This is a genomic window from Salibacterium halotolerans, assembly GCF_900115625.1.
GTDB classification, from domain to species: Bacteria; Bacillota; Bacilli; order Bacillales; family Marinococcaceae; genus Salibacterium; species Salibacterium halotolerans.
The window spans coordinates 112733-163002 of record NZ_FOXD01000006.1 but is presented as its reverse complement, the minus strand read 5'-3'; the positions used below and the strand labels follow the sequence as shown (position 1 = coordinate 163002).

At 49.7% G+C, this 50270-nt stretch carries 52 protein-coding genes, 1 pseudogene and 1 riboswitch; of the genes and pseudogenes, 16 read left to right on the top strand and 37 right to left on the bottom strand.

What is annotated here, in order from left to right:
• From BM124_RS19170 to BM124_RS07270, 3 genes and pseudogenes are all read right to left on the bottom strand, one after another.
• Window positions 1–268, bottom strand: a pseudogene (locus BM124_RS19170) (TatD family hydrolase); the annotation flags it as partial.
• A 46-nt stretch (window positions 269–314) separates the two neighbouring features.
• Window positions 315–851 carry a DUF84 family protein gene (locus BM124_RS07275; RefSeq protein ID WP_342028606.1) on the bottom strand — a complete coding sequence of 179 codons (537 nt, stop codon included), beginning with the start codon at window positions 849–851 and terminating at the stop codon, window positions 315–317.
• Window positions 852–858: 7 nt separating this feature from the next.
• The gene (locus tag BM124_RS07270) at window positions 859–1932 is read right to left on the bottom strand and encodes a M42 family metallopeptidase (RefSeq protein ID WP_093336409.1); all 1074 of its coding nucleotides are present in this window, start codon (window positions 1930–1932) and stop codon (window positions 859–861) included.
• Between the two features lie 144 nt (window positions 1933–2076).
• On the opposite strand from BM124_RS07270, the gene BM124_RS07265 reads away from it, so the two are divergent.
• Window positions 2077–2382, top strand: a complete 306-nt coding sequence (locus BM124_RS07265) for a PepSY domain-containing protein (RefSeq protein WP_093336408.1) — start codon at window positions 2077–2079, stop codon at window positions 2380–2382.
• 35 nt (window positions 2383–2417) lie between these two features.
• On the opposite strand, the gene BM124_RS07260 is transcribed toward BM124_RS07265, so the two are convergent.
• The 6 genes from BM124_RS07260 to BM124_RS07235 form a co-directional block, all read right to left on the bottom strand.
• Window positions 2418–4313, bottom strand: coding sequence for a PTS fructose transporter subunit IIABC (locus BM124_RS07260; RefSeq protein ID WP_093336406.1), 1896 nt, complete (start codon window positions 4311–4313; stop codon window positions 2418–2420).
• 14 nt (window positions 4314–4327) lie between these two features.
• Entirely contained in the window at window positions 4328–5251 is a 924-nt protein-coding gene (pfkB, locus tag BM124_RS07255) for a 1-phosphofructokinase (RefSeq protein WP_093336405.1), read from the bottom strand.
• Window positions 5248–6003, bottom strand: a complete 756-nt coding sequence (locus BM124_RS07250; protein ID WP_093336403.1) for a DeoR/GlpR family DNA-binding transcription regulator — start codon at window positions 6001–6003, stop codon at window positions 5248–5250. The genes pfkB and BM124_RS07250 overlap by 4 nt, the downstream gene beginning before the upstream one ends.
• Before the next feature lie 327 nt (window positions 6004–6330).
• Complete coding sequence (locus BM124_RS07245; RefSeq protein ID WP_093336401.1) at window positions 6331–7179, bottom strand: MBL fold metallo-hydrolase; 849 nt, start codon at window positions 7177–7179, stop codon at window positions 6331–6333.
• A gap of 10 nt (window positions 7180–7189) precedes the next feature.
• Window positions 7190–7897 (bottom strand): tRNA (guanosine(46)-N7)-methyltransferase TrmB, encoded by a 708-nt coding sequence (gene trmB, locus BM124_RS07240; protein WP_342028605.1) that lies wholly within the window; start codon window positions 7895–7897, stop codon window positions 7190–7192.
• A 96-nt stretch (window positions 7898–7993) separates the two neighbouring features.
• Window positions 7994–8779, bottom strand: coding sequence for a phosphotransferase family protein (locus BM124_RS07235; protein ID WP_093336398.1), 786 nt, complete (start codon window positions 8777–8779; stop codon window positions 7994–7996).
• Between the two features lie 344 nt (window positions 8780–9123).
• Between BM124_RS07235 and purU the strand changes: the two genes are divergently transcribed.
• Window positions 9124–9996: a formyltetrahydrofolate deformylase gene (purU, locus tag BM124_RS07230; protein ID WP_093336396.1), complete on the top strand. Its 873-nt coding sequence runs from the start codon at window positions 9124–9126 to the stop codon at window positions 9994–9996.
• Here the strand turns inward: purU and BM124_RS07225 are convergent, their stop codons facing one another.
• Genes BM124_RS07225 through thpR form a run of 4 tightly spaced genes read right to left on the bottom strand, consistent with a single transcriptional unit; the run spans window position 9997 to window position 12615 of the window.
• Window positions 9997–10950: a nuclease-related domain-containing protein gene (locus BM124_RS07225; RefSeq protein ID WP_093336394.1), complete on the bottom strand. Its 954-nt coding sequence runs from the start codon at window positions 10948–10950 to the stop codon at window positions 9997–9999.
• A gap of 12 nt (window positions 10951–10962) precedes the next feature.
• Window positions 10963–11655 (bottom strand): LrgB family protein, encoded by a 693-nt coding sequence (locus BM124_RS07220; protein WP_093336393.1) that lies wholly within the window; start codon window positions 11653–11655, stop codon window positions 10963–10965.
• Window positions 11648–12013 (bottom strand): CidA/LrgA family protein, encoded by a 366-nt coding sequence (locus BM124_RS07215; protein WP_093336391.1) that lies wholly within the window; start codon window positions 12011–12013, stop codon window positions 11648–11650. Before BM124_RS07215 ends, BM124_RS07220 begins: the two co-directional genes overlap by 8 nt.
• Before the next feature lie 38 nt (window positions 12014–12051).
• Window positions 12052–12615, bottom strand: coding sequence for an RNA 2',3'-cyclic phosphodiesterase (gene thpR / locus BM124_RS07210; RefSeq protein ID WP_093336389.1), 564 nt, complete (start codon window positions 12613–12615; stop codon window positions 12052–12054).
• Between the two features lie 167 nt (window positions 12616–12782).
• Between thpR and cysK the strand changes: the two genes are divergently transcribed.
• Both cysK and BM124_RS07200 read left to right on the top strand, forming a co-directional pair.
• Window positions 12783–13721 carry a cysteine synthase A gene (gene cysK, locus BM124_RS07205; RefSeq protein WP_093336388.1) on the top strand — a complete coding sequence of 313 codons (939 nt, stop codon included), beginning with the start codon at window positions 12783–12785 and terminating at the stop codon, window positions 13719–13721.
• A gap of 338 nt (window positions 13722–14059) precedes the next feature.
• On the top strand, window positions 14060–14278 hold the full coding sequence (locus BM124_RS07200; protein ID WP_093336386.1) for a DeoR family transcriptional regulator: 219 nt from the start codon (window positions 14060–14062) through the stop codon (window positions 14276–14278).
• 49 nt (window positions 14279–14327) lie between these two features.
• Here the strand turns inward: BM124_RS07200 and BM124_RS07195 are convergent, their stop codons facing one another.
• The 4 genes from BM124_RS07195 to BM124_RS07180 all read right to left on the bottom strand — a co-directional run bounded on the left by BM124_RS07195 (window position 14328) and on the right by BM124_RS07180 (window position 18470).
• The gene (locus tag BM124_RS07195; protein WP_093336384.1) at window positions 14328–15068 is read right to left on the bottom strand and encodes a pseudouridine synthase; all 741 of its coding nucleotides are present in this window, start codon (window positions 15066–15068) and stop codon (window positions 14328–14330) included.
• Window positions 15065–16219: a putative lipid II flippase FtsW gene (gene ftsW / locus BM124_RS07190; protein ID WP_093336382.1), complete on the bottom strand. Its 1155-nt coding sequence runs from the start codon at window positions 16217–16219 to the stop codon at window positions 15065–15067. The genes BM124_RS07195 and ftsW overlap by 4 nt, the downstream gene beginning before the upstream one ends.
• 130 nt (window positions 16220–16349) lie before the next feature.
• Window positions 16350–17990, bottom strand: a complete 1641-nt coding sequence (locus tag BM124_RS07185; RefSeq protein WP_093336380.1) for a putative polysaccharide biosynthesis protein — start codon at window positions 17988–17990, stop codon at window positions 16350–16352.
• 66 nt (window positions 17991–18056) lie between these two features.
• Complete coding sequence (locus BM124_RS07180) at window positions 18057–18470, bottom strand: secondary thiamine-phosphate synthase enzyme YjbQ (RefSeq protein WP_093336378.1); 414 nt, start codon at window positions 18468–18470, stop codon at window positions 18057–18059.
• Window positions 18471–18566: 96 nt separating this feature from the next.
• Between BM124_RS07180 and BM124_RS07175 the strand changes: the two genes are divergently transcribed.
• Window positions 18567–19844, top strand: a complete 1278-nt coding sequence (locus tag BM124_RS07175; RefSeq protein ID WP_093336376.1) for a BaiN/RdsA family NAD(P)/FAD-dependent oxidoreductase — start codon at window positions 18567–18569, stop codon at window positions 19842–19844.
• A gap of 42 nt (window positions 19845–19886) precedes the next feature.
• Here the strand turns inward: BM124_RS07175 and leuS are convergent, their stop codons facing one another.
• Window positions 19887–22310, bottom strand: a complete 2424-nt coding sequence (gene leuS / locus BM124_RS07170) for a leucine--tRNA ligase (protein WP_093336375.1) — start codon at window positions 22308–22310, stop codon at window positions 19887–19889.
• 385 nt (window positions 22311–22695) lie between these two features.
• Here leuS and mnmL point away from each other — a divergent pair, with 385 nt between their 5' ends.
• From mnmL to BM124_RS07155, 3 genes are read left to right on the top strand one after another with little or no spacing between them, the layout of a single operon-like run.
• On the top strand, window positions 22696–23667 hold the full coding sequence (gene mnmL / locus BM124_RS07165; RefSeq protein ID WP_093336372.1) for a tRNA modification radical SAM protein MnmL/YtqA: 972 nt from the start codon (window positions 22696–22698) through the stop codon (window positions 23665–23667).
• A complete protein-coding gene (gene mnmM / locus BM124_RS07160; protein WP_093336370.1) occupies window positions 23664–24236 on the top strand; it encodes a tRNA 5-(aminomethyl)-2-thiouridylate-methyltransferase MnmM in 573 nt (190 codons plus the stop codon). Before mnmL ends, mnmM begins: the two co-directional genes overlap by 4 nt.
• Window positions 24237–24249: 13 nt before the next feature.
• Complete coding sequence (locus tag BM124_RS07155; RefSeq protein WP_093336368.1) at window positions 24250–24816, top strand: beta-class carbonic anhydrase; 567 nt, start codon at window positions 24250–24252, stop codon at window positions 24814–24816.
• A 16-nt stretch (window positions 24817–24832) separates the two neighbouring features.
• Here BM124_RS07155 and BM124_RS07150 read toward each other — a convergent pair whose 3' ends face one another.
• Together BM124_RS07150 and BM124_RS07145 are read right to left on the bottom strand one after the other, a co-directional pair.
• On the bottom strand, window positions 24833–25906 hold the full coding sequence (locus tag BM124_RS07150; protein WP_244504267.1) for a tetraprenyl-beta-curcumene synthase family protein: 1074 nt from the start codon (window positions 25904–25906) through the stop codon (window positions 24833–24835).
• Window positions 25907–25908: 2 nt separating this feature from the next.
• Window positions 25909–26745 carry an alpha/beta hydrolase gene (locus tag BM124_RS07145; RefSeq protein WP_244504266.1) on the bottom strand — a complete coding sequence of 279 codons (837 nt, stop codon included), beginning with the start codon at window positions 26743–26745 and terminating at the stop codon, window positions 25909–25911.
• A gap of 97 nt (window positions 26746–26842) precedes the next feature.
• On the opposite strand from BM124_RS07145, the gene BM124_RS07140 reads away from it, so the two are divergent.
• On the top strand, window positions 26843–27367 hold the full coding sequence (locus BM124_RS07140; RefSeq protein WP_093336365.1) for a gamma carbonic anhydrase: 525 nt from the start codon (window positions 26843–26845) through the stop codon (window positions 27365–27367).
• A 146-nt stretch (window positions 27368–27513) separates the two neighbouring features.
• Here BM124_RS07140 and metK read toward each other — a convergent pair whose 3' ends face one another.
• On the bottom strand, window positions 27514–28722 hold the full coding sequence (gene metK / locus BM124_RS07135) for a methionine adenosyltransferase (RefSeq protein WP_139217078.1): 1209 nt from the start codon (window positions 28720–28722) through the stop codon (window positions 27514–27516).
• A gap of 162 nt (window positions 28723–28884) precedes the next feature.
• A riboswitch (SAM riboswitch) is annotated at window positions 28885–29000 on the bottom strand.
• 50 nt (window positions 29001–29050) lie between these two features.
• On the bottom strand, window positions 29051–29443 hold the full coding sequence (locus BM124_RS07130) for a thiol-disulfide oxidoreductase DCC family protein (RefSeq protein WP_093336363.1): 393 nt from the start codon (window positions 29441–29443) through the stop codon (window positions 29051–29053).
• A gap of 176 nt (window positions 29444–29619) precedes the next feature.
• Between BM124_RS07130 and pckA the strand changes: the two genes are divergently transcribed.
• The 5 genes from pckA (at window position 29620) to BM124_RS07100 (ending at window position 34928) form a co-directional block, all read left to right on the top strand.
• Entirely contained in the window at window positions 29620–31227 is a 1608-nt protein-coding gene (pckA, locus tag BM124_RS07125; RefSeq protein ID WP_093336360.1) for a phosphoenolpyruvate carboxykinase (ATP), read from the top strand.
• Window positions 31228–31459: 232 nt separating this feature from the next.
• On the top strand, window positions 31460–31732 hold the full coding sequence (locus BM124_RS07115; RefSeq protein ID WP_093336356.1) for a TatD family hydrolase: 273 nt from the start codon (window positions 31460–31462) through the stop codon (window positions 31730–31732).
• Between the two features lie 628 nt (window positions 31733–32360).
• The gene (locus BM124_RS07110) at window positions 32361–33356 is read left to right on the top strand and encodes an ABC transporter substrate-binding protein (RefSeq protein ID WP_093336354.1); all 996 of its coding nucleotides are present in this window, start codon (window positions 32361–32363) and stop codon (window positions 33354–33356) included.
• A 14-nt stretch (window positions 33357–33370) separates the two neighbouring features.
• Window positions 33371–34150: an ABC transporter ATP-binding protein gene (locus BM124_RS07105; RefSeq protein WP_093336352.1), complete on the top strand. Its 780-nt coding sequence runs from the start codon at window positions 33371–33373 to the stop codon at window positions 34148–34150.
• Entirely contained in the window at window positions 34119–34928 is an 810-nt protein-coding gene (locus BM124_RS07100) for an ABC transporter permease (RefSeq protein WP_093336350.1), read from the top strand. The genes BM124_RS07105 and BM124_RS07100 overlap by 32 nt, the downstream gene beginning before the upstream one ends.
• On the opposite strand, the gene ytkD is transcribed toward BM124_RS07100, so the two are convergent.
• The 5 genes from ytkD to BM124_RS07080 all read right to left on the bottom strand — a co-directional run bounded on the left by ytkD (window position 34909) and on the right by BM124_RS07080 (window position 39391).
• Window positions 34909–35394, bottom strand: a complete 486-nt coding sequence (gene ytkD / locus BM124_RS07095) for an RNA deprotection pyrophosphohydrolase (protein ID WP_093336349.1) — start codon at window positions 35392–35394, stop codon at window positions 34909–34911. The genes BM124_RS07100 and ytkD overlap by 20 nt on opposite strands.
• 56 nt (window positions 35395–35450) lie before the next feature.
• Window positions 35451–35930, bottom strand: a complete 480-nt coding sequence (locus BM124_RS07090; protein WP_093336347.1) for a YwpF family protein — start codon at window positions 35928–35930, stop codon at window positions 35451–35453.
• A 94-nt stretch (window positions 35931–36024) separates the two neighbouring features.
• Complete coding sequence (locus BM124_RS18845) at window positions 36025–36189, bottom strand: hypothetical protein (RefSeq protein ID WP_170841020.1); 165 nt, start codon at window positions 36187–36189, stop codon at window positions 36025–36027.
• A gap of 174 nt (window positions 36190–36363) precedes the next feature.
• The gene (locus BM124_RS07085; RefSeq protein ID WP_244504265.1) at window positions 36364–37530 is read right to left on the bottom strand and encodes a MalY/PatB family protein; all 1167 of its coding nucleotides are present in this window, start codon (window positions 37528–37530) and stop codon (window positions 36364–36366) included.
• A 208-nt stretch (window positions 37531–37738) separates the two neighbouring features.
• A complete protein-coding gene (locus BM124_RS07080; RefSeq protein ID WP_093336344.1) occupies window positions 37739–39391 on the bottom strand; it encodes a BCCT family transporter in 1653 nt (550 codons plus the stop codon).
• Between the two features lie 308 nt (window positions 39392–39699).
• On the opposite strand from BM124_RS07080, the gene BM124_RS07075 reads away from it, so the two are divergent.
• Window positions 39700–40203 carry a CotY/CotZ family spore coat protein gene (locus BM124_RS07075; RefSeq protein ID WP_093336342.1) on the top strand — a complete coding sequence of 168 codons (504 nt, stop codon included), beginning with the start codon at window positions 39700–39702 and terminating at the stop codon, window positions 40201–40203.
• Between the two features lie 56 nt (window positions 40204–40259).
• On the opposite strand, the gene BM124_RS07070 is transcribed toward BM124_RS07075, so the two are convergent.
• Together BM124_RS07070 and BM124_RS07065 are read right to left on the bottom strand one after the other, a co-directional pair.
• Window positions 40260–40826, bottom strand: a complete 567-nt coding sequence (locus BM124_RS07070) for an NADPH-dependent FMN reductase (RefSeq protein ID WP_093336340.1) — start codon at window positions 40824–40826, stop codon at window positions 40260–40262.
• Window positions 40827–40841: 15 nt separating this feature from the next.
• Entirely contained in the window at window positions 40842–41897 is a 1056-nt protein-coding gene (locus BM124_RS07065) for an LLM class flavin-dependent oxidoreductase (RefSeq protein ID WP_093336339.1), read from the bottom strand.
• A 112-nt stretch (window positions 41898–42009) separates the two neighbouring features.
• Between BM124_RS07065 and BM124_RS07060 the strand changes: the two genes are divergently transcribed.
• Window positions 42010–42357, top strand: a complete 348-nt coding sequence (locus BM124_RS07060) for a winged helix-turn-helix transcriptional regulator (protein WP_093336337.1) — start codon at window positions 42010–42012, stop codon at window positions 42355–42357.
• Between the two features lie 44 nt (window positions 42358–42401).
• Here BM124_RS07060 and BM124_RS07055 read toward each other — a convergent pair whose 3' ends face one another.
• The 8 genes from BM124_RS07055 to BM124_RS07020 all read right to left on the bottom strand — a co-directional run bounded on the left by BM124_RS07055 (window position 42402) and on the right by BM124_RS07020 (window position 49900).
• Window positions 42402–43403 (bottom strand): LLM class flavin-dependent oxidoreductase, encoded by a 1002-nt coding sequence (locus BM124_RS07055; RefSeq protein WP_093336336.1) that lies wholly within the window; start codon window positions 43401–43403, stop codon window positions 42402–42404.
• 159 nt (window positions 43404–43562) lie between these two features.
• The gene (gene deoC / locus BM124_RS07050; RefSeq protein WP_093336334.1) at window positions 43563–44213 is read right to left on the bottom strand and encodes a deoxyribose-phosphate aldolase; all 651 of its coding nucleotides are present in this window, start codon (window positions 44211–44213) and stop codon (window positions 43563–43565) included.
• A 23-nt stretch (window positions 44214–44236) separates the two neighbouring features.
• Window positions 44237–45058, bottom strand: coding sequence for a purine-nucleoside phosphorylase (locus BM124_RS07045; RefSeq protein WP_093336333.1), 822 nt, complete (start codon window positions 45056–45058; stop codon window positions 44237–44239).
• A 6-nt stretch (window positions 45059–45064) separates the two neighbouring features.
• On the bottom strand, window positions 45065–45892 hold the full coding sequence (locus tag BM124_RS07040) for a purine-nucleoside phosphorylase (protein WP_093336332.1): 828 nt from the start codon (window positions 45890–45892) through the stop codon (window positions 45065–45067).
• Between the two features lie 2 nt (window positions 45893–45894).
• Window positions 45895–47091 carry a phosphopentomutase gene (deoB, locus tag BM124_RS07035; RefSeq protein ID WP_093336330.1) on the bottom strand — a complete coding sequence of 399 codons (1197 nt, stop codon included), beginning with the start codon at window positions 47089–47091 and terminating at the stop codon, window positions 45895–45897.
• A 17-nt stretch (window positions 47092–47108) separates the two neighbouring features.
• Window positions 47109–47276: a XapX domain-containing protein gene (locus BM124_RS07030; protein ID WP_090927205.1), complete on the bottom strand. Its 168-nt coding sequence runs from the start codon at window positions 47274–47276 to the stop codon at window positions 47109–47111.
• Between the two features lie 78 nt (window positions 47277–47354).
• Window positions 47355–48656 (bottom strand): pyrimidine-nucleoside phosphorylase, encoded by a 1302-nt coding sequence (locus BM124_RS07025; protein ID WP_093336328.1) that lies wholly within the window; start codon window positions 48654–48656, stop codon window positions 47355–47357.
• A gap of 23 nt (window positions 48657–48679) precedes the next feature.
• Window positions 48680–49900, bottom strand: coding sequence for a NupC/NupG family nucleoside CNT transporter (locus BM124_RS07020; protein ID WP_093336327.1), 1221 nt, complete (start codon window positions 49898–49900; stop codon window positions 48680–48682).
• Between the last annotated feature and the right edge of the window lie 370 nt (window positions 49901–50270).

Genomic DNA, 50270 nt, shown 5'->3' with positions numbered 1-50270 from the left:
ACGGCCCCTGGAACGGCCGGGGTCCGTCGGTTTCGACAAGCAGCTGATCCGGAGGAACTGCGGACGCGAGCCGTGCCCGGGGCAAAGAAGACACGATGAGTCCCAGCGAATCGATGTCGCCCTTGTACTCCGGAGTGCAAAGAAGACACGGTGAGCCCCAGCGAACCGATGCCGCCCTTGTACTCCGGAGTAAAAGCAAAGCATTTTGGCGCAGCGGTGTATCTAAGAAACGAAGAATGCCGAACGATTTTTTTAAATCGTTCGGCATTCTTTTATCTTATAAAGGGTTTGTCCCAGTCTCTTTGTATAGAATCCTATTTATCCTGTGACAGCTGCTGGATGCGCCGGTTGAAACACCATTGTCCGTAAAGAAGACGGACGGTGTGTTCGAACATTTCGGCTCTGGATATCATGCCGCCGGTAAAGATACCGACGGCGCCTTCCTGCTGACTGACATTATGACGGTTGGTGTAGTCGTTCATGACGGTTTTTAACTCTCTGCCTGCGTGCAGTCCGGCGGCAATGCCTGAGGGCAGTTTTATTTTTGCTCCGGCCGCTGTAATCACGCGCCGGCTGCTGTCGGTCAGAGCTCCCCAGTTACAAAGGTACAGTCCATCGGCCATTTCCATCACGCCGCCCTCCAGACCTATACCCGCGTCAGCTCCTTCCGCCAGAACAGCGGCGGCGCGGTGCTCAGCGCCTGCTTTCGTTTCTTCATCCGAAAAAGGCTGCAAGGACACTCCGCTGCCTGTCTCAAACCCTTGAATGTCATAATCTTCATTTCCGAAAACAGCGGACACTGCTTTCAGCTTTGCTTCATTGGTGGAACCAACACCAAGAATCATAGTCATCAGAGCGTCAGACTCCTTTGCGGATGGCATCAAGGGCACTGTTATCTGTCATCTGCACGAGCTTCACAAGCAGTTCTTTCGCTGCGGCATAATCATCCACATGCAGAATCGAGCCCGATGTATGAATATACCTTGAGCATACTCCGACGACGGCGGATGGCACGCCTTCGTTCGATGTATGTACCCGTCCGGCGTCTGTGCCTCCCTGGGATACGAAATACTGATACGGAATGTCGTTGGATTCCGCTGTATCCAGGACAAAATCACGCATACCGCGGTGGGTGATCATCGTCTGATCAAAAATCCGGAGCAGTGCTCCTTTTCCAAGATGGCCAAATGCATCATTTCCACCGGCGGCATCGTTGGCAGGGCTTGCATCCATCGCGTAAAACACGTCCGGCTGAATCATCCTGGAAGCTGTCGCCGCGCCGCGGAGCCCAACTTCCTCCTGCACCGTCGCACCGGAGTACACAATATTGGGATGATCGGTGTGCTGCAGTTCTTTCATCAGTTCAATGGACAAGCCGGCACCGTACCGGTTATCCCATGCTTTCGCCAGAATTTTCTTTTTGTTCGCCATCGGCGTAAATGCACCCGCGGGCAGAATCGGCTGTCCCGGTTTCACTCCGATGTTCTCGGCGTCTTCTTTGTCATCGGCTCCGATGTCGATATACATTTTTTTCATCGGCATCGGTTTCTGACGCTGGGATTCTTCCAAAAGATGCGGCGGTATCGATCCGACCACGCCGGGAACGGCTCCTTTATCGGTCATGACTTCCACTCTCTGTGCCAGCAGCACCTGGCTCCACCAGCCGCCGAGCGGTTCAAACTGAATCATGCCTTTTTTGTCGATGTTGGTGACCATGAAGCCGACCTCATCCATGTGTCCGGCGGCCATCACTTTCGGGCCGCCTGCATCTCCGGTTTTTTTCCCGAAAATACTGCCCAGTTTATCCTGCACCACCTCGTCACTTAAAGGCTGCAGTTCTTTTTTCATGTAATCTCTAACCGGCTTTTCAAAACCGGGGGCTCCCGGCAGTTCGGTTAACGTCTGGAACATCTGTTTCGTTTCTTCGTTCATAGTCGGCTCCTTTCCGCTCCTGTTTTCCCTTTTTATTCTATCGGAAGCGTCCTTCATTTTCTACCGATATACATCTTAACGTTTGGAATGAGATGAATTTTAAGCTATACTTGAGGGAAATGAGATAGAAAAGGCAGGGATAACATGAAAGTAAGAGATATTCTCATTGGAGCAGGTGTTGGTCTCGCAGCCGGGTACGCATTGAAAGAGTACACCGGAAACAGCCACATCACTCCCGAAAAAGCACTGAAGACCGTTAAGGAAAACATTCAGGATCATATACCTGTCAATGGATCATGGATTCACATGACCGCCGAAGACTACATGAAAGACGATCTCGAATACAAAGTGTACCGCGGCGGTATTTCGAGTACCAAAGAAGGCGAAACAAAACAGATGGATTTCATCGTCGACGCTAAAACAGGCACCATCCTGGAACTTACATCATAATTAAAAACGGAGCCCTGCGCAGGCTCCGTTTTTGCTTATTTGACCGGTCTTTTCAGAAATCCTACTAAAAGCGTCGTTACGATTGTTCCAATCAGTACCGCGGCTATATAGAGAAGTGGATTGGTTCCCTGAATAGTCGGGACAACAAAGACACCGCCATGGGGAGCCGGTAGTCCGGCGCCGAACAGCATCGCAAAAGCTCCGGCAGTTGCAGCTCCTGCGACAGACGCCGGAATGATACGTCCGGGGTCCGCTGCGGCAAATGGAATCGCTCCTTCGGTAATGAAGAATGCTCCCATAAAGTAACTGGAAAGGCCGGCGTCTCTTTCTTCTTTCGTAAACTTATTTCGAAACAGGCTCGTTGCCAGGGCAATGCCGAGCGGCGGCACCATACCGCCTGCCATAATCGCTGCATGCGGAGCGAAGTTTCCGGCGTCGATCATGGCAATGCCGAAAGTGAAAGCCGCTTTGTTGACAGGACCCCCCATATCTATCGCCATCATACCACCGAGAATGAGTCCGAGAAGAACAATATTACCGGTTCCCATCCCATTCAGCACATCCTGCAGGGCGGTATTCAGCCAGCTGACCGGCGGATTAATGACAACTGCCATTAACAGCCCGACAATGAAAATATTCAGTACAGGGTAAAAGAGAATCGTCTTGATACCGTCAAACACTTTCGGCAGACCAGCCAGTGCCTTTTTCATCAGATTCGCTGTATAACCGGCCAGGAAGCCGGCGATCAAGCCGCCGAGAAAACCGGCGCCTCCGGTCGTTGCTATAAACCCTCCGATCATACCAGGCGCAAAACCGGGGCGGTCGGCAATACTCATCGCGATAAAGCCGGCAAGAACGGCAACCATCAGCTGAAAGGCATGATCGGCCCCAATAGAATTTAATGTAGCTGCAAAAGCATTATAATCTTGATGTCCCGGTTCGGCTGAATGAATACCGAAGAAGAAAGATACGGCCATAAGCACGCCGCCGCCGACAACAAATGGCAGCATGTTCGACACCCCGTTCATGAGGTGCTTGTAAAAACCGGTCCGCCCTTTGCTGTCGCTCGAACTGTCTTCCTCTGCCGATCCCTTCGCATGATAAACAGGTGCCTGACCGCTTGTGACCTCATCAATCAGCTCTTCGGGGCGCTTCATCCCGTCAGAAACCCCATTGATTGATACCGGTCGGCCGTCAAACCGCGTCATTTCCACTTTTGTGTCCGATGCGATTATGATACCGTCGGCGGCTGCGATTTCTTCCGGCGTTAAGGCGTTGCCGATACCATCGGAGCCATTGGTTTCCACTTTAATGGATAAACCTTTCTCTTTTGCCTTTTCTTTTAACGCATCTGCTGCCATGAAGGTGTGGGCAATACCTGTCGGACAGCCTGTAACAGCAAGAATCTCCGGTGTTGTGCGTTCCTTTTCGTTCGACTGCTGCACCTGCTGCTCTTCTTCATCGGCACCAAGCTTCTCTTCTTCTTTCTGATCAACGAGTGTCAGAACCTCATCTTCTGAAGAAGCCTGCAGCAGGTCCTGACGGAACGTTTCATCCATCAGCAGCGTCGACAGCCTCGACAGTGTCTGCAGGTGATCCTGATTGGCTCCCTCACTTGCCGCAATCATGAAAAACAAATGCGCCGGCTGACCGTCGAGCGATTCATAATCCGTTCCTTCCTGCGACCGTCCAAAAGCAATAGCCGGTGTCTTCACGGCCTGTGTCTTAGCGTGGGGGATCGCGATTCCTTCCCCGATGCCTGTTGAACTCTCTTTTTCCCTTCCATGGATTGCTTCTTTAAACGCCGATGGATCGGACAGATTCCCTGCTTTATCCAGCACGTGTACCAGTTCATCGATGACACCGTCTTTGGAATCAGCCCCAAGATCCAGAACCATCGTGTCTTTTTGAAGCAGTTCTGTAATTTTCATAGTATGTCACCCCTTTACGAATTCCCGAACGTCGTAATGTCTATTTCCCCTTGAAGCTTTTTCACTTCCTCTTCCGTGCAGAACGTTTCTGAAAACGCCGTGGCGCTCCCTGCGGCTGAAGCATAAGCGAGTATATCCTCCGGTTTCGGGTGGACCTTCAATGCTTTAATAAAACCAGCTGTGAGCGAGTCGCCCGCTCCCACAGAATTCACCGCTTTACGCCTGGGAGGCACAGCACGGCATGCTCCGCGCGGATGCAGGTAGACGGCCCCTTCACCGGCCATGGAAATAATAACGTGCTCGATCCCGTGTTCTTCCATCAATTTTCTGCCGTAATAGACTGCGTCTTCCGGCTTTTCAATAGTAACGTCATACAGTTCTCCAATCTCGTAATGATTTGGCTTAATAAAAAACGGCGCTGCCTGGACTGCTTTTTTCAACGGCTCTCCGCTCGTATCAAGATAAACTCTCACGTTTTGGTTTTTCAGGGTATTCATCAGCTCTTCGTAGCATCCCGCAGGAAGCGAAGCAGGCAGACTGCCGGCGATAACAACCTCATCCTCGGCGGTCAGTGGTTCCAGATTTTCTTCGAGCGCTTTCCTGTCGGATTGTCTCACTTCCGGCGAGACACCGTTTACTTCCGTTTCCCCGGCTCCTCTCAATTTGACATTAATGCGGGTATCTCCATCCACCGCTGTAAAATCAGTCGAGATGCCTTCCTGTTGAAGCATGTCTTTTATATAATCACCGGTAAAACCTCCGATGAAGCCGAGTGCGGTACTCGGCACGCCGAGACGTTTCAACACCCGGGAGACGTTGATTCCCTTCCCTCCCGGATATTTGATATCTCTTTCGGACCGGTTCACGGTTCCCTCCTGAAATCCGGGAACGTCCACAACATAATCCAGGGCGGGATTAAGCGTCACGGTATAAATCATAGTTTCACAACCTTTACTTCTGTTCGCTGCTGCAGCTGATCCAGATATTTTTCGTCCATACTGTCCGACGTCAGCACTGCTGCTTTCTCCAGTTGTGCGACGCTTGCAAACGAAGTCTCCCCCATTTTGGAAGGGTCGGCCAGCACCCACGATTTCGAGGACAACGACAGCGCTGTTTTTTTCACAAATGCCTCTTCGGGGTCCGGAGTGGTGTAACCGTGTACGGCGTCCACTCCATTCATCCCGAGAAAACACGTATCAAACCGGAATTCATGCATCGACATGACGGCTTTTTCCCCCGTCAGCGCCGATGTTCCCGGTTTGGCTTTTCCGCCGGTAACGTAAGTCTGAATGCCGCGTTCCAGCAGAAGCGGGACGTGGGGGATGCCGTTTGTTACGACGATGATTTCCTTCCCGGTGAGATGCGGAATCATTTCCACCGTCGTTGTACCGGCATCAAGAAATATACAATCCCGTTCTTTCACGACGGATGCCGCTTCTGCTGCAAGCGCCTTTTTATCTTTTTGATTGGTGCTTTGCTTTTCTGCAATCGAAGGCTCTTCCAGTTTTCGTTTTAAAAGAGAAGCTCCTCCGTGTAAGCGTTTTATATAATGTTCAGACTCAAGTTCGGTTAAGTCCCGCCTGATTGTCGACTCGGATGCACCAACAGTGGAAACCAGCTCCTGCACGGACACGGTTTCCCTGGACTGCAGGACGTTTAGTATCTGTTCTTTTCGTTCCACATGAAGCATGATACGACCTCCTCTCATGTTCAAAGGAAACGCTTACTATTATTATCTTTCTATATTATATAATCATTTTCGTTCAAAATCAATCATTATCAATCATATTTTTTATTAATTTGACTGAATTCAATCAATAACGGTCACATCGCGGCTGATTGAGAGGGATTGTGCACCTTAGATATGCTCTAACGGTTACTTTTTTCATTTTTTCGTAAAAAGTACCCTTCAGGCCGCATCTGACACCCACATTTTCTTCCAGTACCCTGAAAAGTGATGCTAAGCGTAATTACAAAAAAAGATGACTCCTGCTTCTCACAGAAATCATCTTTCCCGTTATTCCGCGTTATTCACGAGTACCTGCTGCCGGGTACCGCCCTCTTCATCAAACTGAACCGCCCGGTGCCTGTAGTCATGATAAAACGTGAACCAGGCACGGTTGTTGTATCCATAATCCATATACCGCTGTTTTACCGCTATAGAATCCATCGGGTAATCATCGTAGGCGGTGACCCATAGTACAGGCTGATGGGCAAGCGTCGGCATATTATCCGCCATATGGATAAGCGTCTCTTCCCCTTGCTCCATGGTAACAATACTCATGCCCCGGCTGTGGCCGCCGGTCTTCTGCATCGTTATCCCTGGCGCCGGGTTGTATGTGTCCTCGTACGTTTCCACGTGATTGCGCACCGGTTTCCAATTTTGTTCCCAGTACGTGTTGGCAGACCGGATATTTGGGTTGGTCGTCTCTTCCCACTCTTCAGCGGAAGTCCGGATGACCGCGTTCTCAAATACAGGAACATCCTCTCCGTGCTGATGCTTAACAAGCCCGGCCGCATGGTCATAATGCATGTGCGTCATGAGAACGTCATCAATGTCCGCCGTCGTTAACCCAAGCGCATGCAGATCCTCTGCAATCTGTGATTCCTGTGTGATGCCGAAGTTGCGCTTTTGCTTCTCCGTGAATCGGTCATTGCCAATGCCCGATTCTATCAGCATTGTTCTGCCGTTTCCCTGCACCAGAATCGGATCACAGCGCGTCTCGACCTGATTGTTTTCGTTTACCGGATACTTCCGGGACCACAGGGGCTTCGGTACAACCCCGAAGATGGCACCGCCGTCCGGATGCGTCACGCCGCCCCGCAGCCACGTCAGCGTATAATCCCCGATTGTCAGCTGCTCCATGAAAACCCTCCTATTCCTCTTTTTTATCGTTCGGAAAGAATGCTTCCAGTCTGTAAATCGGCTGCCCTTTCTGATAAAACTTCCGCTCGTATTCTGTCATAATATTATGTTCCATGCCGCTGTTATGAAGATCAAGGGAAATATTTTTCAGTATCATTCCGTATCGGGACATGCTTTCCAGACTGTATTCAAATAAGACTTGATTATCGGTTTTCATGTGGATATCCTGTTCGTTTTTCAGCACCTTCTCGTAAAGGGACAGGAATGTTTTATACGTCAGGCGCCTTTTTTCATGCCTGTTTTTCGGCCACGGATCCGTGAAATTAATAAACAGCCTGTCCACTTCCTTTTCACCAAAAAAATCAAAAAGGTTCAGGACGTCCCCGTGAATGAAACGGACATTTTCCCGCCTGTCATGTAGAATCCGCTGCAGTCCGGTGACGAGAACACTCTCATACTTTTCCATTCCTATGAAATTGATATCCGGATACGCGCGGCTCATTTCATCAATGAATTTTCCTTTACCGGTACCAAGTTCGACATGGACCGGGTTGTCGTTACCAAACAGTTCTCTCCAGCCTTGTGCCACCTGAGAGGCATCCGAAATCACCAGCTCCGGATGCTGCTGGATCCAGTCGTTCGCCCAAGGTTTACGGCGCAGTCTCATGTATGCTCCCTCCTGTTTCATCATTCCTGTCGTTTCTGTTGCTTTAAGCATCGAGCGCCGGATGTTAGAAAAGTCCGACCCACCGGGCCGGACTTTTCTATCGTATGAATACGTTTTGCCAAAACCTGTACAACCTGTGGAAGTTTTTTACACGGTGCCGTATACGAGCCGGCGGAGGTAATCCGTCCACGAGGCTGCTTTTTGATTAAATCCCCTGCTCCGGTGATACAGAGCCCGCTCCAGTGCATCTGCCGTCACATACCAGTGCATCCGCCTTTTCAGGTTATTTGTAAGAGCCAGTCCGTAATGGCGCAGCCACTGTTCCCACTCTGACACCGGTATATATTCATACAGGAGCAGCCCGAGGTCAAACGCGGGATCGGCGACCGTGGCACCGTCCCAATCAATGAGATACAATTCATTGCTGGAATTAATCATCCAGTTATTATGATTAATATCGCAGTGACAGACAACCATCGGGGAAGACACTACTTCCGAATAAGCAGCAAGCAGGTAATGAAGAGCCTCCTGAAATAACGGGGGAAACGTATCATCCAGCTGCATCTGTGATTTTAAGTTTTCAATGATGATCGATGGAGTCAGCGGCTCATTTCCGATCCGCTTGAACATATCAAGCAGTTCGCTGGATGCATGTATTTTGCTCAGGAGACCGGCAACATCCGCGCGGTTCATGTCGGAGGCACGCAGTTCCCGTCCGTGCACCCATCGCTGCGCTGTGATGACGTCACCATTTTCCAGGCGTTTGGTCCATAATAACTTTGGAACGATACCTTCGGCAGAAAGCACTGCTAAAAAAGGGGAGGAGTTGCGTTTTAGAAACAGCTTCTGCTCTCCGGCCCAGGCAATATAAGCTTCGCCGGTCGTTCCACCTGCGGGTTCAACGGTCCATTCATTTCCAAGTAGAAGTTCCAATACCTTCACCCTCGTTTTACAGTTTCCTCTTTACAGCCACTATGTCCAGCAGAAGTTCGTCTGTTTATCTAATATTGTTTATTTATTCCGGAATCCTGTATAAAAGCGCATGATATGAGGATTCTTTCGTTTTTCGCCTGTGTGGCAGGTCGTAAAAGAGCGAATCGTTTTTAATAGTATCAAAGTTTTTGTTTTATCGTCAACGACAACCTTTGTTCGCGCTTCTGCCGGAAAGAAGCCTCTCCCGGCGTTTTGGCGTACGTTCGATCTCCTTCTTTTTTTTAACCGGCAGGAGTGATATAGTTAAAAACGTATGAGAGATTTGTAATTGGAGGCTCATTGTCATGCACGAAACCCATCTTTCCAACCGGGCCCGGCTTTTAATATCCTGCCCCGACCAGCCCGGTATTGTAGCCGCTGTGTCGCAGTACCTGCAGGAGCAGCAGGCAAATATTGTACAATCCGACCAATACAGCACCGATCCGGAAGGCGGAACATTCTTCATGCGGATTGAATTTAACCTGCCATCCTTCGAGGAACGATTCGAGCGCGTTCTTCAGGATTTTGCTCCCATTGCCGATTCCTTTCAAATGAATTGGCGGATTGAGCAGGAGCGCAGACGCAAGAAAATGGCTGTCTTTGTATCCAAAGAAGACCATTGTCTACTGGAGCTCTTATGGCGCTGGCGCTCCGGTGAGCTGGAAGTGGACATCCCGGTCGTCATCAGCAACCATGACCAACTGCGTGATATTGTCGAAAGTTACGGCATTGCGTTCCGGCATATTCCGGTGACCAAAGAAACAAAACTTCAGGCGGAACAACAGCAAAAAGAAGTAATAGATGCGTATGATATTGATTTCATCGTACTGGCGCGCTATATGCAGATTCTTTCTCCTTCGTTTGTGGAGTCGTTTCAGCATAAGGTCATTAACATCCATCACTCTTTTCTGCCGGCGTTTATCGGCGCCAACCCTTATCAAAAAGCGTTTGACCGCGGCGTAAAGCTAATCGGTGCAACCGCGCACTATATAACGGACGATCTTGATGAAGGACCGATTATTGATCAGGAAGTTCTCCGTGTCAATCACCGTTATGCAGCGGAAGACCTCAAGATCGCCGGACGTAATGTGGAAAAAATCGCCCTTGCCCGTGCTGTGGACTGGCATATCCAGGACAAGATCCTCGTTTTCGAAAACAAAACAATTATTTTCAACTGATCACTCTTCCTCTTCGATATCTTCCAACAGCTCCCTCCGCCGAAAAGATGTCGTCAGCGTATGCTGCAGTAACGTTTCCGCCGCATACAGCTGATTTTTCTTGATCGGCGAAGGGGTTCTTTTTCTCTTTTCGAACCAGTCCTCGTGATTTCGCTTGTCCACCATTTCCACTTTCATACCGGGAGCACGGTGGTCAATGACAGCAGCCGGAGACCAAACGAGCCGGTGCAGCTCCATTTCCAGAGGGTGTTCGCTGAATACGGATTGAATCACCCGGCTCATCCGATTCAGGGAAATCACCGGATTCACGATGCGCTGCCTGCTTTTATGAACATATTCATTCCAGTAACGCCCCGATGACGTTTCAAACACACTGTTTTTATCCCCAGAAAGATAGGAAAGGCAGATAATTTCAGTCGGGCTGATAAGAATAATATCCATATCCAGCGGCGCACTGCCGACCGAGAACACCGGATAATATAAAACAAGGTAATTATCAGGCAGATAGCGGAGCAGAAATCTCAGGTTCTGGTCATATTTATAAACAGGGTTCATGCGCGATTCTTCCAGAATGGAGGCGCTTGCCCACCGCAGCTGAGCCATGAACAGCTCTTCAAAGAACATGTCCTTCAGCTCCTCGAGCGATTTTCCTTCATAAAAAAGGGAACGGTCATCAGTCTCGTACTCTGGTTCTTCTTTTTTTCCCCGGCGGTTCTGAAATTGTTTCAAACGGTTAACCGCTCCTTGAAAAAAGCCGTTTCCCGCCTCTTCCAGCCAGTCCTCCAAAGTTTCTTCCTGAATAGGTTCCGGCGCTCTTTCATTATTCACCCTTCTCCAGTCCCGTTTCATGCTCTCCCACCGCTCTTTTTTTAAGCGGGAAAAACGGCTCAGGTAGCGCTGCATATCGTTCATATACCTTGATGTATAATCTTCCAGTTTTATCAAATGAGCCATGATGACCCCTCCTTATGAAAAGAAAATCGCTGTCAGTAATGGGGTGATAAAGGAGAGAAAGAGAGCACTCAGTGTCATCGCCACCGACCCCGCCGTCCCTTCCAGTTCACTGTTTTCAAGCGCTTTTGCCGTCCCTATGGCATGGGAAGCTGCTCCAAAAGCAATCCCTTTAGCGAGAGACTGCGATATACCGGTCAAAGCAAACACGTAGGAGGCACTAACGACACCGCCTATGCCTGCAACCATGACAAAAACAGCCGCAACAGCCGGAATGCCTCCTGTCGTCTGTGCGATATCCATGGCAACCGGAGTAGTAACCGATTTGGGAAGAACGGTAGCAATTAATTCGTCATCCAGTCCCAGCCACCTTGCAGGAACGTATCCCGACAGCACTCCCGCCACCGCACCTGCCGTGACACCGGCAGTAAGCACAAACGCATATTTTTTCACCGTTTGGCGCTGTTTGTAGAGCGGCAGCGCCAGTGCGACGACAGCAGGACCAAGCAGCTTTTCAATCCACTGCCCTCCTGACATGTACGTCGAATAAGATATATCCATAGCGAGCAGAAATAGGACAATGGTAATCGTTCCGGTGACAATCGGCAGCGTCATCGGATAAGGAAAACGCCGGTAAAACCACCGGGTTCCCTGGTAGACCGCCACTGTTCCAGCCAAAGCCGCAAGTGCCGGAAGCCATTCATTCATCACGGGTCCCCCTTTTTAACAGCAGCTGTACTGTCCAGCCGGACGTAACAAGCACCAGTAGTGTGCTGATATACGCAATCACCACAAGCCATAACCCCTCGCCGGCGAATAAGGATGTATGGGCAATAATACCCGCCGTCACCGGCAGAAAAAGCAGCGGCATATGAGACAGGAGAAGGGAAGTACCCTGTTCAAGCCAAGCCGGTTTCACGATGTTCAGTGAGAAGCAGCCCAGCAGCAAAAGCATTCCGATAATGCTTCCGGGTATCATAAGCTGGAACGCTTCCTGAATCCACACTCCTGTATAATAAAAAAGAAATAATATCGCAATATGAAAGACAATTCGAATGGTCTGCATGTTTTATCCCCTACAATCCTGGTTCTCTGTCTTTTACTTTATCCCGGCCCCGGGGCAAGCGGAAAGGTTTCCACCCTCTCATATTTCGGCGTGCGGTGTGGATGCGTCCGGAAAAGGACAGCTTCTTTTACCGTCCATTCCATCGTTTCGAGCGCTGGCAGATAGTCGAAACGCTCGGAAAATGAAAAAGTTTCGGTCCACTTCCGGGCTAACGTAATGTGGGGGCGGTATTTTCGTTTCTCTTCCGTAAAGCCCGCCGAAACACAGCTTCCGGCGACACGCTGCTGGAGGTGCTGCAATTCTTCCGGACAGCTTGTATCCGCCCACAAAACCTTCGGCACCTTCCGGGGACCGAAATATCCTATTCCGCCTGCCTGCATCGTAAACACGGAAGATGCGGCACAGCTGTGGTGCAGTAATTCTATTGTCTGTTGAACAGTAGATGTATCAGCTGCACCAAGAAAAAACAGGGTAATATGGTAATCCTCAGGATGTACCCAGTTTTTAAATGAGAGGCTTGGCGCTGCTTCCCGGGTCCACGCAGCCATCTTTTCTTTTACCTCTGCGGGCAGGGCGAGTCCGGTAAAATAATGCGGTTCCATGATAATCCTCCTTCGGTGACGTTCCTTTCTTCTCCCTATTATATCGGATGATCTCCTGCTTGGCTAAACTCAGAAACAAACGGCCTCGTTTGTGCAAATAGAAGTAAAAACCGGGAATATGTTAAGATAAGTAGTGCATTCGATATGATCAAAAGGAAGTGTCCATTATGCAAGTTGTATCCAATATGTCAGATTTAGTTGGGAACACTCCCCTTGTTAAACTGAACCGGCTCCCCGCCGCCGACGGAGCCGATGTATATGTAAAACTCGAATTCCAGAATCCAAGCGGCAGCGTAAAAGACCGCGCTTCCAACAATATGATTGCGCAGGCGGAAAAAAAAGGTCTGCTGCGGCCGGATTCTGTTATCATTGAACCAACGTCGGGCAATACCGGTATCGGCCTTGCCATGAATGCGTCAGCGAAAGGGTACCGCTCTATTTTGGTTATGCCGGACACGATGTCCCGCGAACGTATTAATCTACTTAAAGCGTACGGAGCGGAAGTGGAACTCACACCGGGCAATAAAAAAATGCCCGGTGCGATTGAAAGAGCCCATGAACTGGTGGAAGAACTACCTGCAGGCTTTATGCCGATGCAGTTTGAAAATGAGGATAACCCCGATGCACACCGCGGAGGAACGGGAGAAGAAATTAAAGAAGCGATGGATGAACTCGGCAAAACGCTCGGAGCTTTTGTTGCCGCATCAGGTACGGGCGGAACCGTCACCGGAACCGGAGAAACGCTGAAGTCCTATTACCCGGAAGCAGCGATCCACGTCGTTGAGCCGAAAGGATCCCCCGTTTTATCGGGAGGAAGTCCGGGTCCGCATAAATTGGTTGGGACAAGCCCCGGATTTATACCACCGGTGTTAAACCAGGATATTTACGATTATATCTATAAAATCTCCGATGAAGATGCTTATGAAGCAGCGCGGGGACTTGCCCGGGACGAAGGGATTCTCGTCGGTCCTTCCACGGGGGCAGCCTGTTATGCCGGCATGGAGACAGCCCGTCGCATGAAGCCGAATGAAGTTGTCGTAGTTATCGCCTGCGACACAGGAGAACGCTACCTCTCCACCGACCTCTTTCAGTACAGCGGAAATTAAAAATAGGAAGCATCACGGGATGATACCGGATGCTTCCTTCTTTTTTGTAAACACTTAATAAAAAATATGACTTTTCTATATTTTTTATTAAGTGTTGCGAAAACCACTTTCATGTGCTTTGCGCATGCGCAGGAAATATTGTATAATGCAGTTACAACATAAGGGGCCATTGATAGGTTGGAAATACATTTGTACCATTTATGCTTTGGCTGATATCACACTATTTCGTCACACCATGACCGCTGCATCGTTTTCCTGTCAATGCAGATGAATAACAGCATGATACCAGTGCCCCGGGAGGCGACCTCCCCCATTCATTAAAGCTAAGGAGTGGTTTTTTGAGGCCATCAACCGACCGCATGATCACCCGGGTAAAATCGATTTATCTTTATATCAAAGAGAAAGGAACGGTGACAACGAGCGAACTGGTTGACGAATTCGGAATCACCCAGCGGACGATTCAGCGGGATCTGAATGTGCTGGAATACAATCGTTTAGTGCACAGCCCTTCCAGAGGGAAATGGACATTGACAAAGAAAAAAGTGAAAGTATCCTGATAGACTTATGACACAGGACGTATAAAGACGGAACCGCCGGGCTGTTTATTCAGCGCGGCGGTTCCTTTTTGTCACGATGATAGGCTTCGTCCAGCAGCTGCTGGACTTCTTCTTCTTCCATCTCACGGTACTCCCCGGCTTCCAACTCTTCATCAAGTTCCAGAGAACCGATCTGAATACGTTTTAAATAGAGAACCTTTTTTCCCACTGCTTCAACCATCCGTTTCACCTGATGATATTTACCTTCCCCTATCGTTATGCGGACCCGGTCCGGATCTTCCGGAAACCGCTGGAGGTCAGCCGGTTTGGTGCGATAACCATCATCAAGAGTTACACCACTGGAGAACACTTCGGCATCTTCTTTTGACGCCGGCTGATCCAGCAGTGCCTCATATATTTTCGGTACGCCTTTCTTCGGTGACGTCAGCGCATGGGAGAACTTCCCGTCATTCGTGAGCAGAAGCAGCCCCTCCGTATCCTTATCCAGCCGCCCAACCGGAAATGGGCTGCGGACGACATCTTCCCATTCCAGAATGTCCAGCACTGTTTCATGAAGCTCATCTTCGGTTGCGCAGATAACACCGGCCGGTTTATGCATCAACAGATAAATGTACTCACGGTAAACGAGCGGTTCCCCTTTCACTTCTATTTTCTGTGTGTCCGGATCCAGGTGGACCGCTCCGCTTTTCACTTTTTCTCCATCAGCCGTCACGGCTCCCTGCTTCAACAGTTTTTTGACATCTTTTCTTGTCCCAAATCCGGTATTTGCCAGTAACTTATCAGCTCTCACCCATACTCTCTCCCCTCTGCAGCCTGTTCTTCCCGGGCCTGTTTTACCCGTTTTCCTTCTCGTGAAATATTAGCCAGAATACCAATGCCTGCCATAGAGACCAGCATGGACGATCCACCGTAACTTAAAAACGGAAACGGAAGTCCTGTAATCGGCAGAAGTCCGGTTGCCGCGCCGGCGTTCACAATGGACTGGCTGACAATCTGAAAAACAATCCCGAAAGCCAGCAGCGTTCCAAATGTTTTGCGGCAGCGTATCCCCGCTTTTATCCCTCTCCAGGCAATCGTCAACAGGCAGATCAGAACAAAACCGATCCCGAAAATACCAAGCTCCTCTGCGACTATCGCCAGAATAAAGTCGGTATGAGGGTCAGGCAGATAGTGCATCTTCTGCACGCTCTGTCCAAGACCTGTACCGGTAAGTCCGCCATGTGCTATGGATATGTACGATTGGACAAGCTGATAGGCATTATCAGCGGCACGCTCCGCTGTTTCAAATGGATCACGAAAAGCTATCAGACGCTGCACACGGTAGGGTTCACTAAGCGCAAAGTACGTAATAACCCCGCCGGATAAAAGACCAAGAACTGTCAAATGCCTCATTTTTGCACCGGAGAGAAAAACAATGATCCCAGCTGTCATTAAAATGGCGGCCGCCGTACCAAGGTCCGGCTGAAGCATAATGAGTGAGAACACAACCACAACGAGCACAAGCGGAGGCAGCACACCACTGATAAACTTATTGATGTAAGCCTGTTTCTGGGAGTAAACCTGGGCCAGATAAATAATCACCGCCAGCTTCACGAATTCCGACGGCTGAATGGTTAGCGGACCGATGGAAATCCAGCTCGTTGCTCCGCGGATTGTCGTTCCGACGAGAAGCACGAGGATAAGAAGCAGTATCGTTCCGGCAATCAGAAATGGAGACAGCTTCTTCAGCCCCTCATAACGGAAGTGCATAAAAAAGAACAGCAGTACACTACCGAGAGCCAGCCAGATCAGCTGTCTTTTGAAAAAGTGTGCAGGATCATCATACATATCAATGGCAAGTGGAAAACTGGCACTGAAAATCATGATGACACCGAACATGGCCAGCAGCATAGCTGCAGATATTAACCACCAGTCATAGTCTTTGTAACGTCTCGTTTTCATAGTACCTCCAGGGTGATTGCACGTCCCTTCAGCATAATTGTATTCCATCCCGGCAGACGGGCGTTAGTATATTATACCACCGGGGTCCTCCGTGAAAAAGAGAACCCGGTCCCTGTTTTGAACCTTGTTTTTATTTCGGCAAGTCTTTCGTCCGTTTCAGAAAAGGGAAACGACCTCCCAGAATAACACCGGCCAGTCCGGTTTTCACACTTAGAACAAGGTACAGGCCGGCTCCGACCGCTACACTGAAACATTCGACGAAAAACGCATGATGCCAGGAGTCCAGCGGAAACATAGTCTTTGCCCCTTCTTTGACAATGACAACAGCGGCTGTCATCAACAGGGTGAGCGCGGTAATTAAAAGCAGGCGCTTCACCAATTTTCCGTAGTGAAACGACGTAAAACGGCCAATTCCCCATATGTTGATTCCAACAGCGGCAACGTAGCCGGCAAGTGTACTGAAACTGCCGCCGACAGGCCCCATATAATACAGGAACAGATAAGCGGTGGCAGCTTTTATGCAAAGTCCGATAAGAAGGGACGTCACAACAAAACGCTGCCGGTTAATTCCCTGCAGAACCGCTGCCGTCACCGAAAAAACGGAGAAAAACAAGGCCGCCGGAGCATAATATCTTAAGATGTGACCGCCAAGCTGCATATCATCCATGCCGAACAGAACGGCAAAGGTGGGGTAGGATAAAACCATCAGACCGGCTGATGCCGGCACGGCGAGAAATAGAATAATCTGGTACGTCTGCGTGATCTGACGCTGCAAAAGCTCCCTGCTGTCGTTTGTAAACGCACTGGTGATGGCGGGAATCAGCGTAACAGACATCGCTGTCGCCACAGCGACCGGAATGAGAATAAGTTTATGGGCCGAACCTGAAAAAGCCCCATATGCGGTTTCTGCTTCACTCTGTATGAAAGCATCCGACGCCGTCAATGCATTGTTGAACGTAAACAGATCGACCAACTGAAACAGCGGAATGGCAAGGCCCACAAAAGAAAGAGGCAGCGCATAGGCAAGCAGCTCTTTGTACATCGAGGGCAGCGAAATATTGTGATCCACCGTACTCTGCTCCACTTCCCGCTCCAGATGGCGGTGCCGCTTCTTCCAGTACATGATCAGGACGAGCAGCGAACCAAGGCCGCCCACAAACGCGCCGAATGTGGCAAAACCGACAGCAGTTCCCCTCTCTCCGCCGAATATATGGAGAACGGCGAATGCCATGGCCAGTATGAAGGTGATGCGCACCACCTGCTCCACCACCTGGGAGACCGCTGTCGGCCCCATCGACTGAAACCCCTGGAAATAACCGCGGATAATCGACATCACAGGTACTAAAAGAAGTGCCGTGCTGACCATTCGTATCGTGAAAACGACGGCCTCTATATCATTGCCGCCTGCAGCATCCGGACTCGGAATAATCCATCCTGCGACAACCGGCGCCATAAAAAACAAGCCGAGAAACGCCGCGAGCCCCGTCAGGCTCATAATAACAAGTCCGGATTGAAACAGGCGCCGGCCTGTCCGGTAGTCCCCGAGCGCATTATATTTGGAAACAAACTTGGACACCGCCATCGGTACACCAAGTGTGGCAAGGCTTAATAAAATCGTGTAAGGCTGGTAACCGTACTGATAAAGTGCCAGCCCCTGCTGCCCGACGAGAGCAGCAAACGGAAATACAAAAATCATTCCAAGAAACTTGGATGAAAACTGGGCCAGCGACAATATCATCGTGCCCCGTAAAAATTTATTAGAATCGGGCATGTTTTCCACTCCCATTGTCATGACTGAAAGTATACGTCCGTCGACATTTTACCACAATCTGCGCGTTTACACTTCCTTTGTATCGGGGATGGCCTTTACGTACATGGAACGTGTGCGCGGACCGTCAAATTCGCAGAAATAAACACCCTGCCATGTACCGAGCACAATCCGCCCCCGCTCCACGATCAATGTCTGCTGGGTACCGACCGTGGATGCTTTCAGATGGGAGGCCGAATTTCCTTCGCCGTGCCGGTATTTCGGATGATTCCACGGGTACACTTCATCGAGTTTCATGAGCATATCGTGTTTCACATCCGGATCTGCGTTTTCATTAACGGTGATGCCGGCGGTTGTGTGAGGGCAGTATACGACAAGGATAGCGCTCTGTATGTTTTGGTTGTGCACCCACTGCTGTATATCATTTGTTACATCCACCATGTCGTCATGCTGTTTTGTCCGGATGGTCATTTTTTCAAGCATTCCATATCCTCCTCCAGGCTTTGACAACCTCTTTCTTTCTGTATAACGTAAGCGTATCATTTATAGTGGAATTGATTAAATAAGGCGGGAATACACATGACTTATCACACTATCATTATCGGGGGCGGACCGGCTGGATTAATGGCAGCTGTAGCCGCTTCGCAGCAGGGCGCCCGCGTCCTCATCGTTGATAAAGGAAAAAAGCTGGGGCGTAAGCTTGCCATCTCCGGCGGCGGGCGCTGTAACGTAACAAACCGGATGGAGCAGAAAGAATTAATCGAACACATTCCGGGTAACGGACGGTTTATGCACAGCCCGTTTTCGATTTTTAATAACGAAAACATTATCTCCTTCTTCGAAGACCTCGGCATTGAACTGAAAGAAGAAGACATGGGCCGCATGTTTCCGGTTAATGACAAAGCTATGACCGTCGTGCAGACTCTGCTCCAGAAAATAAAAGAACTCGGAGTCGAGATACGGCTTCAGACGAAAGTAGAATCTCTCACCTTTGAAAACGGCCGCGTGACCGGCATGACACTTGATAACAAAGAAGTGCTCGAAGCCGCTTCCGTCATCGTTGCAACAGGCGGGAAGTCAGTGCCCAACACCGGCAGCACCGGGGATGGTTACCCTTGGGCACAAGCAGCGGGTCACACGATTACAGAACTGTACCCGACAGAAGTTCCCATCACATCAGCGGCTTCCTTTATCCAGGACAAAACGCTTCAGGGCCTGTCCCTGTCCAATGTCGCGCTTACCGTCTATACGCCAAAAGGAAAGAAAATAAAGACCCACCGCGGCGATATGATTTTCACGCATTTCGGCATCTCCGGCCCTATTGTGCTGCGATGCAGCCAGTACGTCGTGAAAGCACTGAAAAAAAATGAGACATCCACTATTCCGATGGGGCTCTCCCTCTTTCCGGACACCAATGCCGAAGCCATGTTTCAGAACCTTGCCGGCACCAAGAGAAAAGACGGCGCCAAAGCCGCCAAAAATGCTTTAAAACAGATGGCGCCGGAACGGCTTCTGGCTTTCTTTCTGGAGCGCTCCGGCATACCGGAGTCCAAACCTTTGCAGGACGTGCCCAATGACGCACTTCGCAGTCTTGCACAGGCTTTGACAGACTTCCGGTTTGATGTGAACGGCACCTTATCGATTGAAGATGCCTTTGTTACCGGAGGCGGTATTTCCATTAAAGAAATCCAGCCGAAGCGGATGGAATCCAAAATCACCGGCGGTCTCTTTTTCTGCGGCGAGATTCTTGATATTCACGCCTATACGGGCGGTTTTAACATTACATGCGCCTTTTCCACTGGCTATACCGCCGGCATGGCCGCAGCGGAATCTTCCATGTCACAGTCTCTTTCGTAGATAAAAGCAGCCGCTCCTATTGTAGAGGAACGGCTGCTTTTTTTATCCTGCGACGACAATATTAACGAGTCTGCCAGGGATGGCAATGACTTTGCGGATGGTCTTTCCGTCAATCTCTCCGCTGATCTTTTCATCGTTTCTCGCAAGCGTTTCAAGCTGCTCTTCATCGGCGTCTTTCGGTACAACCGCTTTAGCGCGTACTTTCCCGTTAATCTGAAGTACAATTTCCACTTCATCTTCCACGAGCATATTCTCATCATACGACGGCCAAGGCTCATAAGCAATGGTTTCCTCGTGTCCGAGAAGTTCCCATATTTCTTCAGCAATGTGCGGTGCTACCGGTGCAAGCAGCTTAACGAAGCCTTCCATTGACGGTCTTGGGAGTGTGTCCTGTTTATAGGCTTCATTCATGAACACCATCAATTGGCTGATCCCGGTGTTGAAGCGGAGGTGCGAAAATTCTTCCGTCACTTTGTACACTGTCTTGTGATACGTCCGTTCAAACTCTTCGTTACCGCCGGTTTCCGTAATGGCATCGGACAGCGTCTGTTTTTCATCCGTGAATATCCGCCATACGCGGTCGAGGAAACGACGGGCGCCGTCCAGGCCGTTTTCCGACCAGGCCACTGCCGCTTCAAGCGGTCCCATGAACATTTCATACAGACGGAGTGTGTCAGCACCATGTGTTCTGATAATATCATCCGGATTGACGACATTCCCTTTGGATTTACTCATTTTCTCGTTGTTCTCCCCAAGGATCATACCTTGGTTGTATAGTCGTTGAAACGGCTCTTTCGTCGGCACAACACCAATGTCATACAACACTTTATGCCAAAAGCGGGCATACAGAAGGTGCAGCACGGCATGCTCGGCGCCGCCGACATAAATATCAACGGGAAGCCATTGTTTCAGTTTTTCTTCATCCGCCAGTTTCTCATCGTTGTCCGGGTCGATAAAACGAAGGTAATACCAGCAGCTTCCCGCCCATTGAGGCATGGTGTTTGTTTCGCGCCGTCCCTTCATACCTGTGGCAGGATCCGTTACTTCCAGCCATTCTTCTGCGTTGGCAAGCGGTGATTCACCGTTGCCCGACGGCTTAAATTCTTCGAGTTCCGGAAGCTCCAGAGGAAGCTCATCTTCAGGTACCGGGGAAAGAGAACCATCTTCCCAGTAAATCATCGGGATCGGTTCCCCCCAGTAGCGCTGACGGCTGAACAGCCAGTCACGGAGACGGTACGTGACTTCTCTTTTTCCGCTGCCTTCCTGTTCGAGGCGTTCCGTCATCGCGGAGATGGCTTCTTCTGTATGAAGGCCGTTTAGAAACTGCGAATTAATATGCGGCCCGTCGCCTTCATACGCTTCTTGCTCCATATTTCCGCCTTCCACGACTTCTACAATGGGGAGATCAAACGCTGTAGCAAATTCATAGTCACGCTGGTCATGTCCCGGAACAGCCATGACTGCCCCGGTGCCGTAACTGACGAGAACGTAGTCCGCAATATAGATAGGAAGTTTTTCGCCGTTGACCGGATTAACAGCATAGGCACCAGTAAACACACCTGTTTTCTCTTTTTGCAGTTCGGTCCGCTCGAGGTCGCTTTTCGTCCCGATTTCCCGCTTATAGGTCTCTACCGCGTCCTTCTGCTCATCGGTCGTAATCACATCGATGAGCTCATGCTCCGGTGCCAGCACACAGTAAGTCGCACCGAATAATGTATCCGGCCGGGTTGTGAAAGCGGTGAACGTCTCATCATGACCGTCGATGTCAAAATAGACTTCCGCCCCTTCTGAACGGCCGATCCAGTTCCGCTGCATATCTTTTACGCTCTCCGGCCAGTCGAGGTCTTCCAGATCTTCAAGGAGACGGTCGGCATAATCGGTGATTTTCAGCATCCACTGTTTCATCGGCCTGCGTTCCACCGGATGATCCCCGCGCTCACTGCGTCCGTCAATCACTTCTTCATTGGCAAGTACCGTTCCAAGCGCCGGGCACCAGTTCACCGCCACTTCATCAACATAGGCCAGTCCTTTTTTATACAGCTGGATAAAAATCCACTGCGTCCATTTATAATAGGAGGGATCCGTTGTATTAATTTCACGGTCCCAGTCATAGGAAAACCCGAGTGCTTTAATCTGGCGTTTAAAGGTTTCAATGTTGGCCTGGGTGAAATCCCCGGGATTCTTTCCGGTATCAAGCGCAAACTGCTCCGCCGGAAGACCAAACGCGTCCCATCCCATCGGATGAAGCACCTGATATCCCTGCATCCGTTTCATGCGGGAAATGATGTCGGTTGCGGTATAACCTTCCGGGTGTCCGACATGAAGCCCCGCACCTGAAGGATACGGAAACATATCCAGCGCATAAAATTTACTACCTGAATCCGGAAGATCCGGTGTTTTGAAAATAGTATTGTTTTCCCAGTACTGCTGCCACTTCTTTTCAATATCCTGGTGGGGAAAAGCCATTGTATATGTACCTCCTTTGATTTGCTGACCGTCCAATCACTTGTTGTATGCATCCATTAAAAACCCCCCGCCCCCTACCTGCTTCCTATAGGGACGAGAGGTTGTTTTTTCTGCTGCTGTTCCCTGTCAACATTCTTCCTATATATATGAAGCGCTTTTGCGGGTTCCTTTTAATACTTGGTATTTTATGAACTTCCATGCCGTCTGTCAAGATTGGTCAAAACGAAGCGGCACAATCATGACATGAAACAGCATATTACCTATCTTACCATATTACACGCCTGTCTTGAAGAAGGCAAACAGGAGCGTATTCGTGTCTATTTGGATGTTTTGATGAATCATGCTAAAATACAGAAGTATAGCGTGTAGAAGGAGAGATTCAATCATGACGCTGAATGAACAGGAACAACTGCCGTTGATGTGGGGAGAAAAACGTTATCATACATGGAATTACCACCTGCGTGACCATTTCGGAGAAAAGATATTCAAAATCCCTCTCGACGGAGGTTTCACGTGCCCGAACCGGGACGGTCAGGCAGCATCGGGAGGCTGTACGTTCTGTTCCGCCCGCGGATCCGGCGATTTCGCAGGCGACCGCAAAGACAGCCTGGTCACACAGTTCCACGAAGTGAAAGACCGGATGCACCAAAAATGGAAAAACGGAAAGTACATCGGCTATTTTCAGGCATTCAGCAATACGTATGCACCGGTGGAGGAACTGCGCGAGATGTTTGAAGTCATTCTCGAACAGGACGGTGTTGTCGGACTCGCGATTGCGACCCGCCCAGACTGCCTTCCTGATGATGTTGTCGAATACTTGGCTGAACTGAACAAACGCACATATCTCTGGGTGGAGCTCGGCCTGCAGACCGTACATGAAAGCACAGCCGACCTTATTAACCGGGCGCACGATTTTGAATGCTACAAGGAAGGCGTGAATAAACTCCGCGCCCACGGTATCCGCGTCTGCTCCCACATCATCGATGGACTGCCGCAGGAATCGTATAATATGATGAAAGAAACCGCGGCTGAAGTGGCAAAGCTAGATGTGCAGGGAATTAAGATTCATCTGCTGCACCTCTTGAAACACACTCCGATGGTTCATCAATACGAACAGGGACTGCTTGAGTTCATGGACATGGAGGAATACGTCAGCCTTGTCGTCGACCAGATTGAACTGCTTCCGCCGGACATGGTCATTCATCGTTTAACCGGTGACGGACCCGCGGATCTTCTCATCGGCCCGATGTGGAGCCTGAACAAATGGGAAGTTCTGAATTCCATCGATGCTGAGATTGAACGCCGTAACAGCTGGCAGGGAAAATATTATCAGCCGGAGGCGGCCCTCTCGCGATGACGATGCCCGATGTGCTGACATTTGCGAAAGAATGGATGGAAAGAGTGCTCGAAAACGGGGACACCGCGGTCGACGCCACCGCGGGCACCGGCAGAGACACGCTTCATCTTGCCCGCTGCGTGGGAAACAGCGGCAGCGTCTTTAGTTTTGACATTCAGGCCGAAGCACTGGAACAGACAAAGCAGCGCCTCGAAAAACATCACCTGCAGGAACGCGTTTTCCTTCTGAACACAGGCCACGAGCACGCAGCCGGACAGCTTCCGGACGAGCACCGGAGGAATCTGAAGGCGGCTGTTTTTAACCTTGGTTACCTGCCCGGCGGTGACAAAACGGTTACAACCCGGACAGATACAACGATACAAGCTGTTTCACAGCTGCTCAACATCATAAAACCTGGAGGTCTTTTATTCGTTGTCGTCTACCCGGGACACAAGGAAGGCCGTGTGGAAAAAGACAGACTGGAAGACTACGCGGCCTCCCTGCCCCAAAAAGAAATACAGGTTCTGCGTTATGAATTTATGAATCAAGTGAATCATCCCCCATTTTTATTCATTTTTGAAAAAAGATAGGAAGTGAGTAACCATGACCGTACTGGATTCCATGCTTTCTTTTAATGAAAAATTTGTAGAAGGAAAAGAATACGAATCCTTGCAGACATCCAAGTTTCCGGATAAGAAAATCGTCATTCTGACGTGTATGGACACACGCTTGATTGAACTGCTTCCGCGGGCTTTGAACCTGAAAAACGGAGACGCAAAAATTGTTAAAAACGCAGGTGCCATCGTGACAGATCCCTACGACAGCATTATGCGCAGCATCATTGTCGCGCTTTATGCCCTTAAAGCCGATGAAGTCGCTGTCATCGGACATTACGGGTGCGGCATGACCGGCCTGACCTCCGATGATATTTTCAGCCAGGCCGAGTCCCGCGGCGCTGATACCGAGCGGCTGCAGGAAGCAGCCTACGCCGGCGTCGATCTGGACAAGTGGATGCGCGGATTCAACGATGTCGAAGAAAATGTGAAAAGCAGCGCACAAATAATACGAAATCATCCCCTTCTGCCGGAAGGAACACCCGTCCACGGACTCGCCATCTCCCCCGACACAGGCGAACTCACCGTCATCGAAAAAGCATCGGCTTCCCAGTGAAGCCGATGCTTTTTTGTTACCCGTATATCGATTTGGAACTCCGTCTGTAGACCCAGGTGTTAATGTAAAAGAACGCGGCCGGCAGTCCGCCGAAGCGGATGAATTGTTTCGCTGTTTTTTTCATCGACGGCTCTGTCTGCACCTTCTCATCTGCCAGATAAATCGCAAACAATCCTTTCACAATTAACGAATGAAACCGGGCATCCGGCAATTTCCGCACTTTCCGCTCCGCTTCTTTTTTAAAGTAGCGGACCCGTTCCACCATTTCCTGCTCATCATCATACTGCGCGCAGAAATTGAGTTCATCATCAGCGATGTCTTCCTGTTGATCAATAAAGTAATCCAGTAAAATATGAACCCCCTGCACGTACGGGAAGTAAGCCGATTTGATGGAGCGGGCCTGCACGTCTGCCAGGTGGGATCTGGCAGCATAAGCTCCAAGGGCAAAGATTCCGAGTGTAGAACCGGTGCAGGCATTGAATTCATACCAGCGGATATCAGGAAATTCCTCTTTTACTTCATCAAACCAGGCGGTTAATCTCGGGACCCGCTCTTCTTTTTTGACATGCTTATGAACCTGAAGCGTTCTGTAATGATGAGACAGTTCCTCCATGTATTTTTGGACGTTCCAAAAGCCGGGAAACGTCACCAGAAAAGACTGGCAGGTTTCCACCAAATCTTTCAGATAACCTGCGTCGTCCTGATCTTCACGGTAAAAATAGTAGTTCTCCACCTCATGTCCCGGTGCAAGTGCATGTTTTAATGCTTTGTGGAGCATATGAAAGTCATCGGGATTCTGGGATTCACTCCAGTCGCAGAGACCGTCCAGATAATCGCAGATCGTCTGATACGCAATAATGAACTGAAGGACGTTTTCCCGTCTGCTTTCGGGAGCGAACATAGCGTACACTCCGCCGCCTTCACAATGGAAAGCTTTATTTTCTATGCTTATCAAAGCCTGTCTCCGCAGCTCCGGATTCGGGATCTGCTCTGCTTTTTCCCGCCACTGTCCGAGCAGGCGGTGCACCTCGGGAATGATTTCCCGGTAGATGCTGTACATCATGGTCCAAGGCGTTGCTGGTACGTTCACAGTCATCCTCCTTCTTCCTCCATCGTATGTTCCAGACGCTGCCCCACAAAATGCATCATGAATCTGAACACGTCTTCGCGCTCCGGTTCATGAAGAAGCTCGTGATACAACCCTTTCCACTCGCGGTACGCGCAATCTGACAGTCGGAGCTGGCTGAACCAGCGCCGTACCGCAGAACCGTCCACAATATAGTCCTCTCCGGCCTGCATGACCAGGGTAGGAACGTCCGGATAATAATCCGGATAAAGATGAGCCTGTTTGACAGCTTTCGTCAGTTCCCTGTACCACCGCAGGGTTACTGTTGAAACGATAAGATCATCCTGCCTGAATGCCGCTCTTGTCTCTTCATCTCTGGTGAGTCGTTCTGCCGTAATTCCTGATTCGGCCCGGATAGAAGGAGCCATACGGTGCATCATTTTTGCGGTGAGTTCCTTCCCTCTGTTGGGAAAATCCGCCAGACCGAGACAGGGAGAGGACAAGACCACTCCCCGAACCGGCAGATGCTTTTCCATCAAGGTCCGAACCGCAATCAACCCTCCAAGGCTGTGTCCGAACAGGAATACTGGAGCATCGAGAGCGGCCGCCTCTTTGTACCAGCTGTACACGGCATCTATGTACTGGTCAAAACGATCAATGTGGCCTCTTTTTCCTCTCGTTTTCCCGTGACCCGGCAGATCACCGGCAACGACGTGAAAACCTAGGCTGTTCAGACGGTTTATCCATGCCTGGTATCGAACATGATGTTCACCGGCACCATGTATCAACACCATCGTGCCGCGTGGTTTTTTTGTTAACCAAGTCTTTATCATCTTGTTATCCCTGCCTTTTTGTCGCTGCATCGAAACGAACAATCCCCATACTATCCATTTTACTATGATTTTTGCTACACTTACATTAAAGTTGGAAAAATTCTATGAACGAGCAGGAGGTTTCGACATGCTCTATGATTACAAAGGAAAGTCTCCGGACATTGCAGATTCCGCCTATATAGCCGACTATGTGACCATCACAGGGGATGTAAAAATCGGAGAGGAATCAAGCGTTTGGTTTAACACCGTGATCCGTGGCGATGTCGCTCCGACCATTATCGGAAACGGTGTCAACATTCAGGATCAATCTGTTCTCCACCAAAGTCCGAAGAACCCTCTGATTCTTGAGGATGACGTCACCATCGGGCACATGGTTATCCTGCACAGCGCCATTATCCGTAAAAATGCACTGATTGGAATGGGCTCCAAAATACTGGACCGTGCCGAAATCGGGGAAGAGGCATTTATCGGTGCCGGTTCTCTTGTTCCACCCGGCAAAGTCATCCCCCCGCGCACCCTCGCACTCGGAAGTCCGGCAAGAGTAGTGCGGGACCTCACCGACGAAGATCTACGTGAGATGCACCGCGTGCAGCAGTCCTATGTAGAAAAAGGCAGACACTACAAAGAATGGACCAGCCGCGGTGGTGGTTGAGCTGTCTACGCCTTATTACACCCGCTGTTTCATCCAAAAACAGAGACAGAATGAAAAATCCGGACGATGCTGCATTCCAATGGAGAATGTTATCTACTCGTCCGGATTTTTATCTGGGTGCTGCGTTTTCATACGGGGCCGTTCGTTTACCTGTTTTGTGCGGCCTGCTCTTTCAGTGCTTCAGCCTTGTCCACGGCTTCCCAAGGCAGTTCTACGTCAGTCCTGCCAAAATGGCCGTATGCCGCGGTCTGCCGGTAAATCGGACGTCGCAGATCAAGCATCCTGATAATACCAGCCGGACGCAGGTCAAAGTTGTCCCGGACAAGTTCAGCCAGAACCTCCTCAGATACTTCCGCCGTGCCGAATGTTTCCACAGAAACGGATACGGGTCGGGCTACACCGATGGCATAGGCGAGCTGTACTTCACATTTTTCGGCAAGCCCCGCCGCAATAATATTTTTAGCAGCATAACGGGCGGCATATGATGCGGACCGGTCCACTTTCGTCGCGTCTTTCCCCGAAAATGCGCCGCCCCCGTGACGGGCATATCCACCATACGTATCTACGATGATCTTTCTTCCGGTCAATCCGGCGTCTCCCTGCGGGCCGCCGATAACGAAGCGTCCGGTCGGGTTAATAAAGTAATTCGTCTGTTCATCAAGAAGATGTTCCGGAACGACCGGTCTGATGACATGTTCTTTCAGATCTCTGTCTATCTCATCGAGGGATACATCAGCGTGGTGCTGCGTGGAAATAACAATCGTCTCCACCCGCAGTGGTTTTCCATCTTCACCGTATTCTACCGTCACCTGGGTTTTACCGTCCGGGCGGAGGTAAGGGATGGTTCCATCATTTCTTACTTCCGTCAAGCGGCGTGCCAGTTTGTGTGATAACGAAATCGGGAGCGGCATCAGTTCCGGTGTTTCATTGTCCGCATAACCGAACATCAATCCCTGGTCCCCGGCACCGATAGCCTCCAGCTCTCCTTCGGTCATCTGCCCTTCTCTGGCTTCGAGCGCCTGATCCACTCCCTGCGCAATATCGGCGGACTGTTCGTCAATCGATGTAAGGACAGAGCACGTTTCGTGGTCAAAGCCGTACTTAGCTCTTGTGTATCCTATTTTTTTGAGGGTATCCCGTACAATGCTTGGAATATCCACGTATGTTGAGGTTGTGATTTCGCCGGCTACCAGAACAAGCCCGGTATTCACAACCGTTTCGCAGGCCACCCTGGCATTAGGATCTTTCGATATAATTTCATCCAGTATAGCATCGGAGATCTGATCACAGATTTTGTCCGGATGCCCTTCTGTTACTGATTCTGATGTAAACAAACGTCTTCCATCCGTAGACACTTGTACTGCCTCCCCTTCACGTTAGATTGTTACGGCACTCATTCCCTATGTTCCAATTCTTAAAGACGAGCAGGCGTAAAATAGTGTTTCTATCCTATGAAAACATAGAGACCCCTTTTCCATGGCGAGGAAAAGGGGTCTCTATCCGTTCACCTTTTTCGCCTCTTATCTTCCAAGACGTTATTCCGTCTTTCCAGGTTAGCACCTTTGCCTCCTGCAAGAGGAGGATGGTTGCCGGGCTTCAAAGGGCCTGTCCCTCCACCAGCTCGGGATAAGAGTATCCGTTCAACAGTTATAGTACCGTACAACAATAGTTTCTGTCAAATGATCAGCGCTTGATGCCGCACGTTCCAGAATCACACTCTGCACCGGACAGCCGGTGGCGGTTACGGGCGACGAGGGCGTACAGTTTCTCACCTGCCAGGTCAGCTCCCGGCAGGTTTAAAAGCGGCGCTGCGATTCTGATTGCCGGGAGCAGCTGCACGATACGTTTCACTGCCGCAAACCCGGTATAGAGATACGTGTTATCTTCCAGAAGGTGCATCGCTTCCTGTACGTTGCTGCCTTCCAGAAAAGGATACATTTCCAGCGTTGAAGGGGCTTGGATATCAAACCATGTAATGATGCCGGTGCGGTCCCATTTTTCAATAAACCGTCTGGACTCCCGGCAGATGCCGCAGCTCTGATCATAAAAAACGATGATGGAGGACGGCTTCTTCATAATGGACCCTCCTGTTTTATTTCTTTTAGTATAACATATCTATTCCCTTTATTTTGTATGGTTGAAACAAAAATAAGTATAACATTTTTCTTTAAAAAGTATAGACTGTTTAGTAAAATATGTTATACTATTTTGTAACAAATACAATATTCTGATAAAAGAAAGGATTTTCCACCATGATGTCGTCCCGTTTCTCCAACCCTTTAACACGTTTGATGGAAGGCGAAAACGTGCATACTGATCTCTCTGTTCCGCGTCTTGTGGAAATTTCCCTTTCCCGGGGAGAAGGCGTCCTCACCGCAGACGGTGCCCTTTCTGTAGCAACTGGAAAATACACAGGCCGGTCTCCGAAAGATAAATTTATCGTCAATGACAGCACTTCTGCTCAAAAAGTGGATTGGGGGGAAGTAAACCGTCCGATCAGCCGGGACGTGTTCACATCGCTTTATGATCAGGTTCTCCAACATTTGGAGAGCAAAGAGGAATTGTATGTCACACATGGATCAGCCGGGGCGGATGACGTCTACCAGCTGCCGATCACCGTTATCAATGAATTCGCCTGGCACAATCTGTTTGCCCGTCAGCTGTTCCTGCGTTCCGCCGGTCCGGCTCATAATCAAGGACTTGAGCCTTTCACCATTATCAGTGCACCGCAGTTTAAGGCCGATCCTGAACGGGACGGCACCGATTCCGAGACATTTATCATCCTCTCCTTTGAAGAACGGGTTATTTTAATCGGCGGAACCGAATACGCCGGGGAAATGAAGAAATCGATATTCTCGGTCATGAATTACCTTCTTCCCACGCAGGATGTTCTGCCTATGCACTGCTCGGCCAACGTAGGAGAAGAGGGAGATACCACCCTCTTCTTCGGTTTGTCCGGAACAGGAAAAACAACACTGTCCGCCGATCCAAACCGTTACCTAATAGGAGATGATGAGCACGGATGGTCGGATAACGGCATCTTCAACATCGAAGGCGGCTGCTATGCCAAATGCGTCAACCTGTCACAGAAAAAAGAACCGCAGATCTGGAATGCGATCCGTTTCGGAGCGGTGCTCGAAAATGTCCACGTCGATCGGACCACTGGTGATCCGGACTACACACACACCGATTTAACGGAAAATACACGTGCAGCCTACCCAATCGACAATATACCAAATGCGCTGGAAAAGAGCACCTCCGGCCACCCATCGACGATCATTTTTCTTACGGCTGATGCGTTTGGTGTCCTGCCGCCGATCAGCAGGCTCACAAAAGAACAGGCGATGTACCACTTTCTGAGCGGGTACACAAGCAAACTCGCCGGCACAGAACGTGGGATCACAGAGCCGGAAGCGACCTTTTCCACCTGCTTCGGTTCACCATTTCTACCGCTTGACGCATCAGTTTATGCACAAATGCTCGGTGATAAAATGGAACAGCATGGTACGGAAGTCTTTCTTGTGAACACAGGCTGGTCCGGCGGGCCGTACGGCATAGGAGAACGGATTAACCTTTCCTACACGAGAGCCATGATCCAGGCCGCACTCGAAGGAGACCTGGGATCGTCCGAGATGGCAGTGGAACCGGCTTTCGGGCTCCACATTCCCCTGCAGTGCCCCGGTGTTCCGGATGAACTGCTGCAGCCGTCCTCGACATGGGAAGACAAACAGGCTTACAACGAAAAAGCCAAAGAACTCACCCGCCGATTCGAACAGAACTTCCAGAAGTTCACGGGGGTCTCCCAGGCTGTCAAAGAAGCGGGACCTCCCAGCCGCAGCGCCGAAACCGCAGGCCGTTAAAACAGATAACAGTATTGCCAGAAAGAGACTGGAACAAAACCTTTATAAGATAAAAGAATGCCGAACGATTTTTTTAAATCGTTCGGCATTCTTCGTTTCTTAGATACACCGCTGCGCCAAAATGCTTTGCTTTTACTCCAGAGCACAAGGGCGGCATCGGTTCGCTGGGGCTCCATTGTGTCTTCTTTGCACTCCGGAGTACAAGGGCGACATCGATTCGCCGGGGCTCATCGTGTCTTCTTTGCCCCGGGCACGGCTCGCGTCCGCAGTTCCTCCGGATCAGCTGCTTGTCGAAACCGACGGACCCCGGCCGTTCCAGGGCCCGTTTGCTGGGATAGAAGCCACACCTGAGCTGCTCCGCGATGTGATCACGACACCAACCGGTATAACGGGGGAAAAGGTAGCAGATCCGGCCGTACGGGTGTACGGAAGTTCGTTGGACTGGGTCATAAGGCACTTTAGAGTATCCGGTGCGCCCTTAAACGTCATCATGAATGATTCCTAAAGCACTTTAGAGGGTTTCGTTCCCCCATAAACGTCGTCATGAACGAATCCAGGTTCCGTTTAGCGGGAAAATGAACGGGCCGACGCAACAAAAAGCCCGCGTCGCTGCGTGAAAAGTAGGATGAATAGTTCTAAGACACTTTAGGGGGTTCTGCGACCCCTTAAACGTCGTTAAGCATGGCTCATGAGGCACTTTAGAATATCCGGTGCCCCTCCAAACGTCATCACGAATGATTCATAAAGCACTTTAGAGGGTTTCGTTCCCCCGTAAACGTCGTCATGAACGAATCCAGGTTGTGTTCAGCGGGAAAGGGAACGGGCCGTTCGCGTCGCTGCATGAAAGTCATAAGACACGTTAGAGTATCCGGTGCCGCCTTAAACGCCCTTATCCTGTGGAAGTACGTCACGGGTACCCTGCTTCCTGCGGGGTACCCGTGACTCGTGCTGTTCTGAGCAGGAGCCGGAGCATTTTGACTCCGCTGCTATGCGGCTCTTGAACAACGCCGCAAGACATTCGTGTTTTCCTCCGCCTATTTTACTTTTGTCCCAGACTCTTTCTTTGTGGCTCCGCACGCCGGGAGGGCTTCTGTCATAAGCTGTACTACAAGCAGATGGAGGAGGCCCAAAGAATGAAAAAAAGTATAAAAGGTCTGCTGTGCGCTATGCTGGCAGCCGGAAGTGTACTTGCCGGATGCTCGTCACAGCAGGAAAACACAACGGTGGAGCTTGCGGAAGTAACCCGGTCCATTTTCTACGCACCGTTATACGCAGCGATGGAAAAAGGTTTCTTTGAAGAAGAAAACATAAATATAGAACTCACAACAACCTGGGGCGGCGACAAAACGATGACAGCGCTCCTTTCCGATGGAGCCGATGCCGCCCTTGTCGGCGCGGAAACATCCATCTACGTCAACTCGCAGGATCCGGCAGAGCCGATCATTAATTTCGCGATGCTCACCCGGACCGACGGCACCTTTTTAATGGCGCGGGAAGAACCGGAAAACTTTCAGTGGGATGATCTAAAAGACTCTGTCTTTCTCGGACAACGCAAAGGCGGTATGCCGCAGATGACAGGAGAATATGTACTCAAGCAGCACAATATCGACCCCCATGAAGATCTGGAGCTAATCCAGAATGTGGATTTTGCCAACATCGCGAATTCTTTCGCCTCCGGCACCGGGGATTACGTTCAGCTGTTCGAACCACAGGCGACCAAATTTGAACAGGAAGGCATCGCTCATATCGCAGCTTCCTTTGGAAAAGAGTCCGGCCCCATTCCTTACACCGTATTTATGGCAAAGCAGAGTTTTTTTGAAAACGACAAGGACACGGCACTTCGTTTCACGCGTGCGCTGTACCGGGCACAGCAGTGGATTTATGACGCTTCACCGGAAGAAATAGGTACCGTGCTCGCTCCTTACTTTGATGACACGCCGACATCCACCATCGCCGATGCAGCCGTTCGATACCGCAGCCAGCGTTCCTATGCCGAAACACCGCTGCTCCCGGAAGAAGCGTGGAATAACCTGCAGAATATTATGGAGGAAGCCGGACAACTGCCGGAACGGTCTGATTACGATAAGTATGTGGACACAACCATCGCTGAAAAGGTGATGGAAGAGTAAAAGGAGGGTGTCAAATGCTTGCCCTGCAGGAAATTGAAAAAATATATTTTACAGATGAACACGCAGTGCGGGCGGTGACGGACATCTCCCTTACGGTGGAAGACGGGGAATTTGTTTCGTTTATTGGACCGAGCGGGTGCGGGAAAACGACGCTGCTGTCCATGATTGCGGGGCTGCTCGACCCCACATCCGGCACTATTTTCATGAATGACCGGAAACTGGAAGGTTATTCAAAAGAAACGGGATATATGCTGCAGCAGGATTATCTGTTTCCATGGCTGACCATCCGCCAGAATGTAGAACTTGGTCTAGTCATCACAGGAATGCTTACTTCAGAGACGTCATCCAAAACAATGGAACTTCTGCGGCAGCTTGGACTGGGAGATAAAGCAGATGCGTTCCCTTCCGAATTGTCCGGGGGAATGCGGCAGCGGGCAGCCCTCGTTCGTATGCTTGCCCCGGAACCTTCCCTGCTGCTTCTGGATGAACCATTTTCCGCTCTTGATTATCAGACGAAGCTGAGACTCGAAGATCTCGTTTCTATCACACTGAAACAGCAGCGTAAAACCGCGGTTCTTGTCACCCATGATTTAAGCGAAGCCATCGCTATGTCAGATCGCATCGTTTTATTCGAATCCAATCCCGGTACGATCCGGCATACATTTAACGTACCCGAAGAACTCAGAACCCGGTCCCCTTTTGAAACAAGAAACCACCCATCGTTTCACTCTTACTTCCAGAAAATATGGGAGGAGTTGGAGAATGTTGAAACACAGCATCAAGACTCAACATAGGCTGTATCTGCAGAAAAAAACAAAAGAAAAACGCCGTGTCCTGAGTGCCCAGCTGCTGCTCGCTGTCATGTTTTTTGTTTTATGGGAAACAGCTGCCCGGCTGGCATGGATTGACCCGCTTATTTTCAGTATGCCCAGTCAGGTCGGCCTTCTTTTTCTGGAAAAGGTGAGCGACGGCTCCCTGTTCGTTCACACTTCCATAACGCTTGCCGAAACGGCAGCCGGCTTTCTTCTTGGAAGTGCAGGCGGTGCACTGGCCGCTTTCCTGCTGTGGTGGTCTTTCTTTTTTTCCAAGGTGTTTGATCCCTATCTCGTGATTCTGAATGCCATGCCGAAAGTAGCGCTGGGTCCCATTATTATTGTCATGTTCGGACCGGGAATCCCATCGGTTATCGCGATGGCCACCCTGCTCTCGGTTGTTATAACAACGATTGTCGTATACCACGCCTTTTTGCAGGTGGATGACAATTACAAAAAGGTGCTTCTTACCTTTGGAGCGACAAAAAAACAGTTGTTTCAGTATGCTGTTCTGCCTGCATGCTATCCAACGATCATTTCCACGATGAAAGTAAACGTCGGGCTGGCGTGGGTCGGGGTAATTGTCGGGGAGTTTCTCGTTGCCAAACAGGGGCTTGGATACATGATTATATACGGTTTTCAAGTGTTTCAGTTCCGTCAGGTCATGCTCAGCCTTATTGTCATTGCTGTTCTGGCTGCTGTTATGTACAAAAGCATTGAAGCACTGGAACGGTTTTTAATCAGTCGGAGAGGGAGGTAAGTTTTCTTTTCCTGATTTGCTGCAGTGCTTTGGGCAGCACATCATCTTTCATGATGAAACTGTAGTTCTTATCCGGCTCCCGGGGCAGATGTTTGAGCTGAACCGGCCCCATCGTTTCCAGGTAGTCGTCTCTAATTTGAATTTGCTGCACGTCCGCAAAGTAAACATTTTTCACAATCGTTTCGGCCCGGCCTTTGACTTTGTACTGTCCAATCTGGGTAATATGATTTACGATACCTCCCGTTTCTTCCCATACTTCCCGGATGGCAGCTTTTTCAGCGGTTTCGCCTGCTTCCACTTTACCTCCCGGAAATTCAAGGCCTCTGCGTGGATGACAGGTGAGAAGCCACTGTTTATCATAACGGCAGATAACCCAGACATGTCCCGGCCGGCTGGAAAACGGTTCTTTGCTGTATGACAGCTCTACTTCATTGTTGTAATAATCCCGAAACGTAAATGTTTTCATTTCAGATCGTCCTTATTTGTTTTATGACCTTTCTGGTTCGTTTATCTGGTTTCATTTCAGTTTTCTGCGGATTCCAGCTGTTTGTAGATACGAGCGGCGGCCTCTTTGGACCATTTTCCCTGATCCTGTTTTCGCTCATAGAATTCTGACAGCATATCATGTCCGGAATAACCTTCTTCAATCAGCTGTTCCAGTATCAGATTGGATACATCATCTTTGCCGGCAGCCATGACGGCATCAAACATGACACTAATCCGTTGTTCAAGAGGAACAATACGTCTTACAAGACCTGTCATCAGGGCGGGGTCATTGTGTGTGTCGGTGATAATTACTTCAAGGACCATCTGCTCCTGTGTTTCCATTTTCCGGCGGAACGTTTCTTCCTCCGACTGCGGGAGAACCGCTTCGATTAACCACGATTTATCACGTTCTTCCCTGTTAATGATCAGCCCTTCCTGCAGTGGAACGCGGTACGAAGCAATGCCTTTTTTCTCTGCAGGCAGCAGAAACAAAGAGACGAGACGGAATGTTTTCATTTGTGGGGCTTCTCCTTTCAGGTGGTAGTGAAAAAAGCTGTCTTCCAAAAAGAAACTTTGGAAACAGCTTTTTCCGCACTTCCGCTTTATTTACCTAACTTTCCGCCTTCATCACTAACGTTTTTTCCATGCCGGCCTTATCGAACTGCTGCTGTCTTTCTGCCATCCAATGAATCAGTTCCTTTTCATCGACTGTCAGTACACGTCCGAGCTTACATTCGAATTCTTTCTGAAGCTCTTTTGCAGCATCATTTTGCATGTTGAACGGCCCCTTTTCCTACGCACAGAATGTTGGACGAATCATTCGTATACTTAAGTATTCTATTCGATGCATCCCTGCGTCATTCCTGCCGGCACAAAAAAACTAATGATGAAACCTTCTTGCGTCTAGAAAAGTTCCATAATGCAGAAGAAAGAAGATGCAGTCCATTTTTTACGTATTCAAACGGTCATAAGCTTCTTTCAGGCGGCGGAGCCCTTCTTCGATGGTTTCCCGGGGGCAGGCTGCATTCATACGGACAAATCCTCCGCCTTCTTTCCCGAAGTTCGGTCCGTCACTGAGCGCGAGTTTTGCATCACGGCGCAGCCACTGTTCCAGTTCCTTATTCTCCATATTCAATCCACGCATATCTATCCAGATCAAGTAGGTACCTTCCGGCTTCACTACTTTTATTTCCGGCATTTCACTCTCTACGTATTGTTTTACGTGCTCAACGTTTGCTCTCACGTATTCCAGCATCTGTTCAAGCCATTCTTCGCCGTGGCGGTACGCAGATTCTGCGGCAACGGTTGCAAGCGGGTTATTGATACCGACAAATTCCTGCTGCAGATGTTTTTCATAGGCTTTCTTCGATTCATTGTTTTCAAATACGACGTAGGACAACTGCAGCGAAGCCAGATTGAACGTTTTACTCGGGGCCAGACAGGTCATTGTCTCGACATTTTTCCCCTCTGCCGCTTTGGACAACGGTGTATGTTTTCCATCAAGTATGATATCTGCGTGAATCTCATCGGAGACGACAAGCACCTCGTGTTTTTCCGCGAGTTCAGCGAGTCTGGTCAATTCCTCCTGCGTCCAGACACGTCCAATTGGATTGTGAGGACTGCATAGAATCATCATTTCAGCTTCTTTCATTTTCTCTTCCAGATCTTCAAAATCCATCGTAAAACCGTTCTTTGTTTCCTGGAGAGGATTTCGAAGAAGGGTACGCTCATTGTTCTGCACAAGCGCATAAAAAGGAAAATATACAGGCGGCTGAATAATAATGCCGTCCTCTTTTTTGGTAAACGTCTGTATAATGTGGCTGATGGCAGGTACAACGCCAGGGGTGAACACAATCTGCTCATCGGAGATGCTCCAGTTAAATCGATGCTCCAGCCAGGATGTTGTGGCGTCAAACAAGGATTTCGGACGGCGGTGGTATCCGAACACTCCGTGGTTGATCACTTCATGCATGGCATCGAGTACAGGTTTCGGTGCCTGAAAATCCATATCCGCCACCCACATCGGCCAAAGATCACCGGCCCCATAAACATCCGGGTAAAAGTCCCATTTCATCGAATTCGTCTGATTTCTATCTATTACGTTCTGAAAGTCCATCATATTTCCTCCTTGTCTGCAGATCGGTTTGCTCTTTTGTTCAGTGTGCCTTTTTTCGTCTTTTTTTTCAAGCTATCCACTCGCATTAAAACAACGTCCGGCAGCCCTTAGGTTCCTGGAAAGTCAAAAAACCCCGGACGATGACAGCAGCCGCCGTTCCGGGGTTTTTCGTATCTGTATTCTTTCGTTCCTGCCTCTTTACTTCATCCTATGACTTGTTGGAATCATTGGTTGAGCCGTTGGAGGCTTCTTCGGTAAATACATCTTCATCAATCTTCTTCTCACGCTGAAGGTCTTCAAGTGCTGCGAATATACGCTGGCGTTCCACCGGCAGGGAACCTTCCCGGAGCTCATTACGCAGCGCCTTGATCAGACAGTAGACCATAAGCAGCATAATAAGCATAAACGGAAATCCTCCGAGAAATGATGCTGTCTGCAGGGAACTTAGTCCTCCTGCAAGAAGCAGAACGATGGCAAACAAGCCTTCAATGGTACCCCAGGCGATACGGATGCCGATTGGTGGATTTGGGTTCCCTTTTGACGTGAGCATACCGATAACGTACGTACCGGAGTCCGAGGACGTCACAAAGAAGACGGCAACCGAAACCATCGCCACCGAGATCAACAGACCGGATAACGGAAAGTTGGACAGAAGCGCGAAGAACCCTTGTGCTTCATCCTGCATAACCGCATCGAGAATATTCATGCCGGCAAAGTGCTGATTATAAAGCGCTGCTCCGCCGAAGACACTAAGCCAGAACATGCTGAGACCCGTCGGAACGAGAAGTACCCCGATGGCAAAACTGCGGATGGTCCGTCCTCTGGAAACACGGGCGATAAAGGAACCGACAAATGGTGACCATGCTATCCACCAGGCCCAGTAGAATATCGTCCATGATTCATACCAGCTGTTTCTCGCTCCATCTGTAGCATCCATACCAAGTGACATGAAGATCAGATTCTGAAAATATGTCCCTGAGGAATGAGTAAATGCGTTCAGGATAAACAGAGTAGGTCCGATGATAAATATAATCAGCATTAACAGCCCGGCTACACTCAGGTTAATCTGACTCAACCATTTAATCCCTTTATCAATTCCTGTCGTAGTGGAAAGAATAGCAAGAATGGTAACGACAATCACGATACCAACCCATGTCGCATTATTGTTCGGCAGACCAAAGAGCGTTTCGAGTCCTCCGCCGATCTGCATAACCCCGAGACCAAGGGATGTCGAAATACCAAGTAGTGTAGCAAGTACACCGATAATGTTGACGAGACTGCCCCAGAATCCATTTAGATTGTCCCGGCCAAGCATCGGTTCCAGCGTAGAACTGAGCAGCATCGGCAGGTTTTTACGATAAGAAAAGTATGCCAGGGCACACGCAACAACAGCATAGACAGCCCATGGATGAAAACCCCAGTGGAAAAAGGAATACTGAAGTGCCGTATGTATTGCCTCCGATGTGCCGCCTTCTCCTGTAGGAGGTGAGTTATAATGGTTGATAGGCTCGGAAACACCCCAGAATAAAAGACCGATTCCCATACCGGCACTGAAAAGCATAGAGAACCAGGATAAAGTGGAGTACTCCGGCTTCTCTCCATCTTCCCCCAGTTTAATTTCACCAAGAGGACTAAAAATAAGATAAACCGTGACGATGACAAAGAAAGTTGCTCCCAAAATGAAGCCCCAGCCGAGTGTGCTGGTCATCCATGCAAAAGCGGCATCCATATATCCGCCGAAGTTGGGTACCGAAATACCAACAATGACAAATGCAGCAGCTAGTATAAATGCAATGATAAATACCGGATTCTTTATCACGTCACCTGAAGTCTTAAGACCTTTTCCGTAATTGTTTTCCACGTTTGTCCTCCTTTTAAGATTGTAGTAATTGAATCACCATCCATTATATACTAGGAAAAATGAAACAAAGATACAAACGCTGTATACATGCATATAATCATATTAATATGAATGAGACGACAATATTCGCGACATATTCTTAGTATTTGCACATATGTCGTATATATTCGGTATATCTCGAAAATGAAATCTTTTTTAATTACCTGAATTTTCGTTTTTTTAGAAAATAACTCACGCATAATTGGGTAGAAACCTCCGACACCATATCAGAAGAAATTTATATGATAGTAGAGAAAGGAGGATAAAATATGAGAAAACGAAGGCAACGAGAAGAAGAGATGGAAGATACCGCCCGCGAGGAAGTACGGCACTCAAAAGACCATTGCGTGTGCGATACTCTTCTTCATATAAAAAAAGCACAGGATGAAGCAGAAGAGAGAAATAATCCTGGCTGCAGAAACAGCTGTTACAGCAGTCTATTAAGCGGTCAAAACAATAATAATGGAAGAGATACTGTTCCTTTTCTGCTTCAGGGCAAAGATGGAAGTTATCTTCATGCAGTCGGGTCAATCGGTGAACGATACTGCTTTCAGACGGTTTTCTTCCGGGTGGAAAAAGTATCAAAAGAAGACTGTTGTGCTGTGTTGTCACTGCTGCGTCCGGATTGCCCAATCGATTTCGATAAATGCTGCGTGGATCCGTGGTCGCTGTGCGACGTGGAAGAACTGTCCCGAACGAGAGAATGTATTCACGTGGACTTGAAATGTTTCTGCACGGTGCAGTGCCTCGACCCGGAACTGGTCGAAGACTAAAAAAAGCCGAAGGAACGATACATCGTTCCTTCGGCTTTATTACACATCCATGTTCGTTAAAAATCGTAAGCCGCGTCCTGTTCTTCCTGGATTCTGGTCAGCACGCCGGTGCGGAACGCTGTGTCCTCCACGAGGCGGTCGATCCGGAAAAGGACGTCATCATCAGTAATCTGTTTCTGGTAGAAATTCTTTTCTTCGATAAATACATACCCCTGGACGATTTCTGCTTTCATGTAACCGAGAATCGGTTTCAGCTGCTGCTCGGCAATCAGGTAATGTTTTGCCGATCCGGCCGTGACGAGCATACTCACGACTTTGCCGCTGAACCCGTCGCCGGGGAGGAGATCGAACAGGTTTTTCAATGTCCCGGGAATGGAAGCCTGAAAAACAGGCGTTCCGATGATAACCGCGTCGGCTTCCATCATGGTCCGCACGACATAACCGGTATCCCCGTCATAGTCAAGGTGATGCCGGCCGTCGCTGAACTGCACGTCATATTCCGCCAGATCAAGCAGCGTGACGTCCGAATCCGGCAGCTGCTTTTGAAGTGAGGCTGCCGTGTAGTCCATCGCTGTCCGTGTTTTGGAACCGGCTGTGGAACCGGATAATGCCACTACATTCATGTCTCATTCCTCCTCTTATTTTGCTGTATGCTTCCGGACTTCAGGCAGAATGTCGGTTGCAATGATTTCGATATTTTTGCGGAGCTTATCAAACGGTACGCCTCCGAAATCAATCTGGGCAATGTAACGCTGATGCCCGAACACTTCATGCTGATAGAGTATTTTTTCGATGATTTCCTGCGGACTGCCGATGTTCATCACGCTTCGTGTATCGGCCCCCTGCGCAAACAGCTGTTTTGCAAAACCGCGTCCGTTCGTCCGTTTCATGCCTTCGTTCACATGAGGATACATTTCCTGAAGAGCCTGCTGTGTGGTTTCTGCCGCATAGAAAAAACCGGCTGTTGCCACCGGGAGCTCCGCCGGATCGAATCCTCCGGCCGCTGCCGCTTCCCGGTAGGCGTTCACGGTCTGTTTAAAAGCATCGACCGGGCCGCCTAGATGTGCCATAAACATCGGCACACCCGCGTATCCTGCTTTCATGGCGCTCTGCGGTGTTCCACCGACCGCGCGCCATATCGGAAGCTTTCCTTTTTGAGGTCTCGGCAGCACTTCCGCGTTTCGAAGCGGGGCCCGGTAGTCTCCGCTCCATGTGATTTTCTCCTGTTCATTGATCTGGCGGAGCAGGTCAAACTTTTCTTCATATAACGCTTCGTAATCACGGATATCATACCCGAGCAGATCAAAGAGACCGATACGGGAAGCACGGCCCGCCACGAGCTCGGCACGGCCTCCTGAAATCAAATCAACCGTCGAAAAGTTCTCATACACCCGCACCGGGTCCGACGTGCTTATGATCGTGGAGGAACTCGCTACTTTTATATTCTTTGTTGCCTGCGCGACAGCAGCAAGTACGACAGCGTGCGCCTGTGTGGCGAAATATTCCTGGTGGCTTTCCCCTACACTGAAAAAATCAAGTCCCGCTTCGTCAGCAAGTTTGGCAAATTCGATGATCTCCTGTATGCGCTGCTGCGCGGAAATTCGTTCTCCTGTATGTGGATCCGGCAGATGATCGCCGAGCGTATAAATGCCGAATTCAAGTCCTTTGCTTTCATCTATTCCATATTGCTGCATTGTGTTACCCACCTTTCCTGTGCCATGTTATTATAGAAGATATAACGACTAAAAAGAAGTACGCACTTTGAAGTGGTGTGGTATCTTTTATGATACCGTGGAGGCTGATTTTATGGAAAAAGTACCGGAGCAATGCCGGGTGGAAGATGCCCTCAATATTATTACCGGAAAATGGAAACCAATTATTCTGCTGCATCTTCTTCAGGAAGGAACCCAGCGTTTCAGCGAACTGAAACAAAAAATGCCGGGTGTGACGCAGAAAATGCTCACCAAGCAGCTGCGTGAACTGGAAGAAGAAGACATTATTCAACGTACCATTTATCCCCAGGTTCCTCCAAAAGTCGAGTATGCGATGACAGACTACGGCCGGAGCCTCGAACCTATTCTTGAAGCGATGCATGAATGGGGGCGGAACCACACGCTTCGTAAAAGACAGAAACAACAATCGCCTACATCCTGAAAAAACGCCGGAGCTGTTTGCTGCACCGGCGTTTTTACATATCATTATTCCGATACGATGTCTTTCAGGATCTGATACGACCGTTTCTGCTTTTCAGGATCGTAAATGTAGGAAACAGCCATCAACTCGTCCACATTATACTTCTCCTGAAATTGTGTCAGCTGCTCCCGGATGGACTCTTTACTTCCGAGAAACGTCATTCTCGACATCGACGACGATGCTTCTTTTTCACGGGAACTCCAAATCTCATTCATATCATCAACCGGCGGGTTTAACGGCTCCCTGTTACCACGGACGACATTTAGAAAGAACTGCTGCATCGTCGTCTGTTCCCGGCGCGCTTCTTCGTCGGTTTCCGCGGCGATTACATTCGCGCAAACCATCATGTAAGGTTCGGCCAGATAATCGGACGGCTGGAACCGGCTTCTGTAAATCGAAATCGCTTCTTCCATATGAGCCGGCGCGAAATGCGCGGCAAAGACGTACGGCAGACCGAGTTTAGCCGCGAGAACCGCTGAATCGGTCGATGAACCGAGAATGTAAATCGGAATATTCGTGTTGATACCAAGATCGGCTTTCACGTAACCCTGCTCTTCTTCCGGACCGAAATACGTAAGCAGCTGCTGTACATCGTCAGGGAACGAATAGACAGACTGATCCGTCTTGGAACGGCGGAGCGCGGAAGCCGTCAGCATATCCGTTCCCGGCGCGCGCCCCAGTCCGAGGTCGAGGCGGTCCGGATAAATGGTGGCCATCGTACCGAACTGTTCGGCTACAACGAGAGGGGAATGGTTGGGCAGCATGATGCCGCCGGAACCGACCTTGATTTCGTCGGTATATTCAAGAACGTGCTTCATCAGAATCGATGTCGCAGAGCTTACAAGTGTCGATGTATTGTGGTGTTCGGCAATCCAGTAGCGTGCGTATCCCATCTTTTCCAAAGACTGCGCCAGATCGACCGTTGCATCGATGGCGTCTTTTTTGGATCCTCCCTGCCGGACAGGCGCCAGATTCAGGGCGGATACTGGAATATTTATATCTGCCATGTAACATGTCTCCTTTTGCCATGCAGCATTTTCTTTTCCCCGTTATTATAACACCTTCCTTTTTCTTTTATTGTAATCCTGCTCATGAAGGTAATTTTTGTTCTATTTCACTTGTAAAAGAAAGGAGCTGTACCTTTTGATACAGCCCCCTTCTTCTCTTTATTCTTTTACAATCGATACGCTGACACTGGCACCGACCCGGTCGGCGCCGGCTGCGACCATGGCATCCGCCGTCTCCCGGTCGCGGATGCCTCCCGATGCCTTAACGCCGATACCATTTCCAACCGTTTCGCGCATCAGGGTAATGTCTTCCGTTTTGGCTCCACCGCCGACAAACCCGGTCGATGTCTTCACGAAATCCGCTCCGGCATTCACCGCCAGCCTGCAGGCTGTTCTCTTCTCTTCATCCGTCAACAGCGCTGTTTCGAGAATCACTTTAACAAGCGCCTTTCCTTTTGCTTCTGTTACTACGGCCCGGATGTCGTTTTCCACCGCCGTCTCTTCCCCGTCTTTCAGAAGGCCGATAGGGAGCACCATGTCTATTTCTTCCGCCCCTTTTTCAAGCGTATCTTTTGTTTCAAACATTTTCGTTTCGGTTGTGGAGGCTCCAAGTGGAAAACCGATGACGGTGCATACTTTCACACCCGACCCCTGGAGCAAATGGTAAGCTTCTGTCACATGGACCGGCAGGACACAGACGGAATAAAACTCATATTCTCTTGCTTCGGCGCAGAGCATTTGAATCTGTTTATTGCTCGTATCCGGTTTTAACTGCGTATGATCAATCTTTTCTGCCAAGTTTGTCTGCATAGGTTATCTCTTCCTTCCATGTATTATAAGGACGCGGTAATTGTCTGAACAAGGTTTTTGAAAACGGGTTTCGTCCGGGCCGCCACCGCGACAACATCGTCGTGCGTCAGCGGCTCCAGCTCTTCCCCGATGGCCATGTCCGTGATGCAGGAGAGACCCAGTACTCTCATTCCCATCTGATTGGCCGCAATCACTTCCGGTACGGTGGACATGCCGACTGCATCCGCGCCGCATTGACGCAGCATCTTCACTTCCGCCGGCGTCATATAACTCGGACCTGTAATGCCTGCATACACCCCGTGCTGCACCTTGATATCAAGTTCCGCCGCTTTTTCCTCCGCGACCGTGCGCAGCTCGGGTGAATAGGCCCGGCTCATATCTGGAAAACGCGGACCCATATCCGGATCATTGGGACCAATTAAAGGGTTGTCTCCCGTCATGTTTAGATGGTCGTCAATCACCATAATATCTCCCGGTGCAAAGGATGGATTCATTCCACCGCAGGCATTGGTAATAAGAAGGGTATTTACACCCAGCCCCTTCATCACCCGGACCGGAAACGTGACATCCTGCATGGAATGCCCCTCATAATAATGAAATCTTCCTTTCATGGCTGCTACCGTTTTTCCCTGCCATGTTCCTATCACCAGTGTGCCGGCATGACCTGCCACTGTAGACTTTGGAAAATGCGGAATATCTTCATAGTCCACAACGACCGGGTTTTCGATATGATCGGCCAGTTCTCCCAGGCCGGAACCTAAAATAAGTCCGAGCTCCGGTTTTACGTCTCTCTTCTGTTTCAGCGCTTCTACGGCTTCTTTCTGTTTTTCTCCTATGTTTTTCATTTTTTTTCAGTCTCCTTTCTCTATTCGTTTTACCCATTCCCTGATCAATCCCAGAAACTCTTCCCGCACCTTCTCGGTCGTTTCGATCACTTCTTCGTGTGAGAGAGGCTGATCGAGAATACCTGCTGCCATGTTGGAGATACACGAAATTCCCGCTGTTTCCATTCCCGCATGACGGGCTGCGATCACTTCCGGTACGGTGGACATCCCCACCGCATCTCCTCCGAGATACTGGAGCATCTTCACTTCCACCGGCGTTTCATAGGACGGGCCGCTGTTCCAGACATAGACACCCTCCCGGAGATTCATGCCAAGCTCTGCTGCGGCATGCTGCGCTTCTTCCCGCAGTCGCGGAGAGTAGGCTGCCGACATGTCCGGAAAGCGGACTCCGAGCTCCGGATTATTTCTGCCGCGCAGGGGATGGGACCCGGCGTGATTGATGTGATCGGTGATCAACATGAGATCTCCGGCGTTCAGGGACGGATTCACCCCTCCCGCGGCATTGGTAACAATCAGCTTGTCGATCCCCAGTTCTTTCATCACCCGTACGGGAAACGTAACGTCTTTCACGTCCCATCCTTCATAAAAGTGAAAACGCCCCTGCATGGCAAGTACCGGCACACCATGCAGTTCTCCAATAACGAGCTGTCCTTTGTGGCCTTCCACCGTGGACACGGGAAAATGAGGAATATCCGCGTAAGGAATCGTGACCGCGTCGGTGATTTCATCAGCCAGGACGCCCAACCCCGACCCGAGAATCAAGCCGATTTTCGGCTGCACTTTCTGACGGGTGTTCACGGTGCGTGCTGCTTCCTGAATGGATGTGTAATTCATGATTATTCTCCTTCCTGCTGCTTCACGTCTGTTAGAAATCCTGTTCCAAACGACGGCATCCTGATCTGAAAGTTTTCCGCTACGGTCGCTCCTACATCGGCAAACGTGGGACGAAGCGAAAGCGCCAGTCCTTGATTCACAGACGGGTGATGGATGAGCAGCGGCACATATTCCCTCGTGTGATCCGACCCGTGATGCACCGGATCATTGCCGTGATCAGCCGTAATGATAAGCAGGTCGTCGTCCTGCAGTTTCTCCAGCACTTCCGGGAGCCGCTCATCAAAGGCTTCCAGTGCTTCCCCGTAACCGTCCGGATCCCGGCGGTGACCGTATTGTGCATCAAAATCCACCAGGTTTAGAAAGCTTAATCCAGTAAAATCAGTATCCATCGTTTCCAGCAGCTTATCCATACCGTCCATATTGGAAGTTGTCCGCAGGGAGGTCGTCACTCCTTCCCCGTCATAAATGTCCGTTATTTTTCCAATGGCTGTCACGTCAAAACCTGCGTCTTTCAGTTCGTTCATGACCGTGCGGCCGAACGGTTTCAATGCGTAATCATGGCGGTTCGGTGTTCGTTCAAAGGAACCCGGTTTTCCGGTAAAAGGCCTTGCAATCACGCGGCCGACCATATACTTTTCATCTTTCGTGAGCTCGCGGGCGGTTTCACAAATCTCATACAATTCTTCAACGGGAACAACATCTTCATGCGCGGCAATCTGCAGGACCGAATCGGCGGACGTGTAAACAATTAAATCCCCCGTATGCAGATGATGCTCCCCCAGCTCATCGAGAATATCGGTTCCGGATGCCGGTTTGTTGCCAACGATGTTCCGCCCGGACGTTCCCTGAAGGGCGGTGATCAATTCCTCCGGAAATCCGTCCGGAAATGTCCGGAACGGCGCATCAATGCGGAGCCCCATCAGTTCCCAGTGCCCGGTCATGGTATCCTTGCCGGCGGACGCTTCCTGCATTTTTGTGAAGTGGGCAAGCGGCGCCTCTGCTGCTTCGATACCCGGAAGCTTCCTGATATTACTCAACCCGAGCTTTCCCATGTTCGGCATCCTGAGGGACCCCCGGTGTCCGGCAATGTGTCCGAGCGTATCCGCCTTTTCATCCCCGTACTGCGCGGCGTCCGGAGACGCGCCAATTCCGACCGAATCCATAACGATTAAAAATATACGTTTAAATGAAGTATGCATCTATGATTCTCCTTTCTTTATGCCAGCGTTTTATAGAACCAATCCACGATAACTCCGCCGAAGTATACACCCGCCACTCCTATCACCCCGGCCAGAACCGGAGGAGCCGGAAGTGGAAGCTTGAGAAATTTGAACACGATGCCGATAATCATACCGGCAGCGAGACTTAACATTAATTCTTTCACTTTTAACCTCCTATTTGTAGGACGTCCAACCTCTTATACTGAAAAGAAAGGTCCATCCATGACGGACCCTCTTCCTCTTTAATGAATCACATCGTACAACAGCTGGGGCGGTTTAGTCTGCTGCGTTTCTATCGTGTAAGATGAAGAAATTTTCGCTTCAGCTTCTTCAGTATTCCCGGTGCTGGAGTGCATAACGGCGAGTACCTCCCCTTTCTGCACCGGATCCCCAATTTTCTTTTGCAACATGATGCCTGCGGCCAGATCAATGGTGGACTCTTTCGTTGAACGTCCGGCTCCAAGCATGCTGGCCGCCGTTCCGATGTCATCCGCTGCTATGGAAGCAACATAGCCGTCTTCCGCTGCTGTTACTTCCTTTTTGTACGCAGCGGAAGGCAGCTTTTCCGGATTATCTGCAACAGACGGGTCTCCGCCCTGCCCTGCTATAAAGATTTTCATTGTTTCAAGGGCACTTCCGGAACGTACCGCTTCACGCAGACGTTCTTCGGCCTCTTCTGTCGTTTCCGTTAAGCCAGCTGCCACCACCATATGACTGCCAAGAGTGAGGCACAGCTCAAAAATGTCATCCGGACCCTCCCCTTTCAACGTTTCAATGGCCTCTTTCACTTCGAGCGCATTGCCGACCGCGTAACCGAGCGGCTGGTTCATATCCGAGATGACGGCCGTTGTATGCCTGCCGGCGCCGTTTCCGATATCAACCATCGCCCGGGCAAGTTCTCTTGCTTCCTCTGTTTCTTTCATAAACGCGCCCGCTCCTGTTTTCACATCAAGAACAATGGCGTCTGCTCCGGATGCCAGCTTTTTACTCATAATAGAACTGGCTATTAGCGGGATCGAATCCACCGTCGCGGTCACATCACGCAGACCGTACAGCTTTTTGTCGGCCGGGGTTAAATTGCCGCTCTGGCCTGTGACAGCCGCTTTATTTTCATTAACGAGCCGGTTGAACGTATCTCCGTTAAGCTCCACATCAAAGCCGTCGATCGCTTCGAGCTTATCAATCGTGCCTCCGGTATGACCGAGGCCGCGCCCGGACATTTTCGCTACCGGTACTCCCACGGAGGCAGCAAGCGGCGCCAGAATCAGGGTTGTCGTATCCCCGACCCCGCCTGTGCTGTGTTTATCGACTTTGACACCTTCAATACCGGAGAGATCCACCTGATCCCCGGAAGCTGCCATCGCTGTCGTCAAGTGCACCCGCTCGTCGGTCGTCATCCCCTGAAAGAAGATAGCCATCGCAAAGGCTGACATCTGATAATCAGGGATTTCTTCTGCTGTATACTGTTCTATCATTTCATTAATATCTGTTTTCGTTAATTCGCGGCCGTTCCGTTTTTTCTCAATGACATCGACCATTCTCATTTTTTATCACCTTTTTCCTTCGATTAGACAAACATTCCTGCAATCGCAGCACTCAGCATGGAAGCGAGGGCGCCGGCAATAACAGCTCGCACGCCGAGCTGCGCAATTTCGGAGCGTCTTTCAGGCGCAAGACTGCCGATTCCACCGAGAAGAATCGCCAGAGAACTGATATTGGCAAAGCCACACAGAGAAAACGTAATGACCGTAATCGCCTTATCCGACAGATTGCCTGCTTCAATTTCCGGTGCAAAATTGGCATATGCTACAAACTCATTCAAAACCAGCTTCTGGCCGACAAATGATCCGGCACGGACCGCTTCTTCCCATGGCACGCCAACCATAAAAGCAACCGGAGCAAAAATAAATCCGAGAATACGCTCGAGCGTCAATCCATCTGCGCCGAACCAGGCACCCACTCCGCCGATAATGCCGTTCACCATCGCAATCAGGGCAATGAAAGCAAGAAGCATGGCACCCACGTTCAACGCCAGACGCAGCCCTGTCGAAGCCCCGTTGGCAGCAGCGTCAATGATATTCTGCGATTCTGAGTCTTTTTCCAGTTCGATATGATCCGTCGTTTCGGACACTTCGTTTTCCGGCATGATCATCTTTGCCATAATCAAACCGGCCGGAGCGGCCATAAAGCTTGCTGCAAGCAGGTAATTCAACGGAATACCAAGCGCCGCATAGCCAAACAGTACCGAACCTGCCACGGACGCAAGTCCTCCGGTCATAACAGCAAACAGTTCAGATTTTGTCATATTGGAGAGAAACGGTTTCACAACAAGCGGCGCTTCGGTCTGCCCGACGAAAATGTTGGCAGCCGCTGACATCGATTCCGCTTTACTCGTTCCGAGAATATAGGATAAAAAGCCGCCGATAATTTTAATAAACCACTGCATAACACCCATATAATATAATATAGCGATCAAAGAAGAGAAGAAGATAATAACAGGAAGCGTTTGCAGAGCAAAGACACTTTCTACACTTTCAATAGCCAGCAGATCGCCGAATAGAAAGTTGATTCCTTCGTCCGTATAACCGATAATGTTGGAAACATATTCGGTGAACCATTCCAGCGCCTGTCTTCCTAAATCCCACTGCAGCACAATAAAAGCAAAGGTGAGCTGTATCGCCAGTCCCCCCAGGATTGTCCTCGGCCGGATGGATTTTTTTCTGGCTGATACGAGAAACGCAAGAAACAAGACAAAGACAATCCCCATCAATCCCCAAAGAAAACTCATGATAAAACCTCCATATATAATTAGTAAGCGGTTTCTAAAAACATTGTTAAAAATACCTGGTCATCAGACATCCAACCTCTCATCTCAAAAAGAGAAAACCCTTCCAATAAATGTCGATATCCTCTCCCCTGCTCGGAATGTTGTATTCATTGTAAAGGTTAGACGTCCAACAACACAACCCTTTTTTATAAGAAAAGCATAGAAGGCCCGCCGAAGCTCAGGAAGTTCTTTTTTCCGCGGAAGTCTGCCTGAAATGATGATACAGTATTCCCATGCTTACGTTTTGACTGCTGGTATGTACTATAAACGTCATTATGACCTGTTCTATGTTACGTTTGGCCGGCTTCCTCCAGTCAAAACGGTCTTATGA

Bases quoted from the DNA above. Each gene is read 5' to 3' on its own strand.
- BM124_RS07275 (WP_342028606.1), bottom strand. From the start codon at position 851: ATGACTATGATTCTTGGTGTTGGTTCCACCAATGAAGCAAAGCTGAAA.
- BM124_RS07270 (WP_093336409.1), bottom strand. From the start codon at position 1,932: ATGAACGAAGAAACGAAACAGATGTTCCAGACGTTAACCGAACTGCCG.
- BM124_RS07265 (WP_093336408.1), top strand. From the start codon at position 2,077: ATGAAAGTAAGAGATATTCTCATTGGAGCAGGTGTTGGTCTCGCAGCC.
- BM124_RS07260 (WP_093336406.1), bottom strand. From the start codon at position 4,313: ATGAAAATTACAGAACTGCTTCAAAAAGACACGATGGTTCTGGATCTT.
- pfkB (WP_093336405.1), bottom strand. From the start codon at position 5,251: ATGATTTATACCGTGACGCTTAATCCCGCCCTGGATTATGTTGTGGAC.
- BM124_RS07250 (WP_093336403.1), bottom strand. From the start codon at position 6,003: ATGCTTCATGTGGAACGAAAAGAACAGATACTAAACGTCCTGCAGTCC.
- BM124_RS07245 (WP_093336401.1), bottom strand. From the start codon at position 7,179: ATGGAGCAGCTGACAATCGGGGATTATACGCTGACGTGGCTGCGGGGC.
- trmB (WP_342028605.1), bottom strand. From the start codon at position 7,897: ATGCTTAAAGCAACAGAAACGACAGGAATGATGAAACAGGAGGGAGCA.
- purU (WP_093336396.1), top strand. From the start codon at position 9,124: ATGCACGAAACCCATCTTTCCAACCGGGCCCGGCTTTTAATATCCTGC.
- BM124_RS07225 (WP_093336394.1), bottom strand. From the start codon at position 10,950: ATGGCTCATTTGATAAAACTGGAAGATTATACATCAAGGTATATGAAC.
- BM124_RS07220 (WP_093336393.1), bottom strand. From the start codon at position 11,655: ATGAATGAATGGCTTCCGGCACTTGCGGCTTTGGCTGGAACAGTGGCG.
- BM124_RS07215 (WP_093336391.1), bottom strand. From the start codon at position 12,013: ATGCAGACCATTCGAATTGTCTTTCATATTGCGATATTATTTCTTTTT.
- thpR (WP_093336389.1), bottom strand. From the start codon at position 12,615: ATGGAACCGCATTATTTTACCGGACTCGCCCTGCCCGCAGAGGTAAAA.
- cysK (WP_093336388.1), top strand. From the start codon at position 12,783: ATGCAAGTTGTATCCAATATGTCAGATTTAGTTGGGAACACTCCCCTT.
- ftsW (WP_093336382.1), bottom strand. From the start codon at position 16,219: ATGAAAACGAGACGTTACAAAGACTATGACTGGTGGTTAATATCTGCA.
- BM124_RS07185 (WP_093336380.1), bottom strand. From the start codon at position 17,990: ATGCCCGATTCTAATAAATTTTTACGGGGCACGATGATATTGTCGCTG.
- BM124_RS07180 (WP_093336378.1), bottom strand. From the start codon at position 18,470: ATGCTTGAAAAAATGACCATCCGGACAAAACAGCATGACGACATGGTG.
- BM124_RS07175 (WP_093336376.1), top strand. From the start codon at position 18,567: ATGACTTATCACACTATCATTATCGGGGGCGGACCGGCTGGATTAATG.
- leuS (WP_093336375.1), bottom strand. From the start codon at position 22,310: ATGGCTTTTCCCCACCAGGATATTGAAAAGAAGTGGCAGCAGTACTGG.
- mnmL (WP_093336372.1), top strand. From the start codon at position 22,696: ATGACGCTGAATGAACAGGAACAACTGCCGTTGATGTGGGGAGAAAAA.
- mnmM (WP_093336370.1), top strand. From the start codon at position 23,664: ATGACGATGCCCGATGTGCTGACATTTGCGAAAGAATGGATGGAAAGA.
- BM124_RS07155 (WP_093336368.1), top strand. From the start codon at position 24,250: ATGACCGTACTGGATTCCATGCTTTCTTTTAATGAAAAATTTGTAGAA.
- BM124_RS07145 (WP_244504266.1), bottom strand. From the start codon at position 26,745: ATGCAGCGACAAAAAGGCAGGGATAACAAGATGATAAAGACTTGGTTA.
- BM124_RS07140 (WP_093336365.1), top strand. From the start codon at position 26,843: ATGCTCTATGATTACAAAGGAAAGTCTCCGGACATTGCAGATTCCGCC.
- BM124_RS07130 (WP_093336363.1), bottom strand. From the start codon at position 29,443: ATGAAGAAGCCGTCCTCCATCATCGTTTTTTATGATCAGAGCTGCGGC.
- pckA (WP_093336360.1), top strand. From the start codon at position 29,620: ATGATGTCGTCCCGTTTCTCCAACCCTTTAACACGTTTGATGGAAGGC.
- BM124_RS07110 (WP_093336354.1), top strand. From the start codon at position 32,361: ATGAAAAAAAGTATAAAAGGTCTGCTGTGCGCTATGCTGGCAGCCGGA.
- BM124_RS07105 (WP_093336352.1), top strand. From the start codon at position 33,371: ATGCTTGCCCTGCAGGAAATTGAAAAAATATATTTTACAGATGAACAC.
- BM124_RS07100 (WP_093336350.1), top strand. From the start codon at position 34,119: ATGTTGAAACACAGCATCAAGACTCAACATAGGCTGTATCTGCAGAAA.
- ytkD (WP_093336349.1), bottom strand. From the start codon at position 35,394: ATGAAAACATTTACGTTTCGGGATTATTACAACAATGAAGTAGAGCTG.
- BM124_RS07090 (WP_093336347.1), bottom strand. From the start codon at position 35,930: ATGAAAACATTCCGTCTCGTCTCTTTGTTTCTGCTGCCTGCAGAGAAA.
- BM124_RS18845 (WP_170841020.1), bottom strand. From the start codon at position 36,189: ATGCAAAATGATGCTGCAAAAGAGCTTCAGAAAGAATTCGAATGTAAG.
- BM124_RS07085 (WP_244504265.1), bottom strand. From the start codon at position 37,530: ATGGACTTTCAGAACGTAATAGATAGAAATCAGACGAATTCGATGAAA.
- BM124_RS07075 (WP_093336342.1), top strand. From the start codon at position 39,700: ATGAGAAAACGAAGGCAACGAGAAGAAGAGATGGAAGATACCGCCCGC.
- BM124_RS07070 (WP_093336340.1), bottom strand. From the start codon at position 40,826: ATGAATGTAGTGGCATTATCCGGTTCCACAGCCGGTTCCAAAACACGG.
- BM124_RS07065 (WP_093336339.1), bottom strand. From the start codon at position 41,897: ATGCAGCAATATGGAATAGATGAAAGCAAAGGACTTGAATTCGGCATT.
- BM124_RS07060 (WP_093336337.1), top strand. From the start codon at position 42,010: ATGGAAAAAGTACCGGAGCAATGCCGGGTGGAAGATGCCCTCAATATT.
- BM124_RS07055 (WP_093336336.1), bottom strand. From the start codon at position 43,403: ATGGCAGATATAAATATTCCAGTATCCGCCCTGAATCTGGCGCCTGTC.
- deoC (WP_093336334.1), bottom strand. From the start codon at position 44,213: ATGCAGACAAACTTGGCAGAAAAGATTGATCATACGCAGTTAAAACCG.
- BM124_RS07045 (WP_093336333.1), bottom strand. From the start codon at position 45,058: ATGAAAAACATAGGAGAAAAACAGAAAGAAGCCGTAGAAGCGCTGAAA.
- BM124_RS07040 (WP_093336332.1), bottom strand. From the start codon at position 45,892: ATGAATTACACATCCATTCAGGAAGCAGCACGCACCGTGAACACCCGT.
- deoB (WP_093336330.1), bottom strand. From the start codon at position 47,091: ATGCATACTTCATTTAAACGTATATTTTTAATCGTTATGGATTCGGTC.
- BM124_RS07025 (WP_093336328.1), bottom strand. From the start codon at position 48,656: ATGAGAATGGTCGATGTCATTGAGAAAAAACGGAACGGCCGCGAATTA.
- BM124_RS07020 (WP_093336327.1), bottom strand. From the start codon at position 49,900: ATGAGTTTTCTTTGGGGATTGATGGGGATTGTCTTTGTCTTGTTTCTT.